Origin of the sequence: Pseudomonas sp. nanlin1, from assembly GCF_045571515.1 — a bacterium.
Taxonomy (GTDB): domain Bacteria; phylum Pseudomonadota; class Gammaproteobacteria; order Pseudomonadales; family Pseudomonadaceae; genus Aquipseudomonas.
Window position 1 is genome coordinate 4,982,142 of record NZ_CP124218.1, and the last position, 57,671, is coordinate 5,039,812.

Annotated in this window: 43 protein-coding genes (2 of these 43 cut by a window edge); 18 read left to right on the forward strand and 25 right to left on the reverse strand. The window is 60.1% G+C overall.

All coding sequences use genetic code 11. From position 1 onward, the window contains the following. The 4 genes from QCL65_RS23125 to QCL65_RS23140 all read right to left on the reverse strand — a co-directional run. Positions 1-1,036: the 5' portion of a hypothetical protein gene (locus tag QCL65_RS23125; protein ID WP_407312989.1), read on the reverse strand. It extends 419 nt beyond the left edge of the window; the window shows 1,036 of its 1,455 coding nt (coding positions 1-1,036); its start codon is at positions 1,034-1,036; the stop codon falls past the left edge of the window. A 389-nt stretch (positions 1,037-1,425) separates the two neighbouring features. Then, positions 1,426-3,132 carry a chemotaxis protein gene (locus QCL65_RS23130; RefSeq protein WP_407312991.1) on the reverse strand — a complete coding sequence of 569 codons (1,707 nt, stop codon included), beginning with the start codon at positions 3,130-3,132 and terminating at the stop codon, positions 1,426-1,428. Beyond that, on the reverse strand, positions 3,129-4,850 hold the full coding sequence (locus QCL65_RS23135) for a hypothetical protein (protein ID WP_407312993.1): 1,722 nt from the start codon (positions 4,848-4,850) through the stop codon (positions 3,129-3,131). The genes QCL65_RS23130 and QCL65_RS23135 overlap by 4 nt, the downstream gene beginning before the upstream one ends. Positions 4,851-5,194: 344 nt before the next feature. Further along, a complete protein-coding gene (locus tag QCL65_RS23140) occupies positions 5,195-6,631 on the reverse strand; it encodes an IS1182 family transposase (RefSeq protein ID WP_407316991.1) in 1,437 nt (478 codons plus the stop codon). Between the two features lie 175 nt (positions 6,632-6,806). On the opposite strand from QCL65_RS23140, the gene QCL65_RS23145 reads away from it, so the two are divergent. Beyond that, complete coding sequence (locus QCL65_RS23145; RefSeq protein ID WP_407312995.1) at positions 6,807-7,199, forward strand: hypothetical protein; 393 nt, start codon at positions 6,807-6,809, stop codon at positions 7,197-7,199. A gap of 285 nt (positions 7,200-7,484) precedes the next feature. On the opposite strand, the gene QCL65_RS23150 is transcribed toward QCL65_RS23145, so the two are convergent. Further along, complete coding sequence (locus tag QCL65_RS23150; RefSeq protein WP_407312997.1) at positions 7,485-7,736, reverse strand: helix-turn-helix transcriptional regulator; 252 nt, start codon at positions 7,734-7,736, stop codon at positions 7,485-7,487. Between the two features lie 243 nt (positions 7,737-7,979). On the opposite strand from QCL65_RS23150, the gene QCL65_RS23155 reads away from it, so the two are divergent. Together QCL65_RS23155 and QCL65_RS23160 are read left to right on the forward strand one after the other, a co-directional pair. Next, positions 7,980-9,833, forward strand: coding sequence for an ABC transporter ATP-binding protein (locus tag QCL65_RS23155; protein WP_407312999.1), 1,854 nt, complete (start codon positions 7,980-7,982; stop codon positions 9,831-9,833). A 103-nt stretch (positions 9,834-9,936) separates the two neighbouring features. Further along, positions 9,937-10,554, forward strand: coding sequence for an LpxA family transferase (locus tag QCL65_RS23160; RefSeq protein ID WP_407313001.1), 618 nt, complete (start codon positions 9,937-9,939; stop codon positions 10,552-10,554). A 2-nt stretch (positions 10,555-10,556) separates the two neighbouring features. On the opposite strand, the gene QCL65_RS23165 is transcribed toward QCL65_RS23160, so the two are convergent. The 3 genes from QCL65_RS23165 to QCL65_RS23175 all read right to left on the reverse strand — a co-directional run bounded on the left by QCL65_RS23165 (position 10,557) and on the right by QCL65_RS23175 (position 12,591). After that, positions 10,557-11,771, reverse strand: coding sequence for an aldose 1-epimerase family protein (locus tag QCL65_RS23165; protein ID WP_407313003.1), 1,215 nt, complete (start codon positions 11,769-11,771; stop codon positions 10,557-10,559). A 215-nt stretch (positions 11,772-11,986) separates the two neighbouring features. After that, positions 11,987-12,277, reverse strand: coding sequence for a helix-turn-helix domain-containing protein (locus tag QCL65_RS23170; protein ID WP_407313005.1), 291 nt, complete (start codon positions 12,275-12,277; stop codon positions 11,987-11,989). Continuing rightward, positions 12,277-12,591, reverse strand: a complete 315-nt coding sequence (locus QCL65_RS23175; RefSeq protein WP_407313007.1) for a hypothetical protein — start codon at positions 12,589-12,591, stop codon at positions 12,277-12,279. The genes QCL65_RS23170 and QCL65_RS23175 overlap by 1 nt, the downstream gene beginning before the upstream one ends. Before the next feature lie 130 nt (positions 12,592-12,721). Here QCL65_RS23175 and QCL65_RS23180 point away from each other — a divergent pair, with 130 nt between their 5' ends. The 12 genes from QCL65_RS23180 to QCL65_RS23235 all read left to right on the forward strand — a co-directional run bounded on the left by QCL65_RS23180 (position 12,722) and on the right by QCL65_RS23235 (position 26,150). After that, on the forward strand, positions 12,722-13,171 hold the full coding sequence (locus tag QCL65_RS23180; RefSeq protein WP_407313009.1) for an Lrp/AsnC family transcriptional regulator: 450 nt from the start codon (positions 12,722-12,724) through the stop codon (positions 13,169-13,171). A 154-nt stretch (positions 13,172-13,325) separates the two neighbouring features. Next, positions 13,326-15,008, forward strand: coding sequence for a flavin monoamine oxidase family protein (locus tag QCL65_RS23185; protein ID WP_407313011.1), 1,683 nt, complete (start codon positions 13,326-13,328; stop codon positions 15,006-15,008). Between the two features lie 14 nt (positions 15,009-15,022). Further along, a complete protein-coding gene (locus QCL65_RS23190) occupies positions 15,023-15,811 on the forward strand; it encodes a carbon-nitrogen hydrolase family protein (RefSeq protein ID WP_407313013.1) in 789 nt (262 codons plus the stop codon). Between the two features lie 145 nt (positions 15,812-15,956). Beyond that, positions 15,957-16,844 carry a lytic polysaccharide monooxygenase gene (locus tag QCL65_RS23195; protein ID WP_407313016.1) on the forward strand — a complete coding sequence of 296 codons (888 nt, stop codon included), beginning with the start codon at positions 15,957-15,959 and terminating at the stop codon, positions 16,842-16,844. Between the two features lie 37 nt (positions 16,845-16,881). Beyond that, positions 16,882-18,471 (forward strand): carbohydrate-binding protein, encoded by a 1,590-nt coding sequence (locus QCL65_RS23200; RefSeq protein ID WP_407313018.1) that lies wholly within the window; start codon positions 16,882-16,884, stop codon positions 18,469-18,471. A 111-nt stretch (positions 18,472-18,582) separates the two neighbouring features. Beyond that, a complete protein-coding gene (pqqF, locus tag QCL65_RS23205) occupies positions 18,583-20,937 on the forward strand; it encodes a pyrroloquinoline quinone biosynthesis protein PqqF (protein WP_407313020.1) in 2,355 nt (784 codons plus the stop codon). A 154-nt stretch (positions 20,938-21,091) separates the two neighbouring features. Next, a complete protein-coding gene (gene pqqA, locus QCL65_RS23210; RefSeq protein ID WP_407316993.1) occupies positions 21,092-21,169 on the forward strand; it encodes a pyrroloquinoline quinone precursor peptide PqqA in 78 nt (25 codons plus the stop codon). A 90-nt stretch (positions 21,170-21,259) separates the two neighbouring features. Then, the gene (pqqB, locus tag QCL65_RS23215) at positions 21,260-22,171 is read left to right on the forward strand and encodes a pyrroloquinoline quinone biosynthesis protein PqqB (RefSeq protein WP_407313022.1); all 912 of its coding nucleotides are present in this window, start codon (positions 21,260-21,262) and stop codon (positions 22,169-22,171) included. Positions 22,172-22,180: 9 nt separating this feature from the next. Next, positions 22,181-22,936: a pyrroloquinoline-quinone synthase PqqC gene (pqqC, locus tag QCL65_RS23220; RefSeq protein ID WP_407313024.1), complete on the forward strand. Its 756-nt coding sequence runs from the start codon at positions 22,181-22,183 to the stop codon at positions 22,934-22,936. Beyond that, a complete protein-coding gene (gene pqqD, locus QCL65_RS23225) occupies positions 22,933-23,208 on the forward strand; it encodes a pyrroloquinoline quinone biosynthesis peptide chaperone PqqD (RefSeq protein WP_407313026.1) in 276 nt (91 codons plus the stop codon). The genes pqqC and pqqD overlap by 4 nt, the downstream gene beginning before the upstream one ends. Beyond that, entirely contained in the window at positions 23,180-24,346 is a 1,167-nt protein-coding gene (gene pqqE / locus QCL65_RS23230) for a pyrroloquinoline quinone biosynthesis protein PqqE (protein ID WP_407313028.1), read from the forward strand. Before pqqD ends, pqqE begins: the two co-directional genes overlap by 29 nt. Next, entirely contained in the window at positions 24,312-26,150 is a 1,839-nt protein-coding gene (locus QCL65_RS23235; RefSeq protein WP_407313030.1) for a S9 family peptidase, read from the forward strand. Before pqqE ends, QCL65_RS23235 begins: the two co-directional genes overlap by 35 nt. A 164-nt stretch (positions 26,151-26,314) precedes the next feature. Here QCL65_RS23235 and QCL65_RS23240 read toward each other — a convergent pair whose 3' ends face one another. From QCL65_RS23240 to QCL65_RS23260, 5 genes are all read right to left on the reverse strand, one after another. Then, on the reverse strand, positions 26,315-27,031 hold the full coding sequence (locus tag QCL65_RS23240; RefSeq protein WP_407313032.1) for an ABC transporter ATP-binding protein: 717 nt from the start codon (positions 27,029-27,031) through the stop codon (positions 26,315-26,317). Beyond that, on the reverse strand, positions 27,028-27,903 hold the full coding sequence (locus tag QCL65_RS23245) for an ABC transporter ATP-binding protein (protein ID WP_407313034.1): 876 nt from the start codon (positions 27,901-27,903) through the stop codon (positions 27,028-27,030). The genes QCL65_RS23240 and QCL65_RS23245 overlap by 4 nt, the downstream gene beginning before the upstream one ends. Continuing rightward, positions 27,900-29,183, reverse strand: a complete 1,284-nt coding sequence (gene livM, locus QCL65_RS23250; protein ID WP_407313036.1) for a high-affinity branched-chain amino acid ABC transporter permease LivM — start codon at positions 29,181-29,183, stop codon at positions 27,900-27,902. The genes QCL65_RS23245 and livM overlap by 4 nt, the downstream gene beginning before the upstream one ends. 2 nt (positions 29,184-29,185) lie before the next feature. Then, positions 29,186-30,100 carry an ABC transporter permease subunit gene (locus QCL65_RS23255; RefSeq protein ID WP_407313038.1) on the reverse strand — a complete coding sequence of 305 codons (915 nt, stop codon included), beginning with the start codon at positions 30,098-30,100 and terminating at the stop codon, positions 29,186-29,188. A 151-nt stretch (positions 30,101-30,251) separates the two neighbouring features. After that, complete coding sequence (locus QCL65_RS23260; RefSeq protein ID WP_407313040.1) at positions 30,252-31,388, reverse strand: branched-chain amino acid ABC transporter substrate-binding protein; 1,137 nt, start codon at positions 31,386-31,388, stop codon at positions 30,252-30,254. Between the two features lie 485 nt (positions 31,389-31,873). Here QCL65_RS23260 and pncB point away from each other — a divergent pair, with 485 nt between their 5' ends. Next, on the forward strand, positions 31,874-33,070 hold the full coding sequence (pncB, locus tag QCL65_RS23265) for a nicotinate phosphoribosyltransferase (RefSeq protein ID WP_407313042.1): 1,197 nt from the start codon (positions 31,874-31,876) through the stop codon (positions 33,068-33,070). A gap of 15 nt (positions 33,071-33,085) precedes the next feature. Here pncB and azu read toward each other — a convergent pair whose 3' ends face one another. The 4 genes from azu to QCL65_RS23285 form a co-directional block, all read right to left on the reverse strand. After that, positions 33,086-33,535 (reverse strand): azurin, encoded by a 450-nt coding sequence (azu, locus tag QCL65_RS23270; protein ID WP_407313044.1) that lies wholly within the window; start codon positions 33,533-33,535, stop codon positions 33,086-33,088. Between the two features lie 91 nt (positions 33,536-33,626). Further along, on the reverse strand, positions 33,627-34,523 hold the full coding sequence (locus QCL65_RS23275; RefSeq protein ID WP_407313046.1) for a transglutaminase N-terminal domain-containing protein: 897 nt from the start codon (positions 34,521-34,523) through the stop codon (positions 33,627-33,629). Continuing rightward, entirely contained in the window at positions 34,523-37,009 is a 2,487-nt protein-coding gene (locus tag QCL65_RS23280; protein ID WP_407313048.1) for a circularly permuted type 2 ATP-grasp protein, read from the reverse strand. Before QCL65_RS23280 ends, QCL65_RS23275 begins: the two co-directional genes overlap by 1 nt. Positions 37,010-37,095: 86 nt before the next feature. Then, positions 37,096-40,380, reverse strand: coding sequence for a DUF2126 domain-containing protein (locus tag QCL65_RS23285; RefSeq protein ID WP_407313050.1), 3,285 nt, complete (start codon positions 40,378-40,380; stop codon positions 37,096-37,098). Between the two features lie 279 nt (positions 40,381-40,659). On the opposite strand from QCL65_RS23285, the gene QCL65_RS23290 reads away from it, so the two are divergent. Continuing rightward, positions 40,660-44,940: a hypothetical protein gene (locus QCL65_RS23290; protein ID WP_407313052.1), complete on the forward strand. Its 4,281-nt coding sequence runs from the start codon at positions 40,660-40,662 to the stop codon at positions 44,938-44,940. On the opposite strand, the gene QCL65_RS23295 is transcribed toward QCL65_RS23290, so the two are convergent. After that, entirely contained in the window at positions 44,937-47,240 is a 2,304-nt protein-coding gene (locus QCL65_RS23295; protein WP_407313054.1) for a YgiQ family radical SAM protein, read from the reverse strand. The genes QCL65_RS23290 and QCL65_RS23295 overlap by 4 nt on opposite strands. Before the next feature lie 163 nt (positions 47,241-47,403). Here QCL65_RS23295 and QCL65_RS23300 point away from each other — a divergent pair, with 163 nt between their 5' ends. Next, a complete protein-coding gene (locus QCL65_RS23300; protein WP_407313056.1) occupies positions 47,404-52,437 on the forward strand; it encodes a dermonecrotic toxin domain-containing protein in 5,034 nt (1,677 codons plus the stop codon). 45 nt (positions 52,438-52,482) lie between these two features. Here the strand turns inward: QCL65_RS23300 and dnaB are convergent, their stop codons facing one another. The 7 genes from dnaB to rnr form a co-directional block, all read right to left on the reverse strand. Next, positions 52,483-53,880 carry a replicative DNA helicase gene (gene dnaB, locus QCL65_RS23305; protein ID WP_407313058.1) on the reverse strand — a complete coding sequence of 466 codons (1,398 nt, stop codon included), beginning with the start codon at positions 53,878-53,880 and terminating at the stop codon, positions 52,483-52,485. A 106-nt stretch (positions 53,881-53,986) separates the two neighbouring features. Further along, positions 53,987-54,433, reverse strand: coding sequence for a 50S ribosomal protein L9 (rplI, locus tag QCL65_RS23310; protein ID WP_407313060.1), 447 nt, complete (start codon positions 54,431-54,433; stop codon positions 53,987-53,989). 21 nt (positions 54,434-54,454) lie between these two features. Beyond that, positions 54,455-55,354 carry a hypothetical protein gene (locus tag QCL65_RS23315; protein ID WP_407313062.1) on the reverse strand — a complete coding sequence of 300 codons (900 nt, stop codon included), beginning with the start codon at positions 55,352-55,354 and terminating at the stop codon, positions 54,455-54,457. Positions 55,355-55,391: 37 nt separating this feature from the next. Next, a complete protein-coding gene (gene rpsR, locus QCL65_RS23320; protein ID WP_008368574.1) occupies positions 55,392-55,622 on the reverse strand; it encodes a 30S ribosomal protein S18 in 231 nt (76 codons plus the stop codon). Between the two features lie 28 nt (positions 55,623-55,650). Next, positions 55,651-56,076 (reverse strand): 30S ribosomal protein S6, encoded by a 426-nt coding sequence (rpsF, locus tag QCL65_RS23325; RefSeq protein ID WP_048360322.1) that lies wholly within the window; start codon positions 56,074-56,076, stop codon positions 55,651-55,653. A 209-nt stretch (positions 56,077-56,285) separates the two neighbouring features. Continuing rightward, the gene (gene rlmB / locus QCL65_RS23330; RefSeq protein WP_407313066.1) at positions 56,286-57,035 is read right to left on the reverse strand and encodes a 23S rRNA (guanosine(2251)-2'-O)-methyltransferase RlmB; all 750 of its coding nucleotides are present in this window, start codon (positions 57,033-57,035) and stop codon (positions 56,286-56,288) included. Continuing rightward, positions 57,032-57,671, reverse strand: the 3' portion of a protein-coding gene (rnr, locus tag QCL65_RS23335) for a ribonuclease R (protein WP_407313068.1). 2,021 nt of this gene lie beyond the right edge of the window; 640 of the gene's 2,661 nt are visible here — the last part of the coding sequence; its start codon lies off the right edge, out of view; its stop codon occupies positions 57,032-57,034. Before rnr ends, rlmB begins: the two co-directional genes overlap by 4 nt.

Below are 57,671 nucleotides of genomic sequence, written 5' to 3' on the forward strand. Positions count from 1 at the left end.
ACTCAAAAACGGCATCAAACTCAGACTCGCCGTTATCAAATTGCGTGACATTGAACCCAATTGTTTTCAAAGCGTCCAGGATAGCTAGCTCTAGAGGCTTACCTTTTTCAAACAGGAGGTTCCTTAGGCGTCCTAAGTCACTTGCTTGATCCATCACGGCGTCTTTCTCCGCTTGTATTCGCTGAAGGTTTTTTTCTATAAGCACCAGTCTTTCAGCTGCCAATACTTCATCGTTTAATTTATATCTGGATTTTTTTGCCCAATCTGGTTCTGGCGTTAAGTCGGAAAAGGCCCTAAGGGACTTCTCCATCGACACAACCGCTTTGATCATCCTTGATGCAAACTGCTTGGCTTCTGAAGTCCAGTCGCCCTCATTTTCTCCACCATCGTCATCAATAAAGAACGAGTCGGAATAAAAATCAATATCCGGGAGGCATAGTAGTACTCCGCTCGAGCTTTTTGACCGACTGACGCTTCCTACCGCTTTGTTACCGTGCTTGGTTAGCAGGATTGGCGATGGTACGCTTTCGACAATGACATTGTACGAGGAATAACCTGAAAACTCATGCCAGTAAGAAGTAATGATTTCAGAACCTCTCTCTGCCAGCTTGATTTCTCTGCCTCTAGAAGCAACTGGCTTGAGATCTAAAGGAATCGACTGATAATTATTGTAATCAGTTACGATCCTCGTAACTTTTTGGTTTCGGCCCGTTCCAGAGAACTGCTTCTGCCCCGTAGCTATGCTAAGCGGGGTAAGCTCACTCAGAAACACGACCACCAGTTTGCCATGTTCAACAGCCGCCTTTATCTCCCGTCGCCAATGTTCGGACTGGTTTTTTAGCTTGAATGATTGGTCGTCCGAAAGGCACGGTTTACCTTCAAAAGCACTTTCGGCTCGACAGATATACTTATGAATATCCGGCTTAAATAGGATTATATCCCAATCTAAGAGAGAGATATCAGATTCAAATTCACAGAACTCAGAACTATCGTCAGCCAGCGAAAGCCCAATGGTTAATATTTTTTTCTGCGCCATGAATTACCCATAGTCCTCGAATATATCTAATTGCAGGTGATTATTAAAACTTTAATACTCGTATAACATCTTGATAGACGTCAAACGGGTATCCGTATGAGCAGGTTTCCGCCGTAACTAGTGGTGAGGAAAAATTACATATACCCGTCAGGCTACGCAATTTCGAAATACGAGATCATGACATTCGTCATGTGCAGCTGGCAGGCCCCATCCGGAGGGATCAATGCGGGCTCGGCAGAGGCCTGAATTTGGGAGTGATGTTCGCGGGCCATTACAATCCTTGTCTGAAACCTTAAAAAATCCAATGATTACGCCATATGGTTAGCCATCAATGCAATGGTGTGAACTCCAGCGCCTCGCTTTAAGATTGATGTCGCCAAGGGGCGACGCTAATCAGCTGCATGCTCCGGCTTCGGCTCCGTTAAAGAACCGATCCAAAACCCCGGAGGAATTGGTAACTGATGAAGATGGCAGGCGACCATGACCACTGGCCAAAAACCAGACTTGATAGGCGACAGATTCTGCAAACTCGAATCCGTAGTGCATGCCTCTGCTATGGTAGCAATGAGTTGGCGTCCACCTCTGATTAGCGGCAGCCCACAAAGGGCCTGCCCATGAGGGCTATTACCTAGATAAAAATTATCTTCCGACGATGCGTCCGGTAGCCAGAGCTGCAAGGTGCAGTGCTTCAACTCCTTCTGAGCAAGACGGCTCAGCGCCTCGACCGCTTCAGTCGCACCAAGTGCATGCAACCAAGCAGCAAGCATCGGAACAATTGTGCTTCCCGCCGTAGCCTCCTTGAAATACTCGTCAGATCTATCGCGCGGATGTTCGGCGAGATCGCGGTAATCTGTAAGGGAAGTGGTGTAACGACCTCTTGAGTGAATAGTGAAGGTGAGGCGATAAGCCATTTCTTCGAGCCAAGAAGTTATGCCTGTCGCATCAACCTTACTAATCAGCCAAAGCTGGAGGAAAAGGGCAATGCTGGTTCCTTGCCTATCTGCTATCGGCAGGAACAAGACTGGGTTGTTTCGAATTAGCTCCAAGCCCGTTTGTGTGAGCTGTACGACATCGCTTCTGATTTGCTCTTGGTGGGCCTCGTCACTCAGCTCCCCGAGCCAGTGGAGCCATAGGCCTGCCAGTCCAATGCGGCCTAGCACCTCAAACAGAGCAAGGTTTACATCAAGCGAGCTGCGGGAGCCTGTAGCCATCGATATCCCATGGCGTATTTTCGCGTAAGGCAACACCCGCGATTCGATGAACTCCATAGAGATGATGATATGAAGTTCGACCATCTGCCGAACAACAACACTAAGTGCCTTTATTTCCCGGCCGTTGCTGCCGAGGTTAGGTCGTAGTAACTCCCAAGCTGTGAGCAGCGCCAGCTCACTCGCACGATAAGTTGATTCGATGTTGCTCGCACCGCGCGCCCAAACAAACAGAATCCACAAACAGATGTTTAACTGCCGGGCAGTACGTACGCGGGCTTTTCCCGATACGGTGCCAGCTTGAAATAAATCCCCTGCAAGTCGACTAAAATGCTCATAAGAGACATCGGGCTCATCGATCATAGCAACGGCTTTCTGGAAGCTACTGCGCAACTGCTTTGGAAGAATTTCCTCCCTCAGTAGTCCTTTCAGAATCATTTCGGCTATCTTGTCGCCATTCCATTCATCAAAAGTGACTCTTGCAGTGGTGTTCCTCGCGATGAAGCCCGTTAGCTTCTCTCGTACTTGCTCATTCACATCTCCTCCAAATGCCAGGCAGATGACAATCTTTAGCACGTTGTATCTGGCCGGTATTCTGTGAGGGATGTATGCGTCTAGAATTTCATCCAACGATGATCGTAGAGCTTGCGGAGTTCCGTCCCAGTCTTGGCGCGTAAGGTCGCCCTGCTTGACGGAAAACAGAAAAAGCTTCTTCTCTCCGTCGTCGTCTTTCCCGACGGCCGCAATGTCAACTCCAAGCTGGCTGGTGCCTCTTTGAGGGCGCGAATAGACATGGAAGCCAAGCTCACTCAACAGGTCGGGGAGGATTGCATCCAGCTCATCTCGCTCCCTTAATGATCTCAAATAATCACGAATCAGTAGCTTCATTCTTCCATCCTCTCATGGCGGAAAACTCGGAGGATGTATTCAATACCCACAGGATCAATGACCTCCATTCGTGGCATCTCGAAGGAAATTCCATGAGAGTGGAGATCGATTTCCATGGGGCGAAGATTGTCTTGGCCATCGTCTACAAAGGTTATTGAACGATTGCCATAAAGCAACACAGAGCGAGTCACCAGGCTCAAGAAAACAGACTCGCTTTCTGCCTTTTTATGAGCATCTCGCATCTGGTCAGAAACGCGCAGTCGCTCAATGCGGCGATGGTGCTCCGATGGTTGAAGCTCGACTATACATGGAATGGATCGTAGCGCTTCGAGATAAGAATCGTACTGAGCGAGAGCCCAGGCCACGGCCTTGCTCGCAGGGTCCTCGGGTGCAAGGCTACCAAGAAAATCCCTTACTCCACCATAGTTTTGGAGCAACGGATCGACCAGCAGCTTCCGCACTTCTCGGGACGTATCCATATTGCAGACCCGTAGCACCGAGACCAAGACGGAGCAAGCCGTTGTCGGTTTGAAAAAGAACCAGCCAACAGCCTTTCGACAGATGAACAATTGTTCGTTGGGAGAAATAGCTAGGTCTTCAGCCCTAAAACTTAGGGGAGCACCGTCTAGTCCTTGCCCCTGTATGGCCTTAGCGAGACCACCACAGAGGCGGGGGGCGCCAAGCTTTAGCCACCGAACCACTACTCGACCGAGAACATCAGAAGAACCGGCCAGCAATGTCCTAGTGAAACTATCCAAGGTTTCGAGTTCTAGATCATCATCTGTCCGTGAGAGCAGCCTTGTTACAAAAGATAATGCAGCCTCGGGATGCCCGTGCTCCATAAGCACCTGGAGGCCCATATCTAGCTCTTCTACGGTCCCCTTGTTGGCTGACTCCAGATGATCCAATGCCCCTAGTAAGCAAGCGACAATATCCGGAGTGAGCGCCTCCCGGCACGCCCAAAGCGCACGTGCACACTGGTGTATGGTGAATTTACCGGGATTCATCACCAACTGATTTATAAGTGCGTTTTCATCTAAAGGCGAGATGTCGGGACAGCGCGCCAAGATTTCCATGGTCGCGTGCAACACGCTCGCCCTAACGGAGTCGTCAATACCTACCTCTAGCAGTGCCTTGAAAACTGAAAATGTCTCAGAACGTGACTCTGAATTTGGGTGTTCAATACGCCCTAAGGCAGCAATGGCTGCCTGACGACGAATATCTTCATATCCGACCGCAATACGGCGCGCCTCAGCCAAATCGCTAATCGCCGTTAGAGCGAAAGAAAGATGTTGACTCGAAAGATCATCACCTTGATGCGCTGCGGCAATGACCTCGCTAGCACGCTGAGGGACGTTCGCACACCATTTCTTAAACGCGTCATTGGGCTGGTTGGCGGCACCGTCATTCCCTCCACGCGTTACGAGTGCGCCGACACAAGCCATCATCCGCCCGGGCTCCGCCTGCAACTCGGGCAGGAGCTGGCAGAAAAAGTGCGAAGCCAAGAAAAAATCAGTGCCATCGAGCCTTTGCAAGGCATCGTCTTCAACAAGAGCTAACAAATCGATCGTTCTTGCGTTGTGCAAAGCGATGCAACGCTCTTCTATAACGCTAGTGCCCGATCTGCCAACCAATCCGAACTGGCGTGCCATGTGGCTAGCCAATTCTCCGCGCGTGAATAGCTCGACCAACTTTTCGGATGTCGGTACCGTCTCCATGCTCCCTCACTTCAATCTTATTGACCGGCTGGGTAACCGCTAAATCCATTACCAAATGCAGCATTTATACTCTTTTGATTAGCAAGTTTCCGAGCCAGGTCAAAATCGATCTGGCGTGAGCGGCAGCTTCTTGCCGGGTTCTGTCCCTTATGAACGGCGGCTTTGGATCCAGGCTGTGTGAAAACGCACTGAACACGTCGAAAGCTGAAAGTCGCGAGGATTGGCTGTGGAGTAAGCGGGCGGAAGCGCGAATTGCCCTAGCCATCTACATAGGCGTTTGTAATTCCGTTTGGGCAGCGTCAGCGCCCCAAACGGCTACTAACGGGCGAGCCAAGCGACTCGATTCAAGCCCTGATCGCCTCCAGCAGTCCTGCGATACCGAAGATGCTCATCATTCGTTTGAGGTTATAGGCGAGCACATGAAGACTCATCTCAGTGCTCACCCTCGGCAGGGTTTTGGTCAGGAAGTGGGTACTTCCCATCCAGTACTTGAGCGTTCCAAAAGGGTGTTCAACGGTCTGTCGACGAACCTTCATCATCCCTGGATCATGTTCTAGTCGAACCTGCATCGCGTCGACTACAGCCTCATGTTCCCAGCGCTTCACACGGCGTTCCTTACCCGTCGTACATTGCTTTTGCATTGCGCAGGACTGGCAGCCCGAGAAGTAGTAACAGTGCAACAACATGCCGTCTTTTATCGACGAATGCCGCCGGGTCAGCAACTGTCCCGCAGGGCATCGATACGCGTCCGATGCAGCAACGTAGATGAAGTCCTGCTTACCAAATCGGCCTTCGGCTTTGCTGCCTGATGTCAGAGGTTTTGGTACAAAGGTGGTGATGCCCGCCTGCTCGCAGGCAAGGATTTCCAGACCTTTGTAGTAGCCTCGGTCGGCCACCACCGTTAGCGTTTCAGCCTCAATTTGTTCACGCGCCAAGTTCGCCATATTGCTCAGTTGCCCACGATCATTACCAACGTTGGTCACCTCATGGGCAATGATCAAATGATGCTTGTCGTCGACAGCTGTTTGTACGTTGTAGCCAACCGTTCCGGTGCCTCGACCGCTCGTGGCCATTGAGCGTGCATCTGGGTCTGTGAGGGAGATCTGCTGGTCTGGACTGTCGTGGAGCTGCGCCTCGATGTCCTTGAGTTTCTGCATCTGCTTTTTCAGTGTTTCTATCTTTTCTTTAAGCCGTTCTGCTTTGGCCTCGGCCACTTCGGGTGTTGCCCGATCCGCCGAATCCATCGCCGCCAAATATCGATCAATGCTCTGCTCGATCTGCTGCATGCGAGCCTTCACCTTGCCCTGAGTGAAGTTGCGGTCGCGATTATTGACGGCTTTGAATTTGCTGCCGTCGATGGCGATGATTGATTGGGAGAAGAGATTGAGGTTGCGACAAAGAACTACGAATTGGCGGCATACGCTGCGAATGGCTTTGCCGTTGTCTTTGCGAAAGTCGGCAATGGTTTTGAAGTCCGGAGCCAAACGCCCCGATAGCCACATCAACTCGACGTTGCGATCGGCCTCACGCTCAAGCCTGCGGCTGGACTGAATCCGATTGAGGTAGCCGTAGATATAGATCTTCAGCAAGACCGCTGGGTGATAGGCTGGACGACCCGTTGCGGCAGGATTGGCGCCCTCAAAACCAAGTGCGCCCAGGTCGAGTTCATCGACGAAAACGTCGACCACTCGGACTGAATTTTCTTCGGTTACGTAATCGTCCAGGCACTCTGGCAGCAGCGTCACCTGCGTCCGAGTCTCACCCTCAATGAATCGCTTCATGATCGCCCCCGATACGATCTCGACGATCAGAAGGTTAGACGATCTGGGAATTTTTTCACCAAGCCTGGGACCGATTGATCGCTCACGACGGGCATAAATCAGCGAAAAGTTGACGATAGACACTTGATCGCGAGGTGCCTAATCTAGGCTTCGAAGTCACGACAGGGAAAAGGATATGGCAGGAGGGAACATCATTTGCGGTACGTTCCAAAGTGCCGACAAATCGGGATCAGCCTTGGAGGCAGTGTTAGAAGCACTCCCATTGCAGGCTCACGAACTAGTCGAGAATGTTAAACAGCAACTCGATACAGCAGACTTTGTCCTCATAGATGTAGAACAAGCGAAAAGCTTGCTTCCATTTTTACGGGTCTACCACGCGCAACTAATCGCTGAGATCGGGCACGATGATTGGGCTCAGGCAACGCAGGAGGAGGAGTTTTCGCTTGAAACGGTCGCTGCCAAGTGGGGATCGGGTAAGGGATGGAAACTTTACTGCGTGCGAGATCTCGTAGGTGCTTGTGAAAATGCGTTGGTAGAAATGGAACCTGTTTGCATAGCGTTTAGTTAACTGCATCCAGCCCGTTTTCACACAGCCTGGGTCGAAAGCGGTCATCCACGGCCGGGGGCTATCAGTCCGAAGCGGTAGGACGCGCAGCCAGCAGACGTTGTAATAAGGAACCCTCTGATGTTCAGCATAACTAACATGGAAGCGCCTATGTAACCTATATCCGACTGTTCATAAACCAACGCAAACAGTCCAGTTGAGCATCAATACACCATAACCTAATCAGAACAGCCCCCGACTCCTACCAAAGCCGAGCTTTGAGTCAGCCGATCCGCTAGCCGGTCGTCATCAATCGAACACTCCCTGAATTTCTTCCAGTGTGGGCATAGTGGCGGGCACCACTGTGAACTCACAGTCCAAGGCACCGAGCACTCGCGCATAAGCCAACATGCTGACTGACTGATCACCTTTCTCAATAGCGATAATCTTCTGGCGGGTGACGGCTGCCAGTGCTGCGAGGCTGGCTTGGGTGAGCCCTCGGTTTAGACGTCGCTGGCGGATTTGCGCGCCAAGGCGAACAGTAATTAGGGAATGACCCATGTTCTATATACGTAACAAAATGACTTCCGTGTAACGTATACCGAACTTTAAAATAAATAAAGCTGATCGTTCAGCCGAGCGGTTAAAACAAGCCGGTTGTGAGGTGCGTTAGCTCTCCAATCACCTCCACCGCACGAAACCGCTCGACACCAAATGCCTCCATGCACGGTCCAACGGTTTGGCCACCTCCTTCAGTCAGATACACTGCTGTCCAAAAACTTACCCTACCCCCCGGAGACCTTTATGCTCCGTTCTTTCGAACGCCTGCTCGACCCCTTCCCTCCCGACGAAGCACCACCACCTCCCGAAGGCCTGGCCCGGTTTATCTGGGCTTGCACCCGCGGTGCGCGGGGCTATGTGCTGGCGCTGGCGGTGCTCAGCGCCTGTGTGTCGATTTATGAGGCCTGGCTGTTTTCGTTTTTAGGCCAAGTGGTCGATCTGCTGTCGACCTGGCAGGCCGATGGCAAGGTAGGGGCGCCGGAGGCGAGTGTGTTGTGGGGTATTGGCGTTGTGCTGGTGACCAGTATTGGGCTGGTGGCACTGCGTACGATGGTGCAGCACCAGGTGCTGGCGATTAACCTGCCGCTACGGCTGCGCTGGGATTTTCATCGGTTGATGCTGAGGCAAAGTCTGTCGTTCTTTTCTGACGAATTTTCCGGGCGGGTGACGACCAAGGTGATGCAGACCGCGCTGGCGGTGCGCGAGGTGTTGTTCACGGTGATCGAGATTGCGCCCGGCATTGGCGTGTATTTCATTGCGATTATTGCGCTGGCAGGCGGTTTTGACCTGCGGTTGATGCTGCCCTTTATTGTCTGGGTGGTGCTGTTTGGGCTTGCCATGCGCTACTTTGTGCCGCGCCTGGGTAAGGTCGGGCAGGAACAGGCCCACGCGCGTTCCTCCATGACGGGGCGGATTTCGGACGCCTACACCAATATCACCACCGTGAAGCTGTTTTCCTACACAAAACGTGAAGCGCATTTCGCACGCGGGGCGATGGAGGATTTCAAGAACACCGGGTTCCGTCAGATGCGCCTGGTCAGCCAGTTCGAGATCGTCAATCAGGCGCTGGTGGTGCTGCTGATTCTGGGTGCCGGTGGCTACGCGCTGTGGCTATGGCATCAGGGCGAAGTGGGCACGGGCGCGGTGGCGGCGATCACGGCAATGGCTTTGCGCATCAATGGGATGTCGCACTGGATTATGTGGCAGATGACCTCGCTGTTCGAGAACATCGGCACTGTGCAGGACGGCATGTCAACGCTTACCCAAGGCCCTAAGGTGAAGGATGCACCGGGTGCTGGAGTGCTTGAAAGCAAAGGCGGAGCCGTGGATTTCGCCAATGTGAGTTTTAACTACAACGGTGAACGCCAGGTGCTCGATGGCCTGAACCTGAGCATACGCGCCGGCGAGAAAATCGGCTTGGTGGGCCGCTCGGGGGCGGGCAAGTCGACGTTGATCAACCTGCTGCTACGATTTTACGACGTCGACAGCGGGGAAATTCGTATCGATGGGCAGAACATTGCCCACGTGTCCCAGGACAGTTTGCGCAGTGCGATCGGTATGGTCACCCAAGACACCTCACTGCTGCACCGCACCATCCGTGAAAACATCGCTTACGGCCGCCCTGACGCCACGGATGCGGACGTCTACCGGGCCGCGATCGATGCTCAGGCGGATGGTTTTATCCGCCAGTTAAGCGACCGCCAAGGCCACACGGGCTACGACACGCTGGTGGGTGAGCGCGGCATCAAACTGTCCGGCGGCCAGCGCCAGCGCATCGCGATCGCGCGGGTGATGCTTAAGAACGCGCCGATCCTGCTGTTGGATGAAGCCACCAGTGCGCTGGATTCCGAAGTGGAAGTGGCTATTCAAGAAAGCCTGGACGAAATGATGCAAGGCAAGACGGTGATCGCCATCGCCCATCGGCTGTCTACCATTGCCGCCATGGACCGGCTGATCGTTATGGATAATGGGCAGATCGTCGAACAAGGCACCCATGCTCAGTTGTTGGCGCACAACGGCACCTATGCACGGTTATGGCGGCACCAGAGTGGTGGTTTCCTAGGGGAAGACCAGGACGAATCCGCAGCCGTGGAGTGACCTTTGAGGTGAACGAGCGCGATAATTCCCCGGCTTTCGGTCAGGGCTGACGGCCTATCGCGCTCTGCCCACGCCCAATAAGAATCAGAAAAGGAAATCACCTATGCAACTGCAACTCGCCGACTACATACGCACGGTGCGCCAATCAGCGCTGGCCGAATGGGCCACCCTTCTGCCTTGGCAACTGACCTGCGGCGCTCCCGAATACGTGCGAACCCTGCTTTCGCGGCTTTCCAGCAGCGATTACTTAATCGACGGGGAGATCGCGGTGCACCGCACGGCCACCCTAGAGCCGGGCGCCGTATTGAAAGGCCCGCTAGTGATTGGCCCCCATAGCTTTATCGCCACCGGTGCTTACCTGCGCGGCGGCTGTTGGTTGGGCGAACACTGCATCATCGGGCCGGGGGCAGAATTGAAAACGTCTTTTGTCATGGACGGCAGCAAGCTCGCCCACTTCAACTTCGTAGGCGACTCGGTGCTGGGCAGCGGGGTCAATCTGGAAGCCGGTAGTATCGTGTGTAACTACCGTAACGAACGTGAAGACAAACAGGTCAAGGTGAGAATAGGCGGCCAGTTATTGGCGACCGGCTGCGACAAGTTCGGTGCTTTGATTGGCGATGGCGCGCGGGTGGGGGCTAATGCGGTGCTGGCACCGGGGGCGATTTTGCAACCGGGCACGGTGGTGCGCCGGTTGCAGCTATTTGATGGAGAGGTGGCTTAGGGCTATTCCTTGGTCAGGTCAACCAGAGGCTCGCCACGTACTTCGGTAGCGCGGCCTGCCTGGATGGTTTTCACCTCACCCAGTGCCTTGTCGACGGCGCCTTTGTCAGCCAGCAAGCTGTAGCTGATCTCGAATTGGCGCTGCTCTTTCGGGCCAATGGTAGGCACCAGGTTCAGCGGCCGTTGGTAGCGACGGTTGTAGGAAAAACTGGTGCCCGGCTCCAGGCCTGTTACGTAGCCCTGGCCTTGGGTGTCGGTGTTTTTCCACAGCGAGAACACCGGCAACTGCTGGGTATTGAAACCGACGGCAACACCGAGGCTACCGGCTTTGTTGTGCAGCACGGTGACAGTGTCGCCTTTGGCATCGCCATAGGGCACGACGTTATAGACCGTTTCATCGTAGTCCTTGGTCGGGCCACGGTAGGTTTGCCAGTCGGCCAAGTCGCCCTTGGCCTTCTCATTGAACGGTGAGACCTGTTTCACCGGAGCGGCAAAACGGGCCCCCTGCTCCAGGAATGGCGTGCTGAAATTGCTGTGGTACAGCGCCTGGTATTCCTTCGGATAGTCGCCGTTGTTGGTCAAGGTATCGTTGAGGGTAAAGCGTACGCTGCCCGGCTCGGTGACCAGTTCGGTTTGCACGGAGAAGTCGACCTTCTTGAAAGCCTGTTCCTTCAGCTCGCCCTTCAGACGAATCGCATAGGGCGGTTTTTCGTCGATGGTCAGGGTCACCTTGCTGGCCGGGATATTTGCCGCGCGACCGTGCAGGGTCAGTAACTCGCCGTTATCCATGCCAGGGTGGCCGACCCACTCGTACCCGCAGCGGGTGACCAGCTCGTTGAAACCCTCCAGCCAGCCCAGCCCGCCTCGCCCGTTGAGCTCGATAAACGCCGGATTGACCACGTCTTTGACCGGCGAATCCCAGCCCATGCGCACGTCGCCCACCGAGGCGTGTAATACGTTCATGCCACGGGTGGGCACGACCGAGAGCTTCATCGTACCGTTGTCGATATCAATAATGCTGACCCCTTCCTGACGCCCGCCGTGCAGGGTACGCAGGGTCACGGAAAACGGTTTGGCGGTTTTCACACCCAACTGGGCGCTGGTGATTTGCTGGTTTTGTGCCGCTTTGTCGGTGTCGAGCAACACATAGTCCCAGGCAAATGCGTGAGACGTGGCGGCCAAGGCACTGAGGCCGATGAGCAGAGGAAGGGATTTCATGGGGGCGGTCCTTATTGGAATTATGGGGTTCAGCCTAGCCGGTTAATCGTTTCAGCTAAGGGTTGAGTCTAGCCAAAGTTTGCTGGGCAGGGGAGCAAAATTATGGGAGGCGTAGACGGCCGGGCGTAGGGCTGCTGAGGGGCAGAATCTGGCCAGTAAGCCGAATAAATGCGCTAATCGGCTCATGAAGCATTCACTTTACAATTGGCTCGCAGTCAATGGCTAAGTGCAGCCAGCACATGTCCCGGATCATTGTGAATGGCCTGCAACAGAGCGCGAGCCGCGCCTTCAGGCTCGCGGCGGCCTTGTTCCCAATTCTGCAGGGTGCCTACTGGCACGTTAATCGCCTTAGCGAAACGGGCCTGCGAAAGCCCAGTCGCTTTACGGATCATTTTTACCTTTAAAGCATCCACCCGGAATTCGCGAGAAGGTAGCCGCTCTCCTCGGCCGATTTCGTCCATCTGCTTCATACTTTCCACAAGACGGTCAAATAGCTTTCTGTCCATCAGTTCCAACCCCGGTTGATGTCACACAGTATCTTCCTCTCATCGCTCGACAGGTCATCCTTGACCCCTTTTCGATAGATCAGAATTAAACGAATTTGGGAAGCCGAGCAGACATAATAGTAAATGACTCTGGCTCCCCCTCTATTGCCCTTGCCGCCGGCGGGCCAACGAATTTTCCGCAAGCCGTTGGTACCTTGGATAACATCACCAGCATCTGGATTCACGGCCAAAAAAAGCTGCAATTCTCGATAGCGCTTGTCCGTCATGTGGTCAGCGAGATCTTCCGTGAAAACAGGGGACTCAACAAAAATCATCCGTTAGTATATCCGTCATTGGCGGATAGAAAAGGTAATCTCCTTGCTGAGCCTCGCAACGTAGAATGTGCTTCGTACTTTGACTCCACTACTTCTGCAATCGCTCTCAGATAGGCGGGAACTCACACTTATGCCCACCCCCCTCGACAACCTCGACCGCCAGCTCATCGCAGCCCTGCAAATCAACGCCCGCGAAAGCGTGGCCGTGCTTGCGCGGCAGTTGGGCATTGCCCGGACAACGGTCACCTCCCGCCTGGCACGGCTGGAAAAGACCGGAGCCATCACCGGTTATGGGGTAAGGCTGGGGCAGCGGGTCGCGGACGGTGGCTTACAGGCCTACGTAGGCATCACCGTGCAACCTCGGGCGGGCAAGGAAGTGTTGCGGCGCATGAGCGCCATGGCTCAGGTGCAACAGCTCTGTGCAGTGAGTGGCGAGTTCGACTACGTGGCGTGGCTGCGCACCGATTCGCCGGAACAGCTGGACCAATTGCTGGACCAGATCGGCAGCCTGGACGGCGTGGCCAAGACCACGACGTCGATCATCCTGAGCAGCAAAATCGATCGTGGGCATCCTCTGTAATACGTTTCGCGCAAAACCATCGTCACTTTGTAGCAAGACGCTACGTTAAGACGACACTTTGCGTCTTAATTGCGCACGTTAGCTTCCCTAGAATACCGGGCAGTCTTTTCTATACTGAGGTCTTGCTTCAGTGCTCCCGACCGCTAGGTACGTCATGACCCATTCAACTCGCCACCCCGCCGACGGCAAAAAGCCCATCACCATCTTTGGCCCGGACTTCCCCTTCGCCTTCGATGACTGGATCGAGCACCCGGCCGGCCTAGGCTGCATACCGCAGGAGCACCACGGAGCCGAAGTGGCGATCGTTGGCGCGGGTATCGCCGGGCTGGTGGCGGCCTACGAGTTGATGAAGCTGGGCCTCAAGCCGGTGGTGTATGAAGCCTCGAAGATGGGCGGCCGGCTGCGTTCGCAGACGTTCGACGGCACTGAGGGGGTGATCGCCGAATTGGGCGGCATGCGCTTTCCGGTCTCGTCCACGGCGTTCTACCACTATGTCGACAAACTGGGCCTGCAAACGCGGCCGTTCCCAAACCCGCTGACGGCCGCCTCAGGCAGCACCGTGGTCGACCTGGAAGGTGAAACCTACTACGCCAGGACCCTCGCCGACTTGCCCAAACTGTTCCAGGAAGTCGCCGATGCCTGGGCCGATGCATTGGAAGAAGGCTCGCGTTTCAGCGACATCCAGCAAGCGATTCGCGAGCGGGACGTGCCACGCCTCAAGGAGCTGTGGAACACCCTGGTACCGCTGTGGGACGACCGCACTTTCTACGATTTCGTGGCCACCTCGAAGGCCTTCGCCAGCCTGACGTTCCAACACCGTGAAGTGTTCGGCCAAGTGGGTTTCGGCACCGGTGGTTGGGACTCGGACTTCCCCAACTCGATGCTGGAAATCTTCCGCGTGGTCATGACCAACTGCGATGACCATCAACATTTGGTGGTCGGCGGCGTCGAGCAAGTGCCGCTGGGCATCTGGCGCCACGTACCGGAGCGCTGTGCCCACTGGCCTGCCGGCACCAGCCTGAGTTCCCTGCACGGCGGTGCCGCGCGCTCGGGGGTGAAATCCATCGCCCGGGCGGCCGACGGGCGCCTGGCGGTCACCGATAACTGGGGGGATACCCGCCACTACGCGGCGGTGCTAACCACCTGCCAAAGTTGGCTGCTGACCACCCAGATCGAATGCGAAGAAAGCCTGTTCTCACAGAAAATGTGGATGGCCCTGGACCGTACCCGCTACATGCAAGCGTCCAAAACCTTCGTTATGGTCGACCGCCCGTTTTGGAAAGACCAAGACCCAGAAACCGGCCGCGACCTCATGAGCATGACCCTCACCGACCGTCTCACCCGCGGCACCTACCTGTTCGACAACGGCGATAACCAGCCAGGGGTGATCTGCCTGTCCTACTCCTGGATGAGCGACGCCCTGAAAATGCTTCCGCACCCGGTGGAAAAACGCGTCAAGCTAGCCTTGGACGCCCTGAAGAAAATCTACCCTAAGGTCGACATCGCCGGGCACATCATCGGCGACCCCATTACCATCTCATGGGAAGCCGACCCGCATTTCCTAGGCGCCTTCAAAGGCGCGCTGCCCGGGCACTATCGCTACAACCAGCGGATGTACGCGCACTTTATGCAGCAAAATCTACCGCCCGAGCAGCGGGGGATTTTTATCGCCGGCGACGATGTCTCATGGACACCGGCCTGGGTCGAGGGGGCCGTACAGACCTCCCTCAATGCGGTATGGGGCATCATGAACCACTTTGGCGGCCATACCCACCCGCAAAACCCCGGACCAGGCGATGTGTTCGATGAGATCGGCCCCATCGCCCTGGCGGACTGAAAAGGACTCCTCCCATGCGCATCGCCCTGTACCAATGCCCTTCGCAACCTTCCGATACGGCCGGCAACCTGCAACGTTTGCAGGTGCGGGCGGCGGAGGCTGCACGGTGGCATGCCGAGTTGCTGGTCTGCCCAGAGATGTTCCTCAGTGGCTACAACATTGGTATTGGCTTGGTCAGCCGCCTTGCCGAAGCGGCAGACGGCGCCTTCGCCGAGCAGGTGGCGCGGATCGCCCAGGACACGGGTGTGGCCATTCTCTATGGCTACCCAGAACGAGCCGCCGATGGCCAACTCTATAACGCCGTGCAGTTGATCGACGCCACAGGCCGGCGCCTGTGCAATTACCGCAAAACGCACTTATTCGGCGAACTGGACCGCTCGATGTTCAGTGCCTCGGACCAGCCCTGCCCGGTATTTGAATTCAATGGGTGGCGCGTCGGCCTGCTGATCTGCTACGACCTGGAGTTTGCTGAAAACGCTCGGCAACTGGCCCTCGCCGGGGCCGAACTGATCCTCGTACCGACCGCCAATATGCTCCCCTACGAGTTCGTCGCCGATGTGACCGTGCGCAGCCGCGCCTTCGAAAACCAGTGCTATGTGGTGTACGCCAACTACTGCGGCCAAGAGGTCGATGTGCACTATTGCGGCCTGAGCAACGTCGTCGGCCCGGATGGCGTGCGGATCGCCGAGGCGGGCCAGGAGGAAGCGCTAATCGTCGGCACCCTCGACCGCGAAGCCGTGCAACGTGCACGTGGCGCGTTCAGTTACCTGGCGGACCGCCGCCCGGCACTGTATAGCGTTTAGCCCATGCCTATCGCGCAGGGCTATGCCTGGCAGTTTTGTCAGCTTGTTCCTTATCGCCAGGCGCTTAGCCTGAGAGGGCTCATATCGAGCACGCTGGCCGCGGCTAAGACTTAGTGCACGGCTGGCCCTTTCAGGAGAAATAGCCATGCACATAGCCCTCAAACTGATCTCCGCGATTGCCCTGGCCCACGTGGCCGGCGCCGCTACTGCGGCCACTGCTGCCAAGCCAGATCCGGCGACCCCGGTGGCCGCAGGTGACTCCCGCCACGGCGCGCTGGAGTTTCCCATCGCCCGCCAATACCACTGCAACAAGACTGGAGGTTACTACTGGCCAATCGACGGTAGCGGGATCTCCGACCCAGGCTGTAGAGCCGCCTACCAAGCCGCCTTCGCGAAGGACCGACCTGCTGCCCCGGACCTAGCCCAACACGAGGCGGCCATCAAGGCCTACAGAGAGCAGCTCGGCGCGCACGCCGGAGACAGTAGCGTCACCGACGAGCAGGCCAACAAGGCCGCACACGCCGTGTACCCACTGGAGCAGTGGCCAGAATTCTCCGTCAATGTTCCACAATACAACGAGGAGGCAAAAGTTAAAGAGCAGATCCCCGATGGCCACCTGTGCTCGGCGGGCCAACACGGCCAGAACTGGGACCCGCGCAAAGGCCTGTGGAACGACAAATCCGGTTTCGACATCCCCGCCAACTGGACCGCCCAGGAGGTAACGCCTAACGCCGATGGCAAAGTGCATTTCAAGTTTCACATCATGGCCGTGCATAACCCCAGCTTCTGGCGCATTTACCTGTCCAAACCCGGTTACGACGCCAGCCAGCGCGCGCTCAAATGGGATGACCTGGAGCTGCTGGAAAGCCTCGGCGATATTAAACCCAAAGGCAACTACTACGAGATGGACGTGGACTTCAAAAACCACACAGGTAAACGCGTGGTGTATATCCGCTGGCAGCGTGAAGACGCGGTGGGCGAAGGCTTCTACAACTGCAGCGACGTGAACATCGTTGCCCGCAAAGCGTCCTGAGGCCTACCCCAAGCTTGACTTCTCGAGGAATCAGAGCATGTCCAGACCCGACTTCACCTCCATCAAGAAGCATATTGACGACGCCGCCAGTACCATGCCGGACCTTTCGCAAAAACAGATCCTCATGGGCTTCTGGCACAACTGGCGACCTGGGCCGGGCGGCGGCCACGGTGATGGTTACCAAGGTGGGACCTTCTATTCGATGCCACTGGAAGAGGTCCCCGAGCAATACAACGTGGTGGCCGTGGCCTTTATGAAGGGCGCGGGTATTCCTACCTTCCAGCCCGATGGCTACAGCGACGCCGAGTTTCGCCGCCAGGTCGGCGTACTTAACAGCCAGGGCCGCGCCGTGCTCATTTCCCTGGGCGGCGCGGACGCTCACATCGAACTGGGTCCCGATGATGGGCCAGCGCTCGCCAAGGAAATTGCGCGTTTGGTGGAAGTGTATGGCTTCGACGGCCTGGACATCGACCTGGAGCAAGCGGCCATCGATGCCGGGGCTAACAAGACCGTGATCCCCGAAGCGCTCAAGCTGGTTCGGCACTACTACGAAAGCCGCGGTCAGCACTTTTTCATCAGCATGGCGCCGGAATTTCCGTACCTGATGAATGGCGGTAAATACATCGATTACATCCGTAACCTGGACGGCTACTACGACCTGATTGCCCCCCAGTACTACAACCAGGGGGGCGATGGCATCTGGGTTCCCGAGGCGGATGACGGCAAAGGCCGATGGGTGGCGCAAAACGACGATGAGTATAAAGAGGACTTTCTGTTTTACCTGACCAAAGCCCTGGTCAGCGATAACCTGGCGTTGGGGCTGGACTCACGTAAGCGTAAAAATCCGAAAACGGCCGGCACTGCGGTTTACATCCCCGCGCATAAATTCGCCATTGGTTTACCGACCAATAATGACGCTGCGGCCACGGGCTATGTAATCGACCCCACTGCCGTGTACAACGCTTTTGCTCGCCTGAAAGCCGCCGACTTACCCATCAAGGGGTTGATGACGTGGTCGGCCAATTGGGACAACGGCACACCGAAAAACAGCACCACGCCTTACGGCTGGGAATTCATTAACCGCTATGGCCCGTTGATCCATGACGAGCAGGGTGGCGGTGAGCGCCCCCCCTCAACGCCTGCCGGCCTGAATGCCACGGGCGTAAGCCAGACCGGCCTGACACTAGGCTGGCGTAACTCGAGCGGCTCGCACCCCATTGCTTATTACTTGGTGCGGCGTAATGGCACTGAAGTGGGGCGCCCCACCACTGCGAGCTTTGTCGACAGCGGCCTGAGCGCCGATAGCGAGTACGGCTATACCGTCCAGGCGTGGGACGAGCAAGGGCAAGCGTCGGCCGCCAGTGCCGAATTGCGCATCAAAACCCTGGGCGAAGACACCGGGCCAGGGCCAGATCCCGAGCCGGAGTTTCCGCAGTGGGTCACAGGCACAAACTATGTCGCAAACAACGGCGTAACCTATAACGGCAAGCAATACATTTGCCTGCAAAACCATACGTCCCAAACCAGCTGGAACCCTGAAGCGGCCCAGTCGCTGTGGCAACCTCAGGCGATGTGGCGGGGGGCCATGGATGCCTTGAGGCGCTTGCGCAAAATGATGGGCCAATAGCCCTTTGAGAAACGGTGCGAGCCAAGCGGCACGTCGTTCGCACCGATCTTTTCCAACCCCACCCACTGGACCACGCTAGAATTGCCGCTCCACAGTTTGCCAGGGGCCTGCATGCACTCGCTGACACTTGCCAACGGGCTTGAGGTGCGGCTGCACCATGCACCTGGGCTCAAGCGCGCCGCCGCGTTCCTGCGGGTGGCGGTGGGCAGCCACGATGCCCCAACGGCCTGGCCAGGGTTGGCGCACTTTCTCGAGCACTTGTTGTTCTTGGGCACTGAGCGCTTCAGTGGCGATCAAGCACTCATGGCCTTCGTGCAACAACAAGGCGGCCAGATCAACGCCAGCACCCGCGAACGCAACACCGATTTCTTTTTCGAAGTGCCTGCATCTGCCCTGCAAGCAAGCCTGGAACGCCTGTGTGACATGCTCGCTCACGCGCGCCTGGCCCTGCCCGACCAACGCCGCGAACGCGACGTGCTGCATGCCGAGTTCATTGCCTGGCAGAACTCCGCCGAGGCCCATCAGCAGCACTGGCTATTGGCCCCACTGAATGCTCGACACCCCCTGCGGCGCTTTCACGCCGGTAACCGCTATACCCTGCGGGTCGCTGACCCTGGGTTTCAACGAGACTTGGCCGAGTTCTATCGGGCGTTTTATCAAGCCGGCCAGATGACCCTCTGCATAGCCGCGCCTCAGCCCCTGGCAACCCTTGAGCACTATGCCTGCCAAGCCGGCGCCCAGTTACCTGAGGGCACCTTCACTGCACAGCATCCGCCCCCCGCGCTGCTGGGCCCGCCAACTGAAGGCCCTGGCGCTGCATCGCCGTCAGGCCTGAGCCTGGCATTCGCCTGCGAGGGTTTGCCCGCCGGAGCGGACGATGCGCTGGGGATGCTTGCCGCGCACCTACAGTCAAGCCAGGTGGGCGGGCTCCTGGCCGCACTGCGGCAGCAGGGTTGGGCCCAATCGCTAAAGTTGGAAGTGCCCTACCACTTCGCCGATCAAGCCCTGCTCGACCTGCAACTGAACTTGACCCCTGCCGGTAGCGAGCAGCGTGGGCACATCGCGGCGCTGTGCCTGGAGTGGCTGGCTTTTTTTGCCCAGGCAGTCGACCCCAGCAAGCTGCACCAAGAGTACCTACAACTTGAGCAGCGCCGCCTGGCCCGAGCCAGCGCACTGACGCTGGCTCGCCACGGCGCCACAAACCGCGAGCGCGGCGCAGGGCCAGCAGCGTTTCAGGCGATGCTGCAACGCCTGACCCGTGCGAACGTCCTGCATCGATTGCCCGAACTACCCACGCGAACCCCGCAGGCAAACTGGCATTTGCCGCCGCCCAACCCATTTCTGCAGCGCCCCGCCCGTGGGGCCGCCAGGGACGCGCCGCCCAGTGCCATGCACTATGTGCCCCTGGCGGGCAGCCACGAAGCCTGGTTGCAGATCCGCTGGCGGCTTGCGCCCGATACCCCCAGCGGCCTGTTCGAAAGCGCCCAGGCCGAGCTGCAAACCCTGCAAGAGCACGCGCAGCAGGCGGGTGTCGATGTCAGTTTCAGCCACGTACAGCATGACTGGCTGCTGCGCCTGCAAGGCCTGCCCGCGCCGCTGCCTGCCGTGCTGGAACAGGCCTTGGCACGCCTGGCGGCACTGCCATGGCGAGCCGGGCCGGTCGCCCCGGCGCCAGCGCAAATGGCGATTCGCCAACTCCTCGACCGTTTGCCCGGCCATTGCCAGGAGGCCGTTCAAGTCGGCGCAACAACTGGCGGCTGGTCTGCGGCCCAATGGCACGGCCTGGCGTTAGGCGTCGAGCAGCCGCTGCAGGGCCCTTTGAACGCTGTGCTGGCCCAGGCCCCCGGGCGCCCCTATGATTGCTTGCAGGCGCCGCGCCCGTGGCAGGGCAAGGTATGGCAGCAGGTCGAATGCCCAGGCAACGAGCACGCCTTACTGTTGTTTTGCCCAGCGCCCAGCCCCAGCATGGCCGACGAAGCCGCCTGGCGCTTGCTGGCTCAATGGCTGCAGGGCCCGTTCTACCAGCAACTGCGGGTCGAGCGGCAACTGGGCTATGCGGTGTTCAGTGGCGTGCGGCAAATCGCCGGGCGCTGCGGCCTACTGTTCGGGGTGCAGTCGCCCCATGCCAGCCTGGGGCAAATCCTGGGGCATATCGAAGCCTTCATCGCTCGTCTGGGCAGCTGGGTGGAGCAAGCCGATGCGGCCGCCGTTCACGCCCAGGCGCAAACCCTAGCCGCGCGCCTGAGCCTGGATGCCATGGAACTGGCAGACGCTGGCGAGTGGCTCTGGCAAGCGCGCCTGGCAGGCCATCACCCGGCCAATTTGGAGGCTTTGAAACAAGCTGTCGCAAATACGCGACAGGCTGAATTAAGGGCCGCCGTAAGCGCTTTGCAAAGGGCAGACGGTGGCTGGCGCTGCCTCGCCAATGGCCCGCCCGCTGGGCCCCAATGGCATTCGCTGGGCTGATCGTTACACCCCCTGCAATGGCCTTTATCGGAGAATTAACTATTTGGTACAGGTTTTTTTAGTAGGATAGCCTGCTAACTTCTGAACATCTCCCGCGGGGGATGGACTAAAAGTAGACGAACCCACAACCCCGAACCTCGGAAGGAGTTTAACGATGAAGACTTGGACTAAACCCGCTTATACCGACCTGCGCATTGGCTTCGAAGTCACCATGTACTTCGCGAGCCGTTGATCTGTTCGGGCTACACAGCGCCTCGGTCAACGCCGGGGCGTTTTTATTTTCAGCCTTTGGCTTTTTTCTAACGCGACACCCGGGGTTGCCATGTTTGTCCAGATTTTAGGTTCCGCCGCCGGTGGCGGTTTTCCGCAGTGGAACTGCAACTGCGCCAATTGCCGAGGTTTGCGTGATGGCAGCCTGCGCGCCCAGGCCCGCACTCAGTCCTCCATCGCGCTGTCCGACGACGGGGTCAATTGGGTGCTATGCAATGCATCGCCGGACATCCGCGCCCAACTGCAAAGCTTCGCCCCGATGCAACCGGGCCGGGCCCTGCGCGACACCGGCATCGGCGCGATCATTCTGCTCGACAGCCAAATCGACCACACCACCGGCCTGCTCAGCCTGCGCGAAGGTTGCCCACACCCGGTATGGTGCACTGAGATGGTCCATCAAGACCTCACCACGGGCTTCCCGCTGTTCAACATGCTCAGCCATTGGAATGGCGGCCTGACCTGGAACCGTATCGAGCTGCAGGGCAGCTTTACCGTGCCGGCCTGCCCCAACCTGCGCTTCACGCCGTTTCCGTTGCGCAGCGCCGCGCCGCCCTACTCACCGCACCGTTTCGACCCACACCCCGGCGACAACCTGGGCCTGTTCGTCGAAGACCTGAACACCGGCGGCAAATTGTTTTATGCCCCGGGCCTGGGCCAGGTGGATGAAGCCCTGATGGCACGAATGGCCGCGGCCGATTGCCTACTGGTGGACGGCACCCTGTGGGAAGACGACGAGATGCAGCGCCGTGGCGTAGGCACCCGCACCGGCCGCGAAATGGGCCATCTGGCGCAGAATGGCCCCGGCGGCATGCTGGAAGTGCTGGAGCGCCTGCCCAAGCAGCGCAAAGTGCTGATCCACATCAACAACACCAACCCGATACTGGACGAAGACTCCCCCGAGCGCGCTGAATTGCAACGCCGCCAGGTGGAAGTCGCCTTCGACGGTATGAGCATCGAGCTGTAGGAGCCCCTGATGAGCGCCACCTCCCCACTGTCCGTCGCTGAATTCGAGCAGGCCCTGCGCGCCAAGGGTGCCTACTACCACATCTACCACCCTTACCACGTGGCCATGTACGAAGGCCGCGCCAGTCGCGAGCAGATCCAGGGCTGGGTGGCGAATCGGTTTTATTACCAGGTCAACATCCCGCTGAAAGACGCCGCCATCCTGGCGAACTGTCCAGACCGGGAGATACGCCGCGAATGGATACAACGGCTGCTCGACCATGACGGCGCCCCCGGCGAGGACGGCGGCATTGAAGCCTGGCTCCGTCTGGGCCAGGCGGTCGGCCTCGACCCTGAGCAGCTACGCTCTCAGGAACTGGTCTTGCCCGGCGTGCGCTTTGCGGTGGACGCCTACGTGAATTTCGCCCGTCGCGCCAGTTGGCAGGAAGCGGCGAGCAGCTCCTTGACTGAACTGTTCGCCCCGCAGATCCATCAATCGCGCCTGGACAGCTGGCCCCAGCACTACCCCTGGATCGACCCGGCCGGCTACGAGTACTTCCGCACCCGCCTGGGCCAGGCCCGCCGCGACGTGGAACACGGTTTGGCGATCACCCTGCAGCACTACACCACGCGCGAAGGCCAAGAGCGCATGCTGGAGATCCTCCAGTTCAAACTCGATATCCTTTGGAGCATGCTCGACGCCATGAGCATGGCCTACGAACTGGGCCGCCCGCCCTACCACAGCGTTACCGACCAACGTGCCTGGCACAAGGGGATCGCCCTATGAGTCTCGACCTGCAAAGCACACCCCACTGGCGCCAGGGCTACCGCTTTCAATACGAGCCCGCGCAAAAGGGCCACGTGCTGCTCTACCCTGAGGGCATGATCAAGCTTAACGACAGCGCCAGCGCTATTGGCGGGCTGATCGACGGCCAGCGCAGCGTCGCCGCGATCATCAAAGCACTGCAAGCCGAATACGCCGAAGCGCCCGACCTGAGCGAAGACGTCGAGCAATTCATGGAGGTCGCCCGTGCTCAGCACTGGATCGAACTGCGCTGAGGTGGCATTGCCGCCGCGCCCGGAGGTAGGGCTACCGCTCTGGCTATTGGCCGAGCTGACCTACCGCTGCCCGCTGCAATGCCCATATTGCTCCAACCCGCTGGATTTCGCCGCCCAGGGCCAGGAGCTGAGCACCGAACAGTGGTTCAAGGTGTTCCGCGAGGCGCGGGAAATGGGTGCAGCGCAGATTGGCTTTTCCGGCGGCGAACCGTTGGTGCGCCAAGACCTCGCCGAGCTGATCCACGAAGCACGCCGCCTGGGGTTCTATACCAATCTGATCACCTCGGGCATCGGCTTGACCGAGCAGAAAATCGCCGACTTCAAAACGGCCGGCCTGGACCATATTCAGATCAGCTTTCAAGCCAGTGACGAGCAGGTCAACAACCTCTTGGCTGGCTCGAAAAAGGCCTTCCAGCAGAAGCTGGAGATGGCCCGCGCGGTCAAAGCCCATGGCTACCCGATGGTGCTGAACTTTGTCACCCATCGGCACAATATCGACCAGATCGAGCGCATCATCGAGTTGTGCGTGGCCCTGGAAGCCGACTTCGTCGAGCTAGCCACCTGCCAGTTCTATGGCTGGGCCGAGCTGAACCGAGTTGGCTTATTGCCGACCCAGGCCCAACTCACCCGCGCTGAACGCATCACCAACGAGTACCGGGAAAAACTGGCGGCCGCCGGCAACCCCTGCAAGCTGATTTTCGTCACCCCGGACTACTATGAAGAGCGCCCCAAGGCCTGCATGAACGGCTGGGGCAGTATTTTCCTCACCGTCACCCCAGACGGCACCGCGCTGCCGTGCCACGGCGCGCGGCAGATGCCTATCCAGTTCCCCAATGTGCGCGAGCACAGCATGCAACATATTTGGTACGACTCGTTCGGCTTCAACCGCTTTCGTGGTTACGATTGGATGCCCGAGCCGTGCCGCTCTTGCGACGAAAAAGAGAAAGACTTCGGCGGCTGCCGCTGCCAAGCCTTTATGCTCACGGGCGACGCCGCCAATGCCGACCCGGTGTGCAGCAAGTCGGCCGACCACGGGATCATCCTCAAGGCGCGCGAAGAAGCTGAGCACGCTACCCAGACCATCCAGCAACTGGCCTTTCGCAATGAACGAAACTCAAAAATCATCGCCAGAGGCTGAACGGTTTTCAGCCGCCCAAGCTGTCGCGGCGGGCACCGACTTCGCCGAGCTGCAGGTCAATGCCGCTGGCGTATTCTGGAACGAATTCCGCCCAGCCGATGCTGCTTGCCGTGTTTGGCATTGGCAAGGCGGGCAAGCGCACTGCCTCACGCCAGACGGCTTCAGCGTACGCAGCCGCGTATATGAGTACGGCGGCGGCTCGTTTTGCCTTGGGGACGACGCCCTGGTGTTCGTCAACGAAGCCGACCAGCAGCTCTATTGGCAAGACCTGCAAAGCGCCGCGCCCACCCCACTGACCCACGGCACGCGCCGTTACGGTGACCTGCAATGGGCGGCGGGCAGCGTGCTCGCGGTCGAAGAAAGCCAAGGCGAGAGCACCGTCGAACACCGGCTGGTGGCGATCGCCGTGGCCACAGGGGCTCGCCAGGTATTGGCCGAAGGCTGCGACTTCTACGCCGCCCCACGGCTGAGCCCGGACGGCCAACGCCTGGCCTGGATCGAATGGGACCGCCCGCACCAGCCCTGGACCGCCACCCGCTTGCTCTGCGCCACGCGCACGGGGGACGGCTGGGGCCCAGCACGCTGCGTCGCGGGGGCCGAGCACGTCGAGTCACTGCAACAGCCCTGCTTTGATGGGCAGGGCAATCTCTACTGCCTGTCCGACCGCGCGGGCTATTGGCAACCCTGGGGTGAGCAGGCTCAGGGCTGGGCGGCACTGCCCGCCGCGCTAGCAGACCATGCCGGCGCGCCGTGGCAACTGGGTGCCAGCACCTGGCGCCCTTTGGCAAATGGGCATTACCTGGCCAGTTGGCTGGTGGACGGCTTCACCCGATTGGGCCTCGTCGACCCAACGGGTGACACGACCGATTACAGCGCAGGCTTTTGCCGCTTCCGCAGTGTGGCCGTGGACGAGCGCCATATCTACGCTATCGCTGCATCGCCCACTTGCCCCGCTGCGGTGGTCGCGATTGACCGCCAGAGCGCGCAAGCAACGATCCTGACCGGCGGTGAATGCCCGCTGCCGCTGCACCTGATCAGCCAGCCGCAGCCGCTGAGCTACCCCAGTGGCGATGGCCAGGCCTATGGGTTTTTCTACCCGGCGATGAGCGCCGAAGCGCGCCCGCCCTTGCTGGTGTTTATCCACGGTGGGCCGACCTCGGCGTGTTACCCGGTGCTCGACCCGCGCATCCAATACTGGACCCAACGCGGCTTTGCCGTGGCCGACCTGAACTACCGCGGCAGCAGCAGCTACGGCCGCGCTTACCGCCAGGCGCTGCATTTGCGCTGGGGTGAGGTCGATGTCGAAGATGCCTGCGCCGTGGTGGCGCACCTGGCTGAACGCCAATTGATCGACCCGCAACGGGCTTTTATCCGCGGCGGCAGCGCTGGAGGCTATACCACCTTGTGTAGCCTGGCGTTTCGCCAGGTGTTCCGCGCGGGCGCCAGCCTGTATGGCGTCAGTGATCCACTGGCCTTGGCCCGCGCCACGCACAAGTTCGAGGGGGATTACCTGGACTGGCTGATCGGCGACCCCCAGACCGACCGCGCCCGCTACGAAGCCCGCACCCCGCTGTTACATGCGGACCAGATCACAGCGCCGGTAATCTTCTTCCAGGGTGAACTGGACGCAGTAGTCGTGCCCCAGCAAACCCGCGACATGCTGGCGGCCTTAGAGGCCAATGGCGTGGTAGCCGAAGCCCACTTTTACCCCGAAGAACGCCACGGCTTTCGCAACGCCGCCAACCTGGCCCATGCCCTGGAGCACGAGTGGCAGTTTTATCTGCGGGCAATGAATTGCGGGTAGATCAAAAGATCAGTGCCCGTAGGAGGGGGCCTTGCCCCCGAGCTCTTCAGCAGCCCCGTGGTGCCGGCCGAAGATCAAAAGATCGGGGGCAAGCGGAGCGCCGCCCGGCCCCCTCCTACGCAAGCGTACGATGACCGTAGGAGGGGGCCTTGCCCCCGAGCTCTTCAATGCCCGCCTAGATAGGCATTACGCACCTCATCGTTACTGAGCAACTCCTGCCCGGTCCCGGTCAGGCGGATCTCGCCGTTCACCATAACGTAGGCACGGTCCGACAACTTCAGCGCATGGTTGGCGTTCTGCTCCACCAGGAAGATGGTCATCCCCCCCTTGGCCAGTTCACGCAAGGTCGCGAAAATCTGCTTCACCACGATCGGCGCCAACCCCAGCGACGGCTCGTCGAGCAGCAACAGCTTGGGCCGGCTCATCAGCGCGCGGGCGATGGCGAGCATTTGCTGCTCGCCCCCCGACATGGTCATGGCCCGCTGGTTACGCCGCTCTTTCAAGCGCGGAAACAGCTCGAACATGCGTTGCATGTCCTCGGCCGAATGTTTGTCGCCAATGGGGATGGTGCCCATCATCAGGTTCTCTTCCACCGACATGTCCGGGAACACGCGCCGCCCCTCCGGGGACTGGGCGATGCCATTGGAGGCAATGTAGTGAGAGGACTTGCGGGTGATGTCAGTGCCTTGATAGATGATCTGCCCCGAAGTCGCCCGCGGCTGGCCAAAAATCGACATCAACAAGGTCGACTTGCCCGCACCGTTCGAGCCGATCAGGCTGACCGTCTCGCCCTCGTCAATGTGCAACGACACCTGTTTCAGGGCCTGGATCGGCCCGTAGTGCACGTTAAGGCCCTTCAGTTCGAGGATCGGCGTACTCATACCAGTTCCTCCTCGTCGGCGCCCAGGTAGGCGGCAATTACCTTGGGGTCGTTGCGAATCTGCTCGGGCTTACCGGCAGCTATGACGTTGCCGTGGTCGAGCACCACGATTTCATCGGAAATGCTCATCACCATGCCCATGTCGTGTTCGATCAGCACTACGGTCATATCGTGTTCATCGCGCAACAGGCGGATCATCCCGCTCAACGCCTCGGTCTCCTGGGGGTTGAGGCCTGCCGCCGGTTCATCCAGGCAGATCAGTTGCGGGCGCGTGCACATCGCGCGGGCGATTTCCAAACGGCGCTGTTGGCCGTAGGAAAGCTCACCGGCGAGGCGGTTGGCGCAGTCCACCAGGTCAACCACTTCCAACCAATAGAACACCGTGTTCAGCGCGTCCTCCTCGGCTTTGCGGTAACCCTTAGTGTTGAGGATGCCCGCCAGCATGCTGCGGTTGACCCACATGTGCTGCGCCACCAAGAGGTTTTCCACCACGGACATTTCCTTGAACAGGCGAATGTTCTGGAAGGTTCGCGCCAACCCGGCACGGTTGACCAAATGGGTGCCACCAAACATCTTGTAGTACACGCGGCTCAGGAAGCTTTTCGGCGAGACGAAATCCGTGGGTGCGAACGGCTCACCGAGCAGTTGGATAACGTTAGTCCTTTGCCCCCGCGCGTTCAGTTCGATACGCCCGCCAGTGGCCTTGTAAAAACCGGTCAGGCAGTTGAACACCGTGGTCTTGCCCGCGCCGTTGGGCCCGATCAGGGCGAATATGGAGTTGCGCTTAACCTGCAGGCTCACGTCACTGAGCGCCTTGATACCGCCGAAATGCATCATCAAATGCTCGACTGAAAGAATCACTTCAGCGTTCATGGCGCCACTCCTTTACGCGGTTCCACGCCGGTACGGCTAATACGGATCAGCCCGCGGGGCCGCCAGATCATCATCAGCACCATCAATACGCCGAACAACAGCACCCGGTATTCGGAGAAACTGCGCAGCAATTCAGGGGCCACCGTCAGCACGAACGCGGCGATCACCACGCCCATGGTCGAGCCCATACCGCCCAATACCACGATAGCGAGGATCAGCGCCGACTCGAAAAAGGTGAACGAAGTAGGGTTGACGAAGCCCTGGTAGCTGGCAAAAAACACCCCAGCCAGGCCTGCGGTCGAGGCGCCGATGGTGAAGGCGGAAAGCTTGACCAGCACGTGGTTAAGCCCCATGGCACGGCAGGCGATCTCGTCTTCACGCAGGGCTTCCCAGGCACGCCCGATGGGCATGCGGGTGAGCCGATGCTTGACGTACAGCACCGCCATGACCACAAGAAACAGCACGGTGTAGATAAACAGAAATTTCAAGTCAGGGTTGTATTCGAAGCCGAAATACTCGTGGATCGGTATCCCGCCTTCACGGGCACGTCGGCCAAACTCCAGGCCGAAAAACGTCGGCGAAGGCACCGGTACGCCGTTCGGCCCGCCAGTGAACGACAGCCAGTTGTTGAGCACCAGGCGGATGATTTCACCGAAGCCAAGGGTCACGATGGCCAGATAGTCACCGTGCATCCGTAGCACCGGAAAGCCCAAGATGCAGCCGGCTAACGCGGCGGCAATGGCGGCCAGCGGCAGCGCCGACCAGAACCCCAGGCCCAGGTACTGGTAACCCAAGGCTAAACCGTAAGCACCGATGGCATAGAAAGCCACGTAGCCCAGGTCGAGCAGGCCCGCCAGCCCTACCACGATGTTCAGGCCCAGGCCCAGCAACACGTAGATCAGCCCGAGGATCACCACCGTCAGGATGTACTTGTTGGCAAAAATCGGAAACACGATGGCGATAACGATCAACGCCGGGATAATAAAGCGCAGCCGCGACCGGTAACCGGGCGGCAGCACATGCACCCCCGAGCTGGTCTTCTCGAACCCTTGGGCGATCACCTGGCCGCGCGGGGTCTGCAGAAACAAACTGAGCAAAAAGCGCCCGAGCATCACCACCGCAACCAGCCAGGCCACCCGCGTGGGCTGCAAGTTGAAACTGTAGCCGTCGAGCACGATGCCGACGATGGGGCCGAACACGATCAGCGCCAACAGGCCGGCAATGACCGCGTCGATCAGGCTTTTCTTGATATCGATTGGGTTGTTCAGCACTGCAGACATACTTACACCTTCGCCACGAGTGGGCGCCCCAGCAGGCCTTGAGGACGGAAAATCAGAATCAGCACCAGCAGGCCAAAACTGAACACGTCTTTATAATCGGAGTTGACCATCCCGGAGAACTGCGACTCCGCGACACCCAGGATCAACCCACCCAGCATCGCCCCCGGTAACGAGCCAATGCCGCCGAGCACAGCGGCGGTGAACGCTTTGATACCGATGACAAAGCCAGCATAGAAATCGAACGTGCCGTAGTTCATGGTGATCAGCACCCCCGCCAATGCGGCCATGGCCGCACCGATGACGAATACGTAGGAGATCACCCGGTCAGTGTTGATGCCCAGGATAGAGGCCATCTTACGGTCCTGCTGGGTAGCCCGGCACATACGCCCCAGCTTGGTGTACTTGATGATGTAGGTGAGCAATGCCATGCCCGCGAACGCGGCGATCAGGATGAACACCTTGGTGTAGGTGATCTGCACGAACCCCTCACCAATGTTCAGGCGCCAGGCGCCTTCGAGCAGCGTCGGCACCCCTTGCTGACGAGCGCCCTGGCTGATCTGCGCGTAGTTTTGCAGGATCAGCGAGATACCAATAGCGCTGATCAGGGGCGCCAGGCGTGTGGAATTGCGCAGGGGCTTGTACGCCACCCGCTCGATGACAAAGCCGTATACCCCAGTGACCACAATGGTGAACACCAGCGTACCGAGAATAAGAAAAGGGAAGGACTCTAACCCGAAAAACGACAGCACGGCCAAGCCGATGGCTGCGAGGTAGGCGGAGATCATGTACACGTCGCCGTGGGCGAAGTTGATCATGCCGATGATGCCGTAGACCATGGTGTAGCCAATTGCGATCAAACCGTAGACTGACCCAAGCGTCAGTCCGTTGATCATTTGCTGCAGGAAAATTCCGTCCATCTTGCACACTCGCCAGTTCTTCGAGACCGCCCTGCCCCCTGCGCGGCCAAGCCTGGCTTGGCTGCGCCCGGTAAGCAACGGTAGTGGAAAACAGGGCGCACACCACGTGCAGCCCTAACACGGCCGGGCATGAGCCCAGCCTGGCCTCAAGTTACTTTTGTTTTTCCAACTGGCTGTATTTGCCTGTTTTGTCCCACTGGTACATCACATAGTCAGACACCTTGAGGTCACCTTTGCTGTCCCACTCCTTCTTGCCCATGACGGTGTCCACCGGGTGCGCTTTCAGCCATTTGCTGGCGGCGTCGCCCTTGTTGGACTTGGCGCCGTTAAAGCCGGCGGCCAGGGTCTGCACCGAAGCATAGGCGTACAGGGTGTAGCCCTCAGGCTCATAGCCCGACTTGCGGAATTGGTCGACCACCGCTTTGCTGTCTGGCAGCAGGCGCGGGTCGGCGCCGAAGGTCATGTACACGCCGTCGACATACTGGGCGCCGCCTGCGGTAGTGACCAGTTCGTCGGTGACGATACCGTCATCGGACATGAACTTGACGTCCTTGAGGCCCTGCTCGCGCAGCTGGCGAACCAGCGGGCCGGCCTCTGGGTGCAGGCCACCGAAATACACCACGTCGGCGCCCACGGAGCGGATCTTGGTGACCAGGGCGCTGAAGTCTTTCTCGCCACGGGTCAGACCTTCGTACATCACCGGCTTGACGCCGCGCTTGATCAACTGCGCCTGGGTGGCATCGGCCAAGCCTTGGCCGTAGGTGTCTTTGTCGTGGATAACCGCGACTTTTTTGCTTTTGAGCATATCGACGATGTAATCAGCGGCGACGATCCCCTGCTGGTCGTCACGCCCACACATACGAAACATATCCGGCAGCCCACGCTCGGTGACGTTGGGGTTGGTGGAGCCTGGGGTGATCGCGATGATGCCAGCCTCGGAATAGACTTCCGATGCAGGAATGGTCGAGGACGAACAGAAATGACCGACAACGCCGATGACTTTGTCTTGGTCCGCCAAGCGGTTCGCTACCGCTACGGCCTGTTTCGGCTCGCAGGCATCGTCCCCTGCCACCAGAACGATTTTCTCGCCGTTGATACCACCGGCCTTGTTGATCGCGTCGGCCGCCGCTTGGGCACCCTTCATGTACTGTTGGCCGAACGAAGCGTTGGCGCCCGTCATGGGGCCCGCTACGCCAATCTTGACGTCAGCCTGGGCAAACGATGAAACGCCCAGTGCGCTGGCCACGGCGATGGCCAGAAAACCTTTCCTGTAAAACGTCTGCGACATGAGTGGTGCTCCTGAGTTTTTTTGGTTGGCACATCAACTTCAGCCATTGCTCTGAGCAAGCGCCGTGCCATCACGTTTTAACCGCCGCATGCTGCCCCCTCGGTGGCGTTCCAGAGCGGCCGCGCGACCATTCGTTACGCGCGTGCAACCGTCTAAACCAACGAAGGTGCCACCCTTAGTGAATTTAAGTGCAACCTCCACCCCTGTACCTCGCAACCCAGCAAAGAACCACCGTGCAACCCACCTGTAACAACATACGTAACCGAAGTGCACATTCGCAGTGCGCCGTTGCTACATCACGCACCATTTGCGGCTTGCGCCCCATCCCTAACAGACAACGAACAACCACTTGTGCAATTAACAGCCGTATACCCAGGGCTTGGCCCTCACTTGAGCGGCCCCGGATACGAAAAAAAGCTGGCAGAGTGGGCCTTTTGTGTGCGCCACTGGCGGCAATTATTCAGGCAGCTCGATCCGGAGACCCTATGACCGAGAGCGTATTCGCCGACCGCACCGTACAAAACCTGCTCGACACCGACCTCTATAAGCTGAGCATGATGCAGGCCGTCTTGCACAATTACCCCAACGTAGAGGTGGAGTGGGAGTTTCGCTGCCGTAACGCCGAAGACCTGCGGCCTTATCTGGGCGAATTGCGCAAGGAAATCGAACGCCTGTGCGAGCTGAGCCTGGGCGACGAGCAGTTGCAGTTTCTCGAGCGCATCAGTTTCATGAAGCCCGACTTTCTGCGCTTTCTCGGGCTGTTCCGCTTCAACCTGCGCTACCTGCACATGGGTATTGAGGACGACCAGCTGTTTATCCGCCTCAAAGGCCCCTGGCTGCACGTGATTCTGTTTGAAGTGCCGGTGCTGGCGACGGTCAGCGAGGTGCGCAATCGCGCCCGCTACCCCGATGTCCAGGTAAGCCAGGCGCGCGAACAGCTCTACCGCAAGTTCGACTGGCTGGCCGCCAACGCCACTGGCGAAGAACTCAGCGAATTGCAGATCGCCGACTTCGGCACCCGCAGGCGCCTTTCTTACAAGGTTCAGGAAGAAGTCGTCAGGGTCATGAAGGCGGATTTTCCGGCGCGCTTTGTCGGCACCAGCAACGTACACCTGGCGCAAAAATTTGACCTCAAGCCCTTGGGCACCATGGCCCACGAATGGATCATGGCGCACCAGCAATTAGGCCCACGCCTGATCGACAGCCAAATCGCCGCCTTGGATTGCTGGGTGCGCGAGTACCGTGGCCTGCTGGGGATCGCCCTGACCGACTGCATCACCATGGATGCCTTTATCAGCGATTTCGATTTGTACTTCGCCAAGCTGTTCGACGGCTTGCGGCATGACTCGGGCGACCCCATCGTCTGGGCCGAAAAAGCCATCGGCCACTACCAGAAGCTGGGCATCGACCCGATGACCAAAACCCTGGTGTTCTCCGACGGCCTGAGTTTGCCCAAGTCGCTGTCGATCTTCCGCGCGCTACGCGGGCGGATCAATGTGAGCTTTGGCATTGGCACCAACCTCACCTGCGACGTACCAGGGGTGGAGCCCATGAGCATCGTGCTGAAGATGACCGACTGCAACGGCCAGCCGGTGGCGAAAATCTCTGATGAGGCGGCCAAGACGCAATGCCGCGACGAAAACTTCGTCGCGTATTTGCGTCATGTGTTCAAAGTGAAGTGAGCCGCTGCCGGCAGGTCAGTCGACCAAGGTCACTTCGCCTTTCATCAGCGAGCTGTGGCCGGGGAACGAGCAGAAAAACTCATACGCCTCACCGGCCGTGAGTTTGGCGACGTCAAAGGTCACGGAGTCTTTTTCCCCAGCGCCGATGAGCTTGGTGTGGGCAATAATTCTTGCATCGTCAGGCTTGAGGTAGTTTTTATCGACGCCCGCGGCCATGCCATCGCTGCTCACCCCGGCCATGTCGGATTTTTTACTGAGCACCCAGTTATGGCCCATAACGTTCTTCGGCAGGCTGCCGGAATGGGTCAGGTTGACGGTGAAGGTCTTGCACGACTTGCTGATTTCAATGGCTTTGGTATTGAACGTCATTTGATCGGTGGAATCGACATCGACGCTGCATTGGGCAGCCAACGCTTGGCCGCTGGCCAGGGCCAGCATGGATAGCGCTACAGCTTTGACAAACATGGTGAATCTCCGTGGCAGTATTTAACGTTTCGAAGGCACAGTCTAAACGAGTCGGGGCCGCCGGGATTTTCAAAACCCGTGGGTGCCGGCACTAAATTTCATCCAGCGGCATCACGGTCACCTGCACTTCCGGGTCGTGATTACCACCACCCAGGATCACCCCACGCAGGGGCGACACATCGGAAAAGTCGCGGCCCCAGGCCAAGGTGATGTGCTCCAGGGCAGGCTGCACGTTATTGGTGGGGTCGAAGTCGACCCAACCGAACACCGGGCAGAACACCGCCACCCAGGCATGCGAGGCGTCGGCTCCGATCAGCCGGGGTTGCCCAGGCGGCGGCTGGGTCAACAGGTAGCCGCTGACGTAACGCGCCGACAGGCCGCGCGAGCGCAAACAGGCCAACATCAGGTGGGCGAAGTCCTGGCAGACCCCACGGCGGCGCTCCAGCACTTCCACCAACGGCGTGGCCACCTGCGTAGCCTCAGCATCGAAGGTGAACTCACTGAAGATTTTCTCCATCAGCGCCTGTACCCCTTGCAACAGGGGGTAACCGGGCGGGAAACAACTCTCGGAAAAGGCCACGAAGCTCTTTTTCAGGCGCACGTAAGGGGATTCGAAGCGGTACCGACAGGCTTCGATCAACTCTTCGCTCATGGGCTGGCCGGTGTAACACAGCGCGTCGCGGGTGCTGTTCCACGCAGGCGACAACGCGAATTCAACGGGCGGGCGAGGCAACACTTCAACCTTCAGCCGTGCGCATACGTGCAGTTCGTCGTGGGGGCGCTCGAAGGCCAGACGGGTCAACGGGTTGCCGAACACATCCAGCTCGTCCAGGCGGCACGTGGGCTCAGGGGTGATCGTTAACTGGCGCTCCTCGCAGCGTTGCCAAGGGCACGCCCGGGGCCATAAATGCGCCAGCTGCTGGGCGAGGGACACCGGGCTGTCGTAGCAGTACTGGGTGTCGTGAAGAATCTGATAGCGCGCACTCATTAAACGGACACCGTCTGCTGGCTGATATCGTCGACATGGGCAAAATGACGCAAGGCCAGACGGTCGGAGACGTGGGAGCAGGCGCTGGAAATATCCGCCAGCAGCTCGGCCAGCCCCTCCAGTACCGCTCGCACGCTGCCCGCGCCGAACAAGGGATTTTCCAGGGTGCCCAGGTCGAAATGGCCCAATTGCTCGATCATGGCGGCCAGGCCACGCTCACGGGGCGCGCCAAACTCGTCGTTGAGACGGCGCAGGGAGCGCGCCACCAATTTCAGTTGGAACAGCACCGCATGGGGGTTCTGCTCGTCCAGCAGGAGCAGGTCCAGCACTGGGATCAACTGAGGCACGGCCAAGTAACGGGAACGGTAGGTGATGCTACTGTTGCCCAGCTCCAGCAGCCATTCCAGGCCGGCCTGGTCGTTCACCGCCGCACCGTTGAGGAATGCGGCCAGGCTGGTACTGAGAAACTGTAAACGCTCGATACGGCGGCCGATCATCAAGAACCGCCAGCCTTCGTCACGGGTCATGTCGTCCAGGGCAAAGCCCGACAGCGCGGCCAGCGACATCACCAAGCGGTTGAGGAAATCGTGCAGCTCGCCGAAGTCCGGCGTTTCGGTTTCCAGGCTTAAGGCTTCGCGTTGCAGCTCCACCAGGGCCTGCCAGTTTTCCCGCGATAACTTGCCACGCACCTGGGAGGCCGCCCACTGCAAGCGTTGCAGATTGGCGCGCAGGCTGAACGCCCAATCGTCACCCAACAGAGCGGCCAACAGGCGCTCTTGCAACTCGCCTTCTTCGGGCAACAGCAGGAGGTTTTCTGCCAACTTAACCGCCGCGCGCAGGGCCAGCGGGTCATCACCGTCGATGTAGCGGCTGAGGATGATGCGCAACAGCCGCGCGCTGGCGTCGCAACGTTCGCAGTAGCGGCCGAACCAGAACAGGTTTTCCACCACCCGCGACGGCAGGTAGGGGTCGACCCGCACCAGGTCGTGCACGCCGATCGAGCGCTGGGCTCGCCATTGCTCCCCCATTGGGGTGCCCTCGCCCAACACCCAGGTGTCTTTGCTGGCGCCGCCGCGTTGCATCGACACCACTTCGGCGTCGGCCTCGGCAGCCACCCGCGTCAAGCCGCCGGGCAGCAGCCGATAGCCGTCGGCACCGGCCACCGCGAACAAGCGCATGCCGATTGCCCGAGGTTGCAGCTGAGCGCCCTCGGCCTGCCACACCGGCGCATGGGACAGCTGCGCCATCTCCTGTGCGACATAAGCGTAGGGCCGCGCCTGCATGCGCTCAGCCAACGCCTTTAGCGCCGCCGGGTCGAGGTCGCGGCCGAACACCGGGGCGAAGCTTTGTGAAGGGAAAGCCGGTTTGATTAACAGCTCGCCGAGTTTTTCCAACGCTTGGGCCATGACCGGCGGCTCACCGCACCACCAGGTTGCCACCGAAGGCAAAATCAGTTCTTCACCGAACAGGTATTGGCTGATTTTCGGCAGAAAACCCAGCAGCCCAGGCGACTCCAATACGCCGCTGCCCAAGGCGTTGGCCACCAATACGCGGCCCTGGCGCACGGCCTGCAACAGGCCGGGCACGCCCAGGGCGGAATCGGTACGCAGCTCCAGAGGGTCGCAGAAGTCGTCGTCAAGACGGCGCATGATCGCGTGCACCCGCCGCAAGCCGCTCAGGGTCTTGAGGTAGACAGTGGCGTCGCGCACCGTCAAGTCACCGCCTTCGACCAAGGGGTAGCCCAACTGCCGCGCCAGGTATAAGTGTTCGAAATAACTCTCGTTAAAGCGCCCGGGCGTTAGCATCACCACCAACGGGGGCTCGTCGCTGGTCGGGGCCAGGCGGGCCATGGTTTCTTGCAGTGTGCGGAAAAAACTGGCCAGGTGCTGCACTTGCAAATCGCGGTACAGCTCGGGGAACGCGCGGGACACGATCATCCGGTTTTCCAGCGCATAACCCGCACCGGAGGGCGCCTGGGCCCGGTCCGCCGTGACCCACCAACGGCCGTCGGGGGTACGTGCCAAGTCAACCGCGTACAGGTGCAGAAATATGCCGTCCGGTGGCTGGATGCCCTGGCAAGGCCACAGAAAATGGTTATGCCCGTAAACCAGCTCGGCTGGCAACAAGCCTTTAGCGATTAATTCCTGGGGGCCGTAGATGTCAGCCAGTACGGCATTGAGCAACTTGGCCCGTTGGGCAATGCCGGCGGCCAGGTGCTGCCATTCGTCAGCCGCGATCAGATGCGGCAGCAGGTCGAGCTCCCACGGGCGGTCAGCGCCCTTGGGGTCGGCGTAAACGTTATAGGTGATGCCGTTTTCCTGAATCTGCCGCGCCAGCAAAGCCTGGCGCTGGGCCAGCTGGTGCGGGCTGCTGCGCTGCAATTGCTCGAACAGCCGCCGCCAATGCGGGCGCACGGCGCCATTGGCTTCGAGCATTTCGTGGTAGGTACCCGCAGTCAGCGGGTAGCGGTCAAGCAGGTCGGGCATGGAAAGCTCGATAGCAACGTGGATAGGCGGATTATCGCAGGCGACACGGCGCAAGCAACTGCGCCGTGCGCGCCGTACGACCGCGTTCAGGAACGGCGCATATCCAAGGTCATCGGCAATTCATCGTTGACCTGAAGCGCGGCCACCGTCATCGACCCTGGCGTATGCCCGACCCGGAAGAACCGCGCCAAGCGGCGGCTTTCCGCTTCGTTGGCATTGACCGGCAAGGTTTCGTAGTTACGCCCGCCCGGGTGGGCCACGTGGTATTGGCAGCCGCCCAACGAGCGCTGCATCCAGGTGTCGACCAGGTCGAACACCAGCGGCGCATGCACCGCAATATTGGGCTGCAAGCAGTTAGCCGGCTGCCAGGCGCGAAAACGCACCCCGGCGACGAACTCACCCACCCGCCCGGTCGGCTGCAGCGGCACCGGCTGGCCATTGCACGTCAGCACGTAACGCGACGGCGGCAAGCCGGACAATTTGACCTGCAGACGCTCCAGGGACGAGTCGACGTAACGTACCGTACCGCCGGCCGTCCCTTCTTCGCCCAGTACGTGCCAAGGCTCGAGGGCCTGGCGCAGGTTCAACTCGATGCCATTGACCGCGTAATCGCCCACCTTGGGAAAGCGGAACTCCAAGTGCGCGGCAAACCAGTCGGCTTGCATCGGGTAACCGGCGGCCGTCAGCTCGGCGATCACTTCGGCGAAGTCTTGCTCGATAAAGTGCGGCAGCATAAAACGGTCGTGCAGCTCGGTGCCCCAACGGGCCAACTTGGCTGGCGCATAGGGCTGCTTCCAAAAGCGCGCGACCAGGGCCCGCAGCAGCAATTGCTGGGTCAGGCTCATGCGGGCATGGGGCGGCATCTCAAACGCACGCAGCTCCAGCAAACCCAGGCGGCCCGTGGCGCCGTCCGGCGAGTAGAGCTTGTCGATGCAGAACTCGGCACGGTGGGTGTTGCCGGTGACATCGATCAACAAGTTGCGCAGCAAGCGGTCGACCAGCCAGGGCGCGCATTCTTCGCCTGGTTCCGGCATCTGCGAGAACGCGATCTCCAATTCATAGAGCGAATCGTTGCGCGCCTCGTCGACCCGCGGCGCCTGGGAGGTTGGGCCAATGAACAACCCGGAGAACAGGTAGGACAACGACGGGTGATTGTGCCAATAGCTGATCAGGCTGCGCAGCAGGTCGGGGCGACGGAGAAACGGCGAGTCCGCCGGGGTAGCCCCGCCCAGCACAAAGTGGTTGCCGCCACCGGTGCCGGTGTGGCGGCCGTCGATCATGAATTTTTCGGTGGTCAGGCGCGTTTGCCGGGCCTCCTCGTAAAGAAACTCGGTACGCTCCACCAATTCCCGCCAACTGGCCGAAGGCTGCACGTTGACTTCGATAACGCCAGGGTCCGGCGTGACCCGGAAGTTGGACAACCGCGCATCGTGGGGCGGCTCGTAGCCTTCCAGCAATACCGGGCACTGCAATTGCTCGGCACAGGCTTCGATCAGCGTGACTAGTTCGAGATAGTCTTCGACCTTTTCCAGCGGCGGCATGAACACGTACAGACGCCCTTCCCGGGCCTCGGCACAGAGTGCGGTGCGGGTCAGCCAATCGGCCGACTCATCGACCTTCGGTGCTCGCTCCTCGTCGCTGTCGGCCCGTTGATTCTGGGTGGCAGCCTGCTGCTGGTCGAGCCCAGGCAAAGCACCTAGGGTTTGGTTCTGGTCAGTGGGGTGAACGTAGGGGTATTCAGCGGCGGTCACCCACGGCTGCGACGCCAACGGCAAACGGTAACCCAGCGCAGAATCCCCGGGGACCAGGCGACAATGGGCATCGCGCAGGTACCAACGGCCACTTTGCCATTGGTCACCCAGCGCGGTACGGGCCAGAGGCAGTACGTGCCCGACGACCTTGTCTAAACCTTGGGAGAACACCTTGCGCAGGCGTTTGCGCTCCATTTCGTCGCCCAGGCGGGAGTCTTCAGCAGTGACGTTGACCGGCAATGCACCCTCGCGCCAGAGGTAGTAGAAGTTGTCTTCGTAAGCCGGGAAGACGAACCGCGTCGGTAGCTTGAGGGCCTGCGCAACGTGGCTCAGAAAACGCCCGGCCAGCTCGTCAGTGGCGCCGTGGTCACGGGTTTCATCGGCGATCAACGCCGGGTTGCGCCAGATCGGCTGGCCGTCTACCCGCCAGTAGCAATTGAGCGACCAGCGCGGCAGTTGCTCACCCGGGTACCACTTGCCCTGGCCAAAATGCACCAGGCCTTGCGGGGCATAGTGGGCGCGCATGCGCTGGTACAACTCGGTGGACAGGCGACGCTTGGCCTCGCCCAGCGCTGCGGTGTTCCATTCGGCGCCATCGGGGTCGTCAATCGACACAAAGGTTGGCTCGCCGCCCATGGTCAAGCGGACATCGCCGGCCAACAGGTCTGCGTCAATCTGCTCGCCGAGGGTCTCGATGGCTTGCCATTGTTCGTCGGTATAGGGCTTGGTCACCCGCGGCGCTTCCCAGATGCGCTGCACCGACATTTCGTGGCTGAACTCGCACTCGCAGGGTTCCACCAGGCCGGTAATGGGCGCAGCAGAGGAAGGATCCGGGCTACAGGCCAGTGGGATATGGCCTTCGCCGGCAAACAGCCCAGAGGTGGCATCCAGGCCAATCCAGCCCGCACCCGGCAGGTACACCTCGCACCAGGCGTGCAGGTCAGTGAAGTCGACGTCGGTCCCGGACGGGCCGTCCAGCGCCTTCACGTCGGCCGTCAGTTGGATCAAGTAGCCCGACACGAAGCGCGCGGCCAGGCCCAGGTTGCGAAACAGTTGCACCAACAGCCAGGCCGAGTCACGGCACGAGCCTGCGGCGCTGTCCAGGGTGTGCTCGGGGGTTTGCACCCCAGGCTCCATGCGGATCAGGTAGCGGATGTCCTGGCTCAAGCGCTGGTTCAGCGCCACCATGAAGTCCACCGCCGGCAGCGGCGTGCGGTCGATGGAGTCCAGGTAGGCTTTGAACTTTGGTGTCAGCGGCAGCTTTTCCAGATAGGGCGCCAGTTCATGGGCCTCATCGGCGGTGTAGGTGAAGGGAATCTTCTCGGCATAGGGCTCAAGAAAGAAGTCGAACGGGTTGAACACCGCCATTTCGGCGACCAGGTCGACTTCGATGCGCAGTTCCCGGGTTTTTTCCGGGAACACCAACCGCGCCAGGTAATTGCCCTGGGGGTCTTGCTGCCAGTTGATGAAGTGGCCCTGCGGCTCGACTTTCAGCGCATAGGACAGCACCCGCGTGCGGCTATGGGGCGCAGGACGCAGGCGAACGATTTGCGGGCCCAGTTCAACGGCTCGGTCATAACGGTAATGCGTGACATGGTGCAATGCGACATGAATCGACACGGCGTGCCTCCTGCGAGCCTAACGGTACTGAAGCTGCGCAAGACTTATGCCATATGGGCAAATCTGGCGCAGCTTCGCTGACAGCTGCCACCATGGCACCAAAATCATGCAAGGGCGAGTGTTACCCGCGTACGCCTGCACGAAATTCGTTCGCCAATGGCCCCTTGGGGTTCGGCCAGCGCTTTATGTACCGCCGTTGGCACAGGGTCTTGAGCTCTGATGGGGGCAAGCGTTGCTTGGGCAACGGCTTAACCCCAGCGTTCAAACGAGTGCCTACCCATGACCCAACCCCCTGCCTTACCTTCGATCCCTCCCGACCGGCTCGCGCAAATCGATGAGTTCAGTGATTGGGCCATCGCGTCCATGGCCCACCTGAGCGTGCTCGCCGAAGTCTTGAGTGGTGGCCTTGACCTCAACGTCGATGAGCACCTCGAGTATTTTGGCCTCACCCCCGCCGCCGACGCCCAACAGCGCGCCGAGCATCTGCAAACGGTACGCCTGACCCAAGAGATACTGCTGCGCCGGCGCTACCGCGACAGCGTTGACCTCAATCGCCTGCTCGACTCAGTGGACAAAGCCCGAGTGCTGCAAGTTATCGAAGGTTTTCTCGCCGGCAGAACAGGATCGTTGCTCGAAGCCCTGGGCGGCGCGAGCTTGGATACGACTTTAGCGCCCCTGAGTGCCCAGTTCCCCATGCTCGCCCTGGCACGCCTGGTTGCCGGCCCGGCTGCCAAAGCGTTCGCGCAAACCTTGCTCAGCGCCTTGGGCTGGTACGGCGCCCACCCCGAGGAAACCGGGTCACCCCTAGTGCTGGCGAAACTGACGATCCGGGCCCTGAGTTTGCACCTGGACCCCAGAGAAGACCTGCTAGGCTTTGATGTTTACGCCCCGCACTGCATTGGCGAGACCTATGGGGCGATAACCGCGCGGTTCTCTCGGCACCTACTCGACAACGCACGCCTGGCCAACCCGGGCGCGCTGCCGCTGGCGTTACACCTGTTGCAAGAACACATGCCCGCCGACTTTCAGGTCATCGACATTCCTCCGGACCTGGCCTATCGCACCAGCAGCCGGTGGGTCGCGTTCAAGCACGGCGTCGACCTGGCGCAGCTCATCGAGCCTGGCGCCGCGCAGCGGCTGACCTTTGACGAACTGCTGGATTACCCGCAAAACAAGACCGGCGCCGCGGGCAGCGAGGAGGAGTTGCTGGTGGCCACCGCCCTGGTGCTGCCTGTCGTGGCCTGGGCCAGCGCGGTCGGGCACCTACCCGCTGACGCGCTCAGACGCCAATGCACCGCTGCGCAAATTCAAACGGCGATGGACGCGCTGACGAAGCTGGATGCCAAATTGATCGCCGCCAATGAAAGCTTGCGGCAACCCATGCCCACCCGCTTTGGCATTGCCCGCCAGACATTGGCAAAGCTAAACATTAGCGAACAAGCCCCGTTCGTTCATCCCCGTGTGCAGGACCCTGTCAGCGCACTCGAACTGGCTGCACAAGGCACTCTAGGCCGTGACCCCCACTGGGTGCCAGGCATGGTCAAGGGCCCTGACGCAGAGCTGTTCAAAGCGTGGCCCGGCCCTTACCAAAGCTGCCCTGATATTCCCCAGTTGTTCGAGCAAGCCCATGCTGCTTGGATAAGCCAGGTCAAAGGCGCCTACACCTTTATTGTGAAAACGCTGATCGAGCAGTTGCCCATGTGCGACCAGCTCGCCATCCGCCAAGGTCACGTGCGCCTCTACTCCCTGGGCCAGTTGCCCCACGGACGCTGGGAACGCTACAGCTACACCGACTTGAGCGAGGCAAAGGTGGCCCGCTATGGTTTTGTCATCCATGCCAGCCACGGCGGCCAAGAGCACTTCTACGAAGTACTGCCTCACGTTTGGCACATTGCTAAAAAGGACGGGGTGCCGACCGTGCACATCGACGGAGAAATCCTCGAGTCATACGACCCCCGTTACCGCAGCGACATCATCCACTACCCCCAGGTCAACGCCGGCAAGATCCCGGACCACGCGATGAAATACCGCCGCGCGACGCTCTACCCGTTTGACTACGCCGCGTTCGCCTCGGGCGGCAAACCGGTCGCCAGTGGCTCTGAGTTTATTTTCGATGAGATCAATGATTTCCCAGCGCTGGCGGCCGAGCCGGAAGAAAAGCGTATCGCTCATCTGGCGTATTGGGTCTCCCACACCTTTCTCTATCAGAGTGACGCCAACCTGTACAAAATCGCCAAAGGCCAAACCCGTTTCGAAGCCCCAGACCCGCTGCTGGAATTCCTCAAGCAGTATGTGATCCCTTTCTGGTCCGCCATTGAGGACCTCTCCAGCGAGAAGTCCCGTAAACGGCCGGCATTACAAGTACTCGCGGCGCTGAGTATCGCCTTCGACGCTTTATCGATTCTGATTCCTGGCCTCAAGGCCGCTCGCGGTGTCACCCGTGCCATTGGCCTGGGCGCACGCAGCGGCGTGCGGGCCGCGCTGCCGAGGCTCGGCCGGGCGGCTAGCGGGTTCGCTGTGTCACTGTTGCGCGAGTTCAACCCGCTGGCGCTCCCCTATGCGCTGCTGCAGCTGACGCAGATCCCCAGACTGTTTGGGGCGATCCACCGCTTGCGCCTGCGGCTCAAGGTTCCACGGCCCGATATTCACGACCTGGTCCATATGAATGAAACCCAGGCGCAAGCCTGGAGGGCCTCCCCCCAGGCCAGCGATACCTTGGGCTCACTGCAGGTACGCAGGGTGGGGGGCGAAGGCTATGCTTTGGTGTTGAAGGTGCCTGGGCATAACAGGGTGCAGGCGCCGCGTTTTTTGCTGGAACCGCACACTCGCCAGGCATACGGCCCCGCCTTGCGCCGCCGCAATGACGCCGGCGAGCTCACCCGCCAGGTGCCGGCCGAGATCCAGTTGCAACGGGTCGACCGCGGCTGGAGCTTTATCGATGAAACGCCTGACCTGACCAAACGCTGGATCTACCAAGGCGATGACGTTTACCTGGAAAGCGGCGGCTACTTCTATCAGAAAATCCAACACTCGCCCGACCAAGCGGTGCTGCGCCGCACTCATTCGTTGCAATCCAACCGGCAGGTGCCCAGGTTGTCCGCCGCCCCTTGCCGGCCCAAACGCAACTTGCAGCCGCTGAGCTGCGAACCGGGCAACTATGTGAACGCGGGCTACACCGGCCAGCCCGCGGACGTCACCCAGGGGCGTGAAACCGTTGACTGGTTCACCGACTACAAGATCACGCGTGAAAGCGCAACCCAGCGATTCTTCCACGGCGAGCACCGCTGGGACGCTAAGGGTCGCGGCTACCCGCGCCCAGCGGTAGGCGAAAGATGGAGTTTCCTCCCTCGTAAATACCGCCAAACGTTGACCGCCGAGGTGCTGGGCGGCAATGATATTTTCAAACAGATCCGCATCGCCGGCGGCATCTACGGGACCATCAAAGACACCCGGGTGATTTCAGCCGTCGTTGCCTCACGCCGTCAGGGCGCGGGCCAAGTGATGATTACCCGGGTCGATAACAACGCCTTCTATCGCGGTGAGTTCTCCAGCGACCTCAGGACCGTGACATTGCACAAAATCGATGTCGACATGGCTCACCTTGAGGGCCGCGTGCTCAGCGAAGACGACTACCTAGCGTTGATTTACCAGGGCTCGTACGACGCTAACGCCTATATCAAGTCGTTGCCTAAAGAGGCTATGGCATCCGACTATGAAGCAATCCAGAAAGCCTTGGATCAACGCGAGGACATCCTGCTTGGCCCATTCATCGGCGGCCCATTCGACATGGGCACTACGCCGGCCGAGGCGGCGCTGTTCTGCAAGTATGCGCGACGCCACGTGGTGATCGAAGCCCGCAAGGCCGTCAGCCATTGGCGCCCGCTAAGCCAAGACACGGCGCTGGCAACCCGCAGCCGGATTGCCGATGAGTTGAATACCTTGTTCCAGACCCGCGATTTTACCGCCGACAGTATCCTGGACCAGAAAAAGCTGAAAACGCTGACCCTCGCCCCGCGCAACCTGGCGTATGCCCGGTTGACCTTCAAACCCGCTCTCGGCTTGCCCGACACCGTTTACTATTCCCTGTCGGGCACCCGGATACGTAGTGAACAGGCCATCCCCTTGAGCCGACTGAACCCGCAGAACAAAGAACCGCTGGCGGTGGGGCTCAGAGAACGAGGATGGACCTGTGGCCAAGGCGTGGTGACTTCGCCCACGGGCGTGCGCTATATCAATAGCCAGCCCAAAAACAGGACGCCGCGAAAAACCGCTGGATCGGCTTCGGCGCCGGCAAGCACCGACAGCACGCTGTTTTTACCCGACCTCAGTGACGCCATGGCGACCCCGGCGGGCAATTCACGCATGCTCGAAAGCGAACGCAACATCCTGGAAAAAATACGCAGCGACGCTGTCGATTTCAACACCGTGGAATCCATGGAGGTGTTCAGCGTCTTACCCACCTGCCAGTCCTGCACCGTGTCACTCAGTGCCCTCAGCCAGAAACTGCCGCCAGGCAAGTTCGTACTGCATGAGGGCCCACAGTCAGCGCTGGCGGATTAACGCGGGATGACCGGTTGGCGGCTGGGCTTTTTCTTGCCTTTGCCGCCCTTGGCCGCGTCCAGCCGAGCCTTATTGGCCTCTTTATTGCGCGCCTGCGCGGCGGCTTTGGCCTCCTCGCGCTTGTCCCACGGCTTGGAACCATCGCTGCCGCGTGGCGGCAACCCGGTGTGCTGGGTCAGGATCTTCTGCTCGCGGGCGACCTTGTGGCTGCCGCTCGGCGTAGAGTTCTTGCGCCGAGCACTCTGGTAGCTGTCGGTGGCAGGCTGATGCAGTGGAATCAGCTGGTGCTTGGCCGGCCCGATCAAGTCGGCACGGCCCATACGCTCCAGGGCCTCGCGCAGCATCGGCCAGCCTTTGGGGTCGTGATAACGCAGGAACGCCTTGTGCAAGCGGCGCTGCGCCTCACTCTTGACGATACTGACCGGTGCGCTCTTGTAAGTGACCTTGCGCAAGGGGTTCTTGCCCGAGTGGTACATGGCCGTCGCCGAGGCCATGGGCGACGGGTAGAACGCCTGCACCTGGTCGGCACGAAAGCCATTGCCCTTGAGCCAAAGCGCCAGGTTCATCATGTCTTCATCGGTGGTACCCGGGTGGGCGGCGATGAAGTAAGGGATCAGGTACTGCTCTTTACCCGCTTCCTTGGAGTACTTCTCGAACATGCGCTTGAACTTGTCGTAGGAGCCGATCCCCGGCTTCATCATCTGGTTCAGCGGCCCTTCTTCGGTATGTTCCGGGGCAATTTTCAGGTAGCCACCCACGTGGTGGGTCACCAGCTCCTTGACGTACTCCGGCGACTCGACAGCCAGGTCGTAACGCAGGCCGGAGGCGATCAGGATCTTCTTCACGCCCGGCAAGGCGCGGGCGCTGCGATACAGCTGGATCAACGACGAGTGATCCGTGTTGAGGTTCTCGCAGATACCGGGGAACACGCACGACGGCTTACGGCAGGCGGACTCGATCACCGGGCTCTTGCAGGCTATGCGATACATATTTGCGGTGGGGCCACCGAGGTCAGAAATAACCCCGGTAAAGCCAGGCACTTTGTCGCGAATTTCTTCGATTTCGCGAATGATCGATTCTTCGGAACGGTTCTGAATGATCCGCCCTTCATGCTCGGTGATGGAGCAGAAGGTACAGCCGCCGAAGCAACCGCGCATGATATTCACCGAGAAGCGAATCATGTCGTAGGCCGGGATTTTTTCCTTGCCGTACGCCGGGTGCGGGACGCGCGCATAGGGCATGCCGAACACGTAGTCCATTTCTTCGGTGGTCATGGGAATGGGCGGCGGGTTGAACCATACGTCGACATCACCATGCTTCTGCACCAAGGCCCGCGCATTGCCGGGGTTGGTTTCCAGGTGCAGCACGCGGTTGGCGTGGGCGTACAGCACAGCGTCGCTGCGCACTTTTTCGAAGGACGGCAAACGGATGACGGTTTTCTCGCGGGTCAGCCGCGGGTTGGGCAACAATTGCACCACCTTGGCTTCTTGCGGGTCTTCGACGGGCCCTTTCTCCTGCTCGATCGCGCAGGCCTGGGTGTCTTGGGTGTTGACGTACGGGTTGATGATCTTGTCGACCTTGCCCGGGCGGTCGATGCGCGTGGAGTCGATCTCGAACCAGCCCGCCGGGGTGTCACGGCGTATGAATGCTGTGCCGCGAATATCGTTGATGGTCTCGACCGACTCGCCATAGGACAAGCGCTGGGCCACTTCGACGATCGCCCGCTCGGCATTGCCGTACAGGAGGATGTCGGCGCACGCGTCGATCAGGATCGAATGGCGCACCCGGTCCTGCCAGTAGTCGTAGTGGGCGATGCGCCGCAGCGAAGCCTCGATGCCGCCCAGCACGATCGGCACGTGCTTGTACGCTTCCTTGCAGCGCTGGCTGTAGACCAGGCTGGCGCGGTCTGGTCGACGCCCTGCCAGGCCACCGGGGGTGTAGGCGTCGTCGGAGCGGATTTTTTTGTCGGCGGTGTAGCGGTTGATCATCGAGTCCATGTTGCCGGCCGCGACACCGAAGAACAGGTTGGGCTCGCCGAGTTTCATGAAGTCGTCTTTGCTGGTCCAGTCAGGCTGGGCAATGATGCCCACGCGAAAGCCCTGGGCCTCCAGCAAGCGGCCGATGATCGCCATGCCGAACGAGGGGTGATCGACGTAAGCATCGCCGGTGACGATGATCACATCGCAGGAATCCCAGCCAAGCTGATCCATCTCCTCCCTGCTCATCGGCAGGAAAGGCGCTGGCCCGAAACATTCGGCCCAGTACTTTGGATAGTCAAATAACGGCTTGGCTGCGTGCATGTCGAAGACCGCTCGGTAAGTCAGTAAAAATCACGGGCGCGGAATATAGCACATTTTTTAACCAGACCGACCATCACCGTCCGGCGCTAGCCATAAATACCACCATCGCCCCCGGCCCAGCAGTTCCAATCGCGCCTCCCTCGCCACGAACAAGGAAACGCCGATGGACACCGCCACCGATAGCACCGCCGACACCCAAGCACCCCCCTCGCTGCTCAGCAGTGACGTGGCCAACAGCGAAGCACTGGTGAGCTTCGCCGAACGACAAACGAGTGACTCGTTAAAGGGCCTGACACTGCAGCAGCAACAGCGCTTCATCGCGCTGTCGCGCAGTGTCTGTGCCCAGCAAAACCAGCTGGCAAGCGCCTTGCTGACGGTGTTCGAGACCTTCGACCGCACGGCCAAGGCCGACTTGGTGGCGGCGCTGAAGGAGGCCACCGGGCTGGACGTCAACCTCAACCACTACCTGCATACCGAAGGCGCCGAGGACGATGACCCGACTGAAACCCGCACCCTCTGGGACGCCGCCAAGGCTAACTTCAACATCTTGGTCGTCTCGGAAACCGGCAGCGGCCTGCGCTATATGCAACGCAGCTCTATCAATGATATCAACGTGCCCCACCGGGGCGTGGCCAGCGCGCTGCGCGTTCACGACTTTGTCCGTACGGTACGCGAGCTGGATCTGGGCGAGCGTCTCAACCAGCACCTACAGGCCCAGTTACCGCCTCACCAACCCGCCCTGCGCACGTTGCATCAGGAGCAACTCGAGCTGGCGTTGCTGGACGCCCAGCGCCAGGCCGCAATCGGCCTGAGCCGCGCCGATGCCGAAAAGCTGTGGAGCCTGATGCGCGACCCAGAGACCCACTGGACAGTGCACGACATCCAGGCCGGCGGCGAGCGCCTGAAAATACCGTTCTACACGTTGCGTGTCAGCGAAGATGCAACCGACCGGGTCTATAGCTACTTCCCCAGTCGCCCAGGGGGCGCCCTGCGCAGCCATTTTTCCCTCGACGAGGCGCAGCAATCCATTACCGAGCAAATTCGCCAAAGCGCGAAAAACCGCGATTTCCAGTGGTTGTTTTATGCTGTCTCCAACCCTGACCAGGACCAGTTGCTCAGCTTCCTGGGCACCCCACCGGTCCCCTCCGAGCAACTCACCTGGGTAGCCCTGGCGCTTTACAAAGCCTTTGCCGACGAAACGCCAATGATCGAGCGCCTGCAAGTGGTGGCCGGCAACCTGGAAACCTATTCGCTGGCAGAGTCGCTGACGCACTTCAGCCTGCTGACTGAGCACACCAATATGCGCAGCCAGTTTGTGCCCAACGCGGTGATGGACAAGGCCAGCACCCAACAGGTGCTGATGAGCGTGTTCAGCGAAACCCTGGAAATGCTCACCTTGCCCCTGGCTGGCTCGGTGCTCGGCCTGGGCAAGCTGGTGCTGACGGTCACCATGGGCGCCCTGGCCTACCAGACCCTCAAGGCGCGCCATGCATGGGCCGAGGGGCAAATGCACGAGGTGGTCCAGGCCACCCTGGACATCGCTGACCTGATCATCAGCGCGCGCCTGCAGGGCGTTGCCGTACGTCTGTCGAGCAAGCGCCGAGGCAGCCTGCTCAAAGCCCTGGACCATCCGCACCTGCGCCACAACGACTTGGGCATCCACACCCTGTACTGGCCCAGCAAAGCCTCTGCCAGCACCGGCTCGGCGCCACGTTTACCTCTGGACGGCGCCGCCCTGACCAACAGTCAGTTGCTTGAGAAAATGCTCCCTGCCTCGCTACGCGGCCTTGAGCCCGCCGCGCTCAACACTGCCCTGCAGCTGTCCGGCACGCGTCGCCCGGCGCTGGACGCAACCTGGAACGGCGCAGCCCAGAGCGACTGGCCGATCATGCATACGCTCAAAGCGCAGAAACTGCGCCACGATATCGATCGGCTGAGCAGCGCCCTGGATCAGACGCAGCCCCTGCCCGACTTGGCAGACCGCGCCTTACCGCCGCTGCTGCCCGAGCATTTTCAAGCCAGCGTAGAGCTGTACAACGAAAGCGGTCACCTCTTGGCGCGCTACACCCCACCATCCACTGCGGCCGCTAACGGGCCGGTGCAGCTGCAACGCGTGGAAAACGGCCACTACCAGGCGCTGCAGCCTGAAGATGGCGATACAGCGCAGCCGCTGTTGCAGGCCGCACTGGCCGCACATGAGCGGCTTACCCCGGACAGCCAGTTAGGGCGCATCGGTGATTTTTCTGTGGACGAGCAATTCGCCAACCGTGCCAGCCAGTTCCAGACGCAGATCCACGCTTCGCTCAAACGCCATCAGCCCGCCCTGTTCGAAGCGCTGCTTCTGGACTTGCCGGCGGCACAATTGCCGCCACAACACCCCGCCCAACCATTTGCGGCCCATGCAGGCAGCGCAGTGCCCGCGCAACCCGCTGCGGTGACTCGGTTGATCGAACACTTCCCCGGGCTGTCCCATGCGGCAGCCGCGCAGTGGGTCCACGACGAGCCCAGCCTGACTGGCTACGGCGACTTCAGCCAATTGCCCGAGGCCCTGGCGACCCGTATCGACTTGGCGCGCCAGCAAAATCAGGTGATCGATGCCCTAGGGGCGTTGCAGGACGCCCAGGACCGCGGCCTTAACCGCGAAGCTGAGGCGTTGCTGTGCAACCTGCTGACCCTGCTGCCCGACTGGCCGGCTGAACTGGGCATCAGCGTACGGGGCGACCAACAGCAGACGCGCCACTACGGCCCTGAAGCCCCCACCCAGACAGTGCAATTGATCGAACACCATGGCCACTACCAATGGCTCAACCAGTACGACGACGCCTCACCAGCGCGCCCTGGCCAGAACAGCCTCGTCAGCTCGCTGCTGCAGGCGCTCGACGACCGCCAACGAGACGCGATCGGCTACGGTCTGGACGACAGTTCGCGCCTGGGCCAATTACCCTCAGCGGCCAGCCCAGCGGCTCGTCAGTCTTTCTTGGCGACGTTGCTGAGCGCGCACGTCACCTACCCGCTGAGCGAGGCCCGCCTGGCCCACTTCCGTCAGACCCTGGACCTGGCTGGCAGCCAACCCGACGCCCAAGGTGTGCATACCTGGCAAGACAGGCTGTACATCGAGCACGAGGGCAGTGCCTATCAGGTGCTACGTGACCTGGACGCTTCGACCCCCGCACAGCCGGTGTTGCGCATTGTCCACGCCGATGACCCGGTGGCCCAGGACCCCGAAAATAGCTACGTGGCCACTCGCCCAGGACGCAGCGAAGCAGTACTGCGCAACGCCGATGGCACCTGGCAAGGTGTGCTCACCGGCGGCCAGGGCGGCATGCGTCGGCGAGCCCGCGCCAACCAAAGGGAGATAATTCTGCAGACGCAACTGCTGGACGCCACTAAAGAACTGCTAGCGTGCGAAGAGCAGATCCAAAAAGCCAGCGACCAGGTGAAGCGGCGAGCGCAAAAGATCACCGACCGAGGCGACTCGCCGGACATCACTTCCGAGGAAGAACTCGAATGGAAGTTGTACCGCCGTATGGTCGACCGGATCAACGGCTTCCGTGAGGAGAAACTCAGGCTCTATGAACAGTACCGCGCCTTGTTCAAGAAGGACGATGACTACCAGAGCATCAATAGCTACGACGAACAGCAGTGCCACGCGCAGATGCTGTCTGACTGCGTTCTAGCAGTGCTCACCCTTCACCTGGAACACCAAGCCCGACTGCGCCCGCTGGGCAGCTTCACAGTCAGTGACATTCCGCTGTTCCGGCAACATTGCCTGGCGGAAATCCAGGGGCTGTCCCTCAAGCTGCCCTACGCCGAGAAAACCGAAGCGGCCCTGGCCGCTCTGCAAAACGCCACCGAGCCAGGGTTCATCGAGTTGCGCGAAGCCGTCATCGCCAACCGCCCTGCAGACCCCTACTACACCCGAGTGGCGCTGGCGCAATTTCAAATGTGGCTGCTAAGCGTTGGCGATCCGCAAGACGTCAACGAGCCCAGAGACCCGAACCTGGACATGACCGAACTGGCCTGCGCCCTGCGCCCGGCAGCCGTCACTCTGCGCGGCACCTCGGCCTTACCCCAGAATTTGCAGATCAGCGTACTGGACAGCCTGGAGCGGCAATTCGAGCTAATGGGCAAAGAGCTGCAGATCCTCGGCGAGGAGTACAGCGACCCGCGTGACCTGGCCCACATCAAAGAGGCAGGCGAACTCATCGCTTGGTTCCAGAAGGAGGCCGGGGAGCGCCTGCGAGAACGTTTCGAAGCCGCTACCAGCGAGGCGGAACTGGCTCGCGGCGACGACGCCATCGACTTCGACTTCATTCCACAACTGCCCGGCCCCAGCCAGGCGCCCACGCCTCGGGCGAAGAAACTGCTGCGCTATAAGGTACGCGGCCGCACCGTGGCGGTGATTGGCACCGTGCGCGAAGAGGGTGGCGAAACCTTGCTGGACATTGACGGCCCAGAGCTGGCCGCCCCCGACAGCGCCCAATCGCGCTACCGCAAAGACGCCGCCGGGCAATGGCAAGCCAGCGCGTCAGCCGGCGCTGCAGCCAGCCTGGATCTGCAAGGGGTCAGGGCCCAGGCCAGCAACGCGATAGCGGCCAGCGCTCAGCACAAGGCCGAAGCAGACGCAATGATGGGGCGCTATGACGCCACTAGCATCGTCGAGCAGCTAGAGCGCCGCGCGGCTGCGCTGGATACGCTGCACCAGCAACTCAGCGAAGCAGGCGACCAGGCCCACGCGGACGATGGCTCTGTGCTGGAGCAATTGCTCAGCACCCGGGACGACCTGCTTGCCCATGGCCAGCAGATCAAGCTAAAGATGTACAAGAACCCGCTGAAGCTGGACATGAACCGCCTGCTGTTCCTGCTCGCCCATGACGAAGTACGGGTCGAACAGACGCACAAGCGCAAACCCTTGGGCAAGGGTGCTGCAAAGCACTTTCTGGACACCTACCGGATTGTCGACGCCGTTGACGGCACGCCTCTATGGGCCGCGCATTTCCATTACGCGACGCCCACCAGCGCAGCGCTGGATTTCAACTTCAAGGGTGGGCATTTGAAAACCTTGGCCCAGGAACACCAGGGGGCGGGGCACCAGGCCGCCGAGGAGCGCGAAGGCCAAGCCATCACGCCGATCTGGCGGGTCACGTTCGACGTCAACAGCGCGCGGCAGCTGTTTGACCACGTGCAGCCTGGCTGAAGCCTGAAACCAACAGCGGGTCTCACCTAGAGACCCGCTGTTGGTTTATTCGTCGTCGTCGAAGTTATAGCTGCCCGGCGCCAGGTTCTCGAAGCGCGTGTACTTGCCGATAAAGGCCAGGCGAATGAAACCGATGGGGCCGTTACGCTGCTTGCCGATGATGATCTCAGCAATGCCCTTGTGTTCGGTTTCGGGGTGATAGACCTCGTCACGGTAGACGAACATGATCACGTCGGCGTCCTGCTCGATGGCGCCGGACTCACGCAAGTCAGAGTTGACTGGGCGCTTGTTCGGCCGTTGTTCCAGCGAGCGGTTGAGCTGGGACAACGCCACGACCGGGCAATTGAATTCCTTGGCCAGGGCTTTCAGGGAGCGCGAAATCTCCGAGATTTCGTTGGTGCGGTTGTCGCCACTGGAGCCGGGGATCTGCATCAACTGCAGGTAGTCGATCATGATCAAGCCGATTTCACCGTGCTCACGCACCAGGCGCCGGGTGCGCGCACGCATCTCGGAGGGACTGATGCCGGCGGTGTCGTCGATGAATAGCTTACGGTCATTGAGCAAGTTGACCGCCGAGGTGAGCCGCGGCCAATCATCGTCGTCGAGCCGGCCAGACCGCACTTTGGTCTGGTCGATGCGGCCGAGCGACGAAAGCATCCGCATGATCAGGGAGTCACCTGGCATCTCCAGCGAATAAACCAATACGGTTTTCTCACTGCGCAACACGGCGTTTTCCACCAGGTTCATGGCGAAGGTGGTCTTACCCATGGAAGGTCGCCCGGCCACGATGATCAAGTCGGCCGGTTGCAGGCCGCTGGTTTTCTCGTCGAGGTCGGTGTAACCGGTCGAGAGGCCGGTAATTGCCGCGTCCGTGTTGAACAGCGTATCGATGCGGTCGATGGCTTTGGTCAGCAGGTCGTTGACACTCACCGGGCCGCCGGTCTTGGGCCGGGCCTCGGCGATCTGGAAGATCTGCCGCTCGGCTTCGTCGAGAATCTCGGCGGCATTGCGGCCCAGCGGATTGAACGCGCTGTCGGCGATTTCGTTACTGATGCTGATCAGTTGCCGCAAGGTTGCACGCTCGCGAACGATTTGCGCGTAGGCCTTGATGTTGGCCACCGACGGCGTGTTCTTGGCCAGCTCGCCCAGGTAACCGAGCCCGCCCACTTGGCTGCTCTGGCCTTCGCGGTCCAGCTGTTCGTGCAAGGTCACTACGTCGAACGGGGTGTTCTGGTCGGCCAGGCGCGCAATGGCGCGGAAGATCAGACGGTGGTCATGTCGATAAAAATCGCCGTCCGAGACCTGGTCCAGCACGCGTTCCCAGGCGTTGTTGTCCAGCATCAACCCACCGAGCACAGCCTGTTCGGCCTCGATGGAATGCGGCGGTACCTTGAGGGCGGCAGTTTGCAGGTCGTATTGCTCGGGAGCGGAAGTTTCGTTCATGGCCACTAAAAATCAGGAAGGCAGAAAAGACAAAGGGCACGACCTGTAAACAGGATCGTGCCCGATGTTACCGGCTGGCGCCGTAGCAGCCAACCGATGGTGTCGCTTAAGCGGCTACGACGACCACACGTACGGTGGCTTCGACGTCGCTGTGCAGGTGCACGGCTACATCGTATTCGCCAACGTGACGGATCGTGCCGTTCGGCAGACGCACTTCAGCTTTGGCCACTTCAACGCCGGAGGCGGTCAGTGCGTCAGCGATGTCGTGGGTGCCGATCGAACCGAACAGCTTGCCTTCGTCGCCAGCAGTGGCAGTGATAGTCACTTCCAGCTCGGCCAGTTGGGCAGCGCGGGTTTCAGCCGAAGCTTTTTTGTCTGCAGCCAGTTTTTCCAGCTCAGCGCGACGCTCTTCGAACGCAGCCAGGTTGGCAGCGGTCGCAGCGGTAGCTTTGCCGAATGGCAGCAGGAAGTTACGACCGTAACCGGCCTTAACATTTACCTTATCGCCCAGGTTGCCCAGGTTGGCGATTTTTTCCAGCAGGATCAGTTCCATTTGGTAATAACCTCTTAACTTTTAACCTTCACCGTTCGCGGAACCTTGGTCGGTACCCTTTTTGGGCCCGCCCCGGCCGCGAAAATCAATCAGGCTGTCGACAATGGCCAAGACCACGAGCAACGGATAGATCAGTTGCATGAACAACACGAGCGTGACGTACATCCCTACCAGCCAGAACCTGCCCAGCCGCCCCTCTTTAACCAGGCCATGCATCAAGGCCAGCCCGGCGAACACCAGCGGTACGCTGCACAACGGCGTCAACACCGCCAACCCAGTACCGAAGTTCGGCCCGATCAGCATGCACGCCAGCAACGACAACGCTGCTGCGAGGGGGAGTCGAACGGCGCGAAACTCGCTACCGAAACCTCCCGGGTTATACAGTGACGCTTGCCAGTAACGCCCCAACATCAGGGCCAACACGCTGATCACTTGCAACAAAGCCGCTATCAGGCCACTGAGTACCGGTGCAATCAGCCCTGCCAGACGCGCTCGCTCATCTACCGACAATTGTTGGTAGAGCCCATCGAGCATCTGCGGCAGTAGCTTGTTCAGCTCCAGCGCCATGGCTTCGATGGGTTCGCGGAACACCGCCCCCAGCACCACTGCATACACCAGGCCCAATGCAATGCTGCTTAGAAGCACGCGGTTCCAGGACCAGCCTGCGCGCAACAGCGCCGCAAGCCCCAGCGAACCGAGCAACACCATCAAGGTGCGCGGTTCGCCGAAGTACCACCAGGCCGCAGCCGGCAGCAAAGCCCATCCGAGTACGCCAATGGCGTCACTCATACCGCGCCGCAGAAATACCAGACACGCTGCGGCAGCACTTAACCAGAACAACAACGGCAACGCCGCACAACCGACCACTACGAGAGTGGCCTGCACGCGACCGCGCATGATGAAATCAGCCAGGGCACGCATGCACTCTATCCTTTTGCTACTTGTCGACTACCCGGTCTCAGCGGCCGTGGCTGTCGGTGTAGGCCAACAGGGCCAGGAAGCGGGCGCGCTTGATAGCGACAGCCAGCTGACGCTGATAACGAGCCTTGGTACCGGTGATACGGCTTGGAACGATCTTGCCGGTTTCGGATACATAGGCTTTCAGCGTGTTGAGATCTTTGTAATCGATCTCTTTCACATCTTCAGCGGTGAAACGGCAGAATTTACGACGACGGAAGAAACGTGCCATGTAATTGGCTCCTCAAAAGGTCCGTGGATTACTCGTCAGCGTTATCGCTGGCGTCGCTGTTGTCGCTGTCATCGCCATCGGCGCTGTCAGAGTGCTCAGGACGGTCACGACGCTCACGGCGCTCGCTGCGGTTTTCTTCGGCCTTGAGCATCTCGGACTGACCAATGACGGCTTCGTCGCGACGGATGACCAGGTTACGGATCACGGCATCGTTGTAGCGGAAGTTGTCTTCCAGCTCGGCCAGGGCCTTGCCAGTGCACTCAACGTTCAGCATCACGTAGTGAGCTTTGTGAACATTGTTGATTGCGTAGGCCAGTTGACGACGGCCCCAATCTTCCAGACGGTGGATCTTGCCGCCGTCTTCTTCGATCAGCTTGGTGTAACGCTCGACCATGCCGCCGACTTGCTCGCTCTGATCCGGGTGGACCAGAAAGATGATTTCGTAATGACGCATGAATGCTCCTTACGGGTTGTAGCCTGCCGCCAGAGCGGTCAGACAAGGAGTGAATGACACTGTGTGTATTGCCCGGAAAGCAGGCACGTAAGCGCCTGCCATCACAGCAAGGGGCGCAATTGTAGAGAAGGGGTTGGGAGGACGCAAGGCATTTGATGGGAGCAGGCGACGAGCTACCGTAGGTGGAACCCGCCGCCGGTGACGCCTGGCTACTTCTTTTTGGCCTTGCGCTGACGCACCGCTTCGAACAGGCACACGCCCGTTGCCACGGATACGTTCAGGCTGCTGACGCTGCCCGACATCGGCAGCTTCACTAGGTAGTCGCAGTGTTCACGGGTCAAGCGCCGCATGCCTTTGCCTTCGGCCCCCATGATCAAAATGGTGGGGCCGGTCAGGTCCTGATCGTAGATCTCGACCTCGGCCTCGCCCGCCGTGCCCACCACCCACAGGCCCCGCTGCTGGAGTTTTTCCAGGCTGCGCGCCAGATTAGTCACGGCGACCAACGGGATCACTTCCGCCGCGCCACAGGCCACTTTGCGCACCGCCGGGGTGAGGGTGGCCGATTTGTCCTTGGGCACGATCACCGCCAGGGCACCTGCCGCATCGGCACTGCGCAAGCAGGCGCCGAGGTTATGGGGGTCGGTGACGCCGTCGAGCACCAGCAACAGAGGCGGCCCTTCGGTACGGTCCAGCAGCTCATCGAGCATGGCTTCGCCCCATACCTGGCTTGGGCTGACTTCGGCCACTACACCCTGGTGCACGCCTTCGACCCAGGCATCCAGCTCGCGCCGCTCAGCCTGGCCTACGGCCACGCGGTTCTGCGTCGCCAGTTCCACCAGTGTTTGCACACGCGGCTCGCTGCGCCCTTCCGACAACCAAATCTGCTTGACCCGCTTGGGGTGGTGACGCAGCAATGCTTCGACGGCGTGAACGCCGTAGATCTTTTCCAGCTGGCTCATGACTTCGCCTTGGGTTTACGCGAGCCGCTTTTAGACGGACCTTTTCGGTGCTTGGAGGGTTTGCCGTCCGCCCCGGCACTGCCAGCATTGGCCGACTTGCTCTTGCCGCCAGCAGCGCCAGCGCCGCCCTTGGCATCGGCGAGCAACGCCTTCTTCATTTCCCGGCTCTTGCGCACTTCGGCGTTTTTCGCCGCGGCATCCGAAGAGCGGTAAGCGTCGCTGGAGGAAGCCTTCGGCGCCGAACCACTGCGCCGCGGTGCCTTGACCTCGGGTGCAGGGGCGGCTTCGACCGGCGCTTTTTTCTCGTACTTCCCGCCTTTACCGGCGGGCGCTTTTTTTGCCGACGACGGCTTTTCAGCAGGCGCTTCGGCTTTACGGTTTTTGCGCCCGATCGGTGCCGCCAGGGTGGACTCGGCCATTTCGAAATCGATCTTGCGCTCGTCCAGGTCGACCCGCATGACGCGTACTTCGACCGTGTCGCCCAAGCGGAAATTACGCCCGGTGCGCTCGCCCGCCAGGCGGTGATGCACGGCGTCGAAGTGGTAATAGTCGCCCGGCAGCGCGGTGACGTGCACCAGGCCTTCGACGAAGATATCGGTCAGCTCGACGAACACGCCAAAGCCGGTCACGGCCGTG

Excerpts from the sequence above, each read along its gene's own strand:
- rpsR (WP_008368574.1), bottom strand. The coding sequence starts at position 55,622 with ATGGCACGTTTCTTCCGTCGTCGTAAATTCTGCCGTTTCACCGCTGAA.
- QCL65_RS23195 (WP_407313016.1), top strand. The coding sequence starts at position 15,957 with ATGCACATAGCCCTCAAACTGATCTCCGCGATTGCCCTGGCCCACGTG.
- QCL65_RS23300 (WP_407313056.1), top strand. The coding sequence starts at position 47,404 with ATGGACACCGCCACCGATAGCACCGCCGACACCCAAGCACCCCCCTCG.
- azu (WP_407313044.1), bottom strand. The coding sequence starts at position 33,535 with ATGTTTGTCAAAGCTGTAGCGCTATCCATGCTGGCCCTGGCCAGCGGC.
- QCL65_RS23180 (WP_407313009.1), top strand. The coding sequence starts at position 12,722 with ATGCCCACCCCCCTCGACAACCTCGACCGCCAGCTCATCGCAGCCCTG.
- QCL65_RS23315 (WP_407313062.1), bottom strand. The coding sequence starts at position 55,354 with ATGCGTGCCCTGGCTGATTTCATCATGCGCGGTCGCGTGCAGGCCACT.
- QCL65_RS23130 (WP_407312991.1), bottom strand. The coding sequence starts at position 3,132 with ATGAAGCTACTGATTCGTGATTATTTGAGATCATTAAGGGAGCGAGAT.
- QCL65_RS23185 (WP_407313011.1), top strand. The coding sequence starts at position 13,326 with ATGACCCATTCAACTCGCCACCCCGCCGACGGCAAAAAGCCCATCACC.
- QCL65_RS23260 (WP_407313040.1), bottom strand. The coding sequence starts at position 31,388 with ATGTCGCAGACGTTTTACAGGAAAGGTTTTCTGGCCATCGCCGTGGCC.
- QCL65_RS23165 (WP_407313003.1), bottom strand. The coding sequence starts at position 11,771 with ATGAAATCCCTTCCTCTGCTCATCGGCCTCAGTGCCTTGGCCGCCACG.
- QCL65_RS23240 (WP_407313032.1), bottom strand. The coding sequence starts at position 27,031 with ATGAGTACGCCGATCCTCGAACTGAAGGGCCTTAACGTGCACTACGGG.
- pqqB (WP_407313022.1), top strand. The coding sequence starts at position 21,260 with ATGTTTGTCCAGATTTTAGGTTCCGCCGCCGGTGGCGGTTTTCCGCAG.
- QCL65_RS23175 (WP_407313007.1), bottom strand. The coding sequence starts at position 12,591 with ATGATTTTTGTTGAGTCCCCTGTTTTCACGGAAGATCTCGCTGACCAC.
- QCL65_RS23290 (WP_407313052.1), top strand. The coding sequence starts at position 40,660 with ATGACCCAACCCCCTGCCTTACCTTCGATCCCTCCCGACCGGCTCGCG.
- pqqF (WP_407313020.1), top strand. The coding sequence starts at position 18,583 with ATGCACTCGCTGACACTTGCCAACGGGCTTGAGGTGCGGCTGCACCAT.
- QCL65_RS23135 (WP_407312993.1), bottom strand. The coding sequence starts at position 4,850 with ATGGAGACGGTACCGACATCCGAAAAGTTGGTCGAGCTATTCACGCGC.
- QCL65_RS23255 (WP_407313038.1), bottom strand. The coding sequence starts at position 30,100 with ATGGACGGAATTTTCCTGCAGCAAATGATCAACGGACTGACGCTTGGG.
- QCL65_RS23170 (WP_407313005.1), bottom strand. The coding sequence starts at position 12,277 with ATGGACAGAAAGCTATTTGACCGTCTTGTGGAAAGTATGAAGCAGATG.
- QCL65_RS23190 (WP_407313013.1), top strand. The coding sequence starts at position 15,023 with ATGCGCATCGCCCTGTACCAATGCCCTTCGCAACCTTCCGATACGGCC.
- rpsF (WP_048360322.1), bottom strand. The coding sequence starts at position 56,076 with ATGCGTCATTACGAAATCATCTTTCTGGTCCACCCGGATCAGAGCGAG.
- dnaB (WP_407313058.1), bottom strand. The coding sequence starts at position 53,880 with ATGAACGAAACTTCCGCTCCCGAGCAATACGACCTGCAAACTGCCGCC.
- pncB (WP_407313042.1), top strand. The coding sequence starts at position 31,874 with ATGACCGAGAGCGTATTCGCCGACCGCACCGTACAAAACCTGCTCGAC.
- livM (WP_407313036.1), bottom strand. The coding sequence starts at position 29,183 with ATGTCTGCAGTGCTGAACAACCCAATCGATATCAAGAAAAGCCTGATC.
- QCL65_RS23295 (WP_407313054.1), bottom strand. The coding sequence starts at position 47,240 with ATGCACGCAGCCAAGCCGTTATTTGACTATCCAAAGTACTGGGCCGAA.
- QCL65_RS23280 (WP_407313048.1), bottom strand. The coding sequence starts at position 37,009 with ATGCCCGACCTGCTTGACCGCTACCCGCTGACTGCGGGTACCTACCAC.
- pqqD (WP_407313026.1), top strand. The coding sequence starts at position 22,933 with ATGAGTCTCGACCTGCAAAGCACACCCCACTGGCGCCAGGGCTACCGC.
- QCL65_RS23160 (WP_407313001.1), top strand. The coding sequence starts at position 9,937 with ATGCAACTGCAACTCGCCGACTACATACGCACGGTGCGCCAATCAGCG.
- QCL65_RS23150 (WP_407312997.1), bottom strand. The coding sequence starts at position 7,736 with ATGGGTCATTCCCTAATTACTGTTCGCCTTGGCGCGCAAATCCGCCAG.
- QCL65_RS23145 (WP_407312995.1), top strand. The coding sequence starts at position 6,807 with ATGGCAGGAGGGAACATCATTTGCGGTACGTTCCAAAGTGCCGACAAA.
- QCL65_RS23275 (WP_407313046.1), bottom strand. The coding sequence starts at position 34,523 with ATGAGTGCGCGCTATCAGATTCTTCACGACACCCAGTACTGCTACGAC.
- QCL65_RS23200 (WP_407313018.1), top strand. The coding sequence starts at position 16,882 with ATGTCCAGACCCGACTTCACCTCCATCAAGAAGCATATTGACGACGCC.
- rplI (WP_407313060.1), bottom strand. The coding sequence starts at position 54,433 with ATGGAACTGATCCTGCTGGAAAAAATCGCCAACCTGGGCAACCTGGGC.
- QCL65_RS23235 (WP_407313030.1), top strand. The coding sequence starts at position 24,312 with ATGAACGAAACTCAAAAATCATCGCCAGAGGCTGAACGGTTTTCAGCC.
- QCL65_RS23245 (WP_407313034.1), bottom strand. The coding sequence starts at position 27,903 with ATGAACGCTGAAGTGATTCTTTCAGTCGAGCATTTGATGATGCATTTC.
- QCL65_RS23155 (WP_407312999.1), top strand. The coding sequence starts at position 7,980 with ATGCTCCGTTCTTTCGAACGCCTGCTCGACCCCTTCCCTCCCGACGAA.
- pqqC (WP_407313024.1), top strand. The coding sequence starts at position 22,181 with ATGAGCGCCACCTCCCCACTGTCCGTCGCTGAATTCGAGCAGGCCCTG.
- pqqA (WP_407316993.1), top strand. The coding sequence starts at position 21,092 with ATGAAGACTTGGACTAAACCCGCTTATACCGACCTGCGCATTGGCTTC.
- QCL65_RS23140 (WP_407316991.1), bottom strand. The coding sequence starts at position 6,631 with ATGAAGCGATTCATTGAGGGTGAGACTCGGACGCAGGTGACGCTGCTG.
- rlmB (WP_407313066.1), bottom strand. The coding sequence starts at position 57,035 with ATGAGCCAGCTGGAAAAGATCTACGGCGTTCACGCCGTCGAAGCATTG.